The sequence below is a fragment of the Agrobacterium rubi TR3 = NBRC 13261 genome (assembly GCF_000739935.1).
Lineage (GTDB): Bacteria > Pseudomonadota > Alphaproteobacteria > Rhizobiales > Rhizobiaceae > Agrobacterium > Agrobacterium rubi.
On sequence record NZ_BBJU01000001.1, the window covers coordinates 57,672 to 109,779 of the forward strand.

The window sequence follows — 52,108 nt, forward strand, 5'->3', positions numbered from 1 at the left end:
AATCTATGCTGGTCTGCTGGTGGCGTCGAGATCGTCAAAAATGTCAGCCTCGAGATCAAGCCGGGAGAGTTTTTGGGCGTCGTCGGTCCCAACGGTTCCGGCAAGACCAGCCTCATGTCGCTTCTCTGCGGCATTAGGAAAGCTAAATCCGGTCAAGTGACGCTCGATGGAAAGGCCATGCAGAGCCTCAACTGCCGGGATGTCGCGCGCTCTATCGCGCTGGTCGAACAGCAGGCCGAAACGCAGGAGCGGATCAATGCCCGCCAGGCCGTTGAACTCGGGCGCACGCCGCACAAAGGCGCTCTATCTCCGTGGTCTGCGCAAGATGATGCCATCGTCGATCAGGCATTGCGGGATGTGGACGCCGACCATCTCGCCAAACGTATGTGGCATACGCTGTCGGGCGGGGAACGGCAACGGCTGCACATCGCCCGCGCCTTGGCGCAAAAGCCGGATATTCTGCTTTTGGACGAGCCGACCAACCATCTCGATATCGGCCATCAGATCGCGCTTCTGCATCTGGTGCGCAAGCAGCGGCTGACCGTTGCTGCTGCCCTTCACGATCTGAACCACGCCGCGATGTTCTGCGACCGTGTTGCGGTTATGAAACGTGGTGAACTGGTTGCGCTTGGCAAGCCATCCACCGTCTTCACGGCTGATCTGATTGGCGATGTCTTTGGCGTGGCTGTGGATGTCGAGCGCGGGGATGACGACATCTGCCACATTCGCTACCGACCACCCCGCGATGAGACGCTATCAACCTCATAATCAGCGTCGCTGCCACGTCTTCTGCTGCGAGGTGGCCTCGTTTATTAGCGCAATCGAAATCGACTGCGCCTCTCTTGAATTGAAAAAGTTGCCTCCCACATCTGGACCAACCCGCTGGTCCGGGCCCCTCTGGTGAAAGTCTCGGCGCTTTCACGATGTCGGACCTTTCCCGACATCTTCGCCGAGTACAGAGGTTTTTATGCTTTCCGATATTGCCGCATGGTTCATCACGCTTTTCGTCCTCAACCCCATTCAGGCCGATGTGCAGGAGCGTATGCAAGGCGCAAATGCATCGGCCCAATCCATCCAGCAATCGTAGCAATGTATCGCAGCGCAGGGACCGAAGTTGCTTCAGCGCGCTGGCGAAGACCCGTCATGGGCGATCGCTACGGCGGCTGGTTATACGCTGGGCTGGACGTCACCGGTACAGTTGCTGGATGCGACCGATCCGAATTGCGCCGAACTCACCCGCCTGTTTCAGGCCGGTGAGGGCGAAGAGGCCAACAGCTAAAGACACTCGGAAATCCGGCGGCCTGAGAGATCAGGCCTTGCCGGATTGCCAGTTGCGATACCAGTCCACGAAAGCGGCAACGCCTGTTTCGATAGTGATGTCAGGCGCATAACCAGTCAGTGCGCGCAGCAGATCGGGCGAGGCGAAGGTGCGCGGCACATCGCCTTGCTGCATCGGCAGCATGTTGCGGATGGCCTTCTGGCCGAGAACATCTTCGACCGTTTCAACGAAACGCATCAGTTCCACCGGCTGGCCGCCGCCGATATTGACGACGCGGAACGGCGCATGTTTCGACAGCGTGTCGGTCACGCCGTCTTCGGTCACGCGGTTGTCTTCCGATGGCGCGATGTGGCTGAGCCTTACGATGCCTTCGACCAGGTCGTCGATATATGTGAAGTCGCGGCTCATCTTGCCTTCACCGTAGATGTCGATGGGCTGGCCCTTCAAAATCGCATCCACGAATTTGAACAGCGCCATATCAGGGCGACCCCACGGGCCATAGACCGTGAAAAAGCGGAAGGCCGTTGTCGGCACCTTGTGCAGATGCGCGTAGCTATGCGCCATCAGCTCCATGGATTTCTTGGTGGCGGCATAGATCGTCATCGGCTCGTCGGCCTTGTCGCTTTCAGCGAAAGGCACTTTTTCGTTCGAGCCATAGATCGAGGATGTTGAAGCCAGCAGCAGATGCTGAGGCTGCAACGTCTTTGCCAGCTCCAGAATGTTCCAGGAGCCGATCAGGTTGGAGTTGACGTAGTCCTTCGGGCAATCGATGCTGTAGCGCACACCGGCCTGTGCCGCGAGATGGATGATCACTTCCGGCTCGGCGAGATCAGCGGCGCGGTTCAGCGCATCGGCATCTTCCAGCATGCCGATCTGGGCCTTGAAGCCATTGGAGCGGGCTAGAATTGTGTGGCGTTTTTCTTTGAGCGCAATATCGTAATATTGCGTCATGCCATCGAAGCCGACGACGAAATGGCCATCATCCAGCAAACGCTTTGCCAGGTGAAAGCCGATGAAACCTGCCGTGCCGGTAATCAGATATCGCATGTTTTCGCCTTCCTATGATGACCGGCCGATACCGGCATAGGTGAAGCCATGGGCGGTGACTTCATCCGGACGATAGATATTGCGCAAGTCCACCAGAACCGGTGACGCCATGATGGATTTCAGGCGGTCAAGGTCGAGCGCGCGGAACTGGTTCCATTCGGTCACGATCACCACCGCATCGGCTCCCTGTGCCGCCTCGTAAGGTCCATCAGCATATTCGATGCCCTCCATCAAAGGCCGCGCATTGACCATGCCTTCGGGATCGTAACCCGTCACTTTGGCGCCCGCATCCTGCAAGGTCTGAACGACGGCAATGGCCGGGCTGTCGCGCATATCGTCGGTGTTCGGCTTGAAGGTGAGGCCGAGAACCGCAACCTTCTTCCCTCTGATATCGCCACCCACGGCGGCAATGACCTTGCGGCCCATGGCGCGTTTGCGGGTATCATTGACGGCAATCGTCGTCTCGATCAGGCGAACCGGGCTGTCATAATCCTGTGCGGTCTTGGCCAGCGCCAGCGTGTCCTTTGGAAAGCACGAACCGCCATAGCCGGGGCCTGCATGCAGGAATTTTCCGCCGATGCGGCCATCAAGACCGATGCCGCGGGACACATCCTGAACGTCCGCACCGACCTTTTCGCACAGGTCTGCCATCTCGTTGATGAAGGTGATCTTCATGGCGAGGAAAGCGTTAGCGGCATATTTGATCAGTTCTGACGTGCGGCGCGTGGTGAACAGCAGCGGCGACTGGTTGAGGTAAAGCGGGCGGTAGACCTCGGTCATGACAGGACGTGCGCGCTCATCTGACAGGCCGACGACGATGCGGTCCGGGCGCTTGAAGTCGTCGATGGCAGCACCTTCACGCAGAAATTCCGGGTTGGAGACGACGGCGATATCGGCGCTCGGGTTTTCCTCTCGCATGATGCGCTCCACCTCGTCGCCGGTGCCGACCGGCACGGTGGACTTGGTGACGATGACCGTAAAGCCTGTGACGGCGGCTGCGATTTCGCGGGCAGCGGCATAGACGTAAGCCAGATCGGCGTGGCCATCTCCCCGACGCGACGGTGTGCCGACCGCGATGAAGACGGCATCTGCATCCGCGACGGCACTTTTCAGGTCCGTCGTGAAGCACAAGCGGCCTGCCTTGGCATTGCTGGCGACGATGGCATCGAGGCCCGGCTCGAAAATCGGGATTTGCCCGTTTTTCAGCGCCTCGATCTTTTCGGGCATCTTGTCGACGCAGATGACATCATGACCGAAATCGGCAAAACAGGCACCTGAAACAAGCCCCACATAACCAGAGCCAATCATTACAATACGCATCGAAAAACCTTTCGGGATCAAGGCGGACGATCACTCGCCAACGCTCTTGCGCGTCAAAACAGCAATTTGAGTAGCTGTTTATCCGCCTTCGCTGCCGGGGCCAAGCGCACAGCCGGTTTTCAACGGACGATTTCAAGAAATTGTTGTAAACCCTGTGAAAGCAGGGCAACGCTTGGTCGGTATCCGGCGTTCTTTCATTGCCGTCCTGACTGCTCTTCCCGGGGAATATCCGCATCCATGATCCAGCCATCCAGCCTTTCGGATATCGCGCTCTGGCTTTCGCAGCAGGGCTACGAAGGCCAGGCCGAAGAAGTTCTGCTGTCTGGCTTTTGCGAGAGATGCAATGCCGCTGGCATCAGCATCTCCTCGGCACTAATCCTGATGGACACATTGCACCCGGATTTTGAAGGCCATGCCTTTCGGTGGGACAGCCACGACATTTTCGAATCCTCCAGCGTTTACGATTTCACCGATGATGGCACGGCGCGTGAGGCGTGGGAAAATTCGGTATTTTTCCAGCTTATCCAAGACAACGCGAACGAAGCGCGACACCGGTTCTTTCTGGGCGAAGAGACGGCCTTTCGAAAACTTGGAGAGCTGAAGAGCCTGGGCCATACCGATTATCTGGCGACGATCCATCGCTTCACGGATCGTGGCAGCATCGGCGAGATGAATGCGTTTTATTCGCAATGGCTGACCCGCCACCCCGAAGGCTTTCACGACGATGAGCTTGCGGCCCTGCGCATGCTGTCGCCAACGCTTGCGCTGGCCTTCAAGGCCGCGTCCTGCATGCGCATCATCGGTACGATCAGCGATGTGTATCTGGGCCGCGATGCAGGCCGCAAGGTCATGAGCGGGACGATTACCCGCGGTGAGGTCGAGAGGATCGACGCCGTCCTGTGGTTTTCCGATCTGCGTGATTTCACCGGTATTTCAGATCGCGCAGAGCCGGACCAGATCATCCCGTTTCTCAACGACTATGCCGGTCTGGTCATCGATGCCATCCATGCCCATGGCGGCAGTGTGCTGAAGTTGATCGGTGACGGGGTGCTCGCGATCTTTCGCGATGCCGATCAGCAGTCCGGTTGTGCCGCAGCACTGGCGTCGGAAATCACGATGCGCACCAACCTTACCGTATTAAACAACCGGCGTCGCCTAGAGGGTCTGCCGACCACGGATGTCTATCTCGGACTGCATGTGGGGGAGGTGTTCTACGGCAACATAGGCAGCCGCAACCGGCTCGATTTTACCGTGGTTGGACCGGCGGTTAACATGGTCAGCCGCATCAGCAGCCTGTGCGGCTCGGTCGACCGCGACACCGTCATGTCGCGCGAGTTCGTGGCAACGTGCCCGGAAAACATGCGCGGCTTCATGGTCTCCATGGGGCGATATGCCCTGCGTGGCTTTGCACGGGCGCATGAGCTTTACACCATCGACCCGGAAATCTGCTGACGCCGACAAGACAGGCGAAGCGAACGGTTTTCCTGTTTTTGCGCCTTGTGCCGGGGTGATGGAAGGCGTAGCCAGAGATGGGGGCTATCGTCACATCACCGTCATCAGCGCATCGTTTCGATGTCAGGCGGTTGCCTGTTCTCCTGTCGGGATCGGTTGCCATGCAAAAAGGTTTTCTACTGGGGTTGCTCGCCTATGCCAGCTTTTCCTGTGGAGACGCCACCATCAAGTCGTTGGGCTCGCAGGTCAGCGTCTTCGAGATCGGCTTTTTCAGCATTCTGTCGTCCGCATCCCTCATTTTCTTTCTGAAACCGAAGGAAGAACGCTGGCGTCATTTCTGGCGCATGAGCAGACCCTGGGCCGTACATGGGCGGGCAATCTCCGGCCTCTTCGCGGGTATTTTGGGCATCTACGCCTTTACCAGCGTGCCGCTGGCCGAAGCCTATGCGCTGATTTTCCTCTCTCCGCTCTTCGTCACGATTCTCTCGGCACTGGTGCTGAAGGAAGATATCGGGCTGTGGCGCTGGTCGGCGGTCATGGCCGGTATCGTCGGCGTGTTTCTGGTGGTGCGCCCTGGTTTCAAGACGCTGGAACTCGGACATTTCGCAGCGCTCTGCGTCGCCTTTCTGGCGGGCCTGACCATCGTTCTCCTGCGGTCGCTCGCCGGGCGGGAAAAGCGCACATCGATCATGGGTGTGCTCATCCTCTATGGACTGACATTCAATGGCATCCTGATGATCCCGGATTTTCAGGTGCCGACACTGAACCAGATCGGCGCTTTCATCGTCATCGGCATGTGCACGGCTGTGGGTCAGATAACCTTGCTGACGGCGACGAAGATTGCGCCCGCCAGCCAGATCGCACCATCGCACTACTCTCAGATATTGTGGGCTGTCGCTATCGGTGCGTCGTTCTTCGGGGAGTATCCTGACGCGCTGGCGATTTGCGGTCTGGTGGTCATCGCATCGGCCGGATTGCTGACAATGATGCGTGAGAAAATCCGTCTTGGCGTCGTGCGCTGGAACCCGTTTTTCCGCAATCGCCTGTAATCAGGCGTTGCTCGCGCCGCTACCCACCTCGTCCAACAGCCAGTTTTGAAAGGCGCGCGCCAGCACATTGTCCTGCCGCCCTTCCGGCAAGGCGATGTAGTAGCTGTTTTCGGTTTGCAGCGGCACGTCGAACACCACGTTCAACAGGCCGGATTTCAATTCCGCTTCAATCAGATATTTCGGCAGGAGCGCAAAGCCTAAGCCACTGACGGCGGCTTCAATCAGCATGGAGAACTGGTCGAAACGGCTGCCGCGATAGGCGCGGTCTGAGGCAAGGCCGTTCATCTCGAACCACTCCGTCCACAGTTTCGGCCGCGTGGAGACGTGCAGAAGCGGGCCCTCCAGCATGTCGTCGTGTGTGTTTACAGGGCGCGAGGCGAGAAGTGCAGGGCTTGCGACGGGCACGATCACTTCGTTGCAAAGAAAGGTGCAGGTGCCATGCGCCCAGATCGGTTGGCCATAGTGGATGGCGATGTCGAACCCTTCTTCGTCAAAGTCGAAAGGTTGGGAGCGGGAGCCGACCGTCAGCACCGTGTCTGCGTGCTGCGCCATGAATTTATGCAGGCGAGGGGTAAGCCAGCGGCTGCCGAATGTCGGTAGTGTGGCGATGGAGAGCGAGGCGCTGGACGCCCCAGCGGTCACCGCGCGCACCATCAACTGTTCCGACTGTTGCAACAGTCTCTGCACGTCCGGCAAAAACTTGCGGCCCGCATCGGAGAGCACGACGCGGCGGCGGATGCGCTCGAACAAAAGCATGCCGGTTTGTGCTTCCAGATCGCTGATCTGGCGGCTGACGGCGCTTTGCGTGAGGTTGAGTTCTTCGGCCGCGCGCGTAAAATTGCCGTGCCGTGCAGCGCATTCGAAGGCCTGCAAGGTGACGATATCGGGAACCAGCCGTCTGCGTGTGTCCATTCCAGTCTCGCATCAACAGAACCGCTTTCCTCATTTGAAAACGGCACTTGAACCCGTATATGATCAGGAACGAGAATGAAACGGGTATTGCCCCGCGTCAATATCCAGCTTTCAAGAACCAAGGAGCCATTGTCATGAGCCAATCCGCAAACAAGGTCGATGTCGTCAAGGAAGCCGCAGCGCTTCTGACCAAGATGGGCGTTTCCCCTGAACTCTATCAGGGCGGTGACATGGCCTCTTTCAGCCCTGTCAGCGGCGAAGAGATTGCGCGGCTCAAGACGGTGTCTACCGGTGATGTGGCTGCCATCGTCGAAAAGGCGGACGCCGCCTTCAAGACATGGCGTCTGGTACCAGCGCCCAAGCGTGGCGAGTTGGTGCGTCTGCTGGGCGAAGAACTGCGCGCCTCGAAAGATGATCTCGGTCGTCTCGTGTCGCTTGAAGCCGGAAAGATCCCGTCCGAAGGTCTCGGCGAAGTGCAGGAAATGATCGATATTTGCGATTTCGCGGTCGGTCTTTCCCGTCAGCTTTACGGTCTGACCATTGCCACCGAGCGCCCCGGCCACCGGATGATGGAAACCTGGCATCCTCTGGGTGTCGTCGGCGTGATCTCCGCCTTCAACTTCCCCGTTGCCGTCTGGTCGTGGAATGCGGCGCTCGCGCTCGTTTGCGGCAACTCGGTTGTGTGGAAACCATCTGAAAAGACACCACTGACGGCGCTTGCCGTGCAGGGGATTTTCGAACGCGCCGTTGCACGCTTCGGCGATGCGCCGGAGGGTCTTAGCCAGCTCATTATTGGTGATCGCACCGTTGGTGAAGCGCTGGTCGATCATCCCAAAGTGCCGCTCGTTTCTGCCACCGGCTCCACCCGCATGGGTCGCGATGTCGGCCCGCGTCTTGCCAAGCGTTTTGCCCGCGCCATTCTGGAACTGGGCGGTAACAATGCCGGTATCGTCTGCCCCTCTGCAGATCTCGACATGGCCCTGCGCGCCATCGCCTTCGGCGCCATGGGCACGGCTGGTCAGCGCTGTACCACGCTTCGCCGCCTCTTCGTGCATGACAGCGTTTACGACCAGCTCGTTCCGCGCCTCAAGAAGGCCTATGCCTCCGTCTCCATCGGCAACCCGCTGGAAACCTCTGCACTCGTCGGCCCGTTGGTCGATAAGGCCGCTTTCGATGGCATGCAGAAGGCGCTGGAAGCAGCCAAGGCCCATGGTGGCATAGTCGCCGGTGGCGAACGTGTTACTGAGGCTGGCAAGGACACGGCCTATTACGTGAAGCCAGCACTGGTCGAAATGCCCAAGCAGGTTGGCCCCGTTCTGGAAGAGACCTTCGCGCCGATCCTCTACGTCATGAAATACAGTGATTTCGATCAGGCAGTTGCAGACCATAACGCCGTTGCCGCTGGCCTTTCCTCTTCCATCTTCACGCGCGATCTTCAGGAAGCCGAGCGCTTCATGGCCGCTGACGGTTCCGATTGCGGCATTGCCAATGTCAATATCGGCACATCGGGTGCGGAAATCGGTGGTGCCTTCGGTGGTGAGAAGGAAACCGGTGGCGGCCGTGAATCCGGCTCGGATTCCTGGAAGGCCTATATGCGTCGCGCCACCAATACGGTGAATTATTCCAAGGCGCTGCCACTCGCGCAGGGCGTGACCTTCGATATCGAATAATCAGAAGACAGATCGGCTGGCGAGGACGTCTCGCCAGCCGATCGTTTTAGCCGATTGACATCAGGCTGGCATTGCCGCCCGCAGCCGTCGTGTTGTCGCTGACCGAGACCTCTTCCAGCAGCCAGTTCAGAGTGTAGGGCTGTTCCGTTCCCTGCAAGGCTTCGGTGGTTGCGGCCTGAACCAGAACGAGCGGGCCGGGAAGCTCGGCAATCCGGGCGTTGATTTGCCGCACCCTGTCCGCATCACCTTCTACCAGCGCACCGGCATAGGGTCCAGATTTGGCCCAATCATCTGACCATGTGATATGCGTCGATACGCTGGATGGCAGGCCGCTCAGTTCCGTTTCCAGACCTGTCTCTCTGTCGATTGCCACCGTATTGCCGGTTGCGAGCGCCGCCGCAATCTGGCGGAACAGACCCTGTACGGTGAGCGGGGCCAGAAGAACATGGCCGCGCGGGTGCAGGGCGTAAAGATTGCGCTCGCCCACCGGGCCTGCAAGCTCCGTCTCGAAACCAAGGCTGGAGAGTTTGGCCGAGATGCGAGCCATTTCTGCCGCTGCCGTCTCGCCCTTCGCCTCCAGCCAGTTGGCGAAATCGGTAACGGATGTGTCCTGCTGCTGACCTTTGCGCTCGACAAAGGATGCAGTCTTCGTCAAGCGTCCGAGATAAAGCGGACCACCCGCCTTGGGACCGGTGCCGGAAAGGCCACGCCCGCCAAACGGCTGGACGCCGACGACAGCGCCGATGATGTTGCGGTTGACATAGAGATTGCCCGCTTTGACGCGCGAGAGCACATGCGCAATCGTCGTATCGAGGCGCGTGTGCAGGCCGAAAGTCAGCCCGTAACCGGTCGCGTTGATGTCATCGATCAGCCGGTCGAGCTTCTCGCGCTTGAAGCGGATGATATGCAGCACGGGGCCAAAGACCTCACGTTTGAGATCAGATAGCGACTTCAGCTCGATGATGGTCGGCGGTACGAAGGTTCCCTTGTCCGTCTCACCCGTCAGCGTGATCTGCTCGATGCGGTTGCCAAGCGCCCGCATGGATTCGATGTGCTTCTCGATGTTGTCCTTGGCTTCCAGCGTGATAACCGGACCGACATCGACCGACAGTCTATCCGTTTTGCCGATGCGCAATTCATGCAACGCGCCTTTCAGCATCGTCAGCGTTCTCTCAGCCACATCGTCCTGAAGGCAGAGAACGCGCAGCGCCGAGCAGCGCTGACCGGCGCTGTCGAAGGCCGAAGCAATGACATCGGCCACCACCTGTTCGGCCAGCGCCGAGGAATCCACGATCATGGCATTCTGGCCACCGGTTTCGGCAATCAGCGGAATCGGCTGACCATCGCTCGATACGCGCGCGGTCAGCTGTTTCTGGATGAGGCGGGCGACTTCGGTGGAGCCGGTGAACATCACACCTGCGGTCTGCGGAGCACCCACCAGCTGCGCACCGGTCTTGCCATCGCCTGGCAGCAACTGCACGGCATCATCAGGGACACCGGCCTCATGCAGAAGGCGGATGCCTTCGGCGGCAATCAGCGGTGTTTCCTCAGCGGGCTTTGCCAGAACTGGATTACCGGCAACCAGCGCTGCGGCCACCTGGCCGATAAAAATCGCCAGCGGGAAATTCCACGGGCTGATGCAGACAACAGGGCCAAGCGCCTGTTGCTGCGGGCCGAAGGTGTTACGGGCCTCGGCGGCGTAATAGCGCAGGAAGTCAATGGCTTCGCGCACCTCGGCAATGGCGTTGGGAGCGGATTTTCCGGCTTCGCGCATGATGAGGCCCAGCAGTGTCGGCAACTTCGCCTGCATGAGGTCGGCAGCCTTTTCGAGGCAAGCGGCGCGTTCCTCTACGCTGGTCTGCGGCCACGGGGATGCGGCGGCGGCCTCCAGCGCATTGGTTACATCGTCTTCGCTCGGTTCGGTAACGAAGCCAACGATGTCATCGAGGTCACCGGGGTTGAGAACAGGGCGAGTTGGACCCGAGGCATGCGGGGGTGCGGCTTTCCATTCGGTCGCCGCACTTGCGGACAGCGCTTCGCTGAGTGAGGCGAGGGTGTCTTCATTGGCGAGATCAAGACCCGACGAATTGAGACGTGCGCCGTAGAGGTCGGCAGGGTTGGAAATCTTGTCATGCTGCGCGCCGGGTGCTGACATGGATTTCACGACGGCAACCGGGTCTTCCAGCAGGGAATCGACCGGTACATTCGGGTCGGCAATGCGGTTGACGAAGGAGGAGTTTGCGCCGTTTTCGAGCAGGCGTCGCACGAGATAGGCCAGCAGCGTTTCATGCGTTCCCACCGGCGCGTAAAAGCGGCAGGGGCGGTCCAAATTGTGTTTGCCGACGACTTCGCTGTAGAGCGGTTCGCCCATGCCATGCAGGCACTGGAACTCGTAATCGCCGATTTTGAAGTCCGGTCCGGCCAGATGATAGATCGTCGCCAGAGATTGCGCATTGTGTGTGGCAAATTGCGGAAAGATCAGGTCACGGGCGGCGAGAAGCTTTACGGCGCAGGCGATGTAGGACACATCGGTGTGAACCTTGCGGGTAAACACTGGGAAGTCTTCCAGCCCGTCCAGTTGCGCGCGCTTGATTTCTGCATCCCAATAGGCACCCTTGACGAGACGCACCATGATGCGGCGGTTCGATCTGCGGGCGAGATCGATGATGTAGTCCAGCACGAAGGGGCACCGGCGGCTATAGGCCTGCACCACAAAACCGAGGCCCTGCCAGTTGCCCAGTTCCGGGTCCAGCGCGATGGCTTCTAGAAGATCAAGAGAAAGCTCCAGCCGATCGGCTTCTTCGGCATCGATGTTGAGGCCGATATCGTAGCGCTTTGCCAGCAGCATTAGCGATTTTACGCGTGGCAAAAGCTCGTCCATCACACGCTGCGCCTGCGCGCGGGCGTATCGCGGATGTAGGGCGGACAGCTTGATGGAAATTCCGGGGCCGCCATAAACGCCGCGCCCGGCAGAGGCCTTGCCGATGGCGTGGATCGCCTGCTCGTAATCGCGGTAATAACGCTCGGCGTCCTTTGCCGTCGTCGCGGCTTCACCCAGCATGTCGTAGGAATATTGAAAACCCTTCGCTTCCAGCGGTTTGGAGCGGTGGATGGCCTCGGCAATATTTTGACCGGTCACGAATTGCTCGCCCATCATCCGCATGGCCATGTCCACGCCACGGCGGATGACCGGCTCTCCGGCGCGGGAAATGAGTTTCGTCAGCGCAGCTGACAGGCTCTTGTCGTTGACGGTTGAGGTCAGCTTGCCGGTGATGACCAGTCCCCATGTGGCGGCGTTGACGAAGAGCGAACGACCGCCGCCCAGATGCGATCGCCAGTCACCAGTGGCGATTTTGTCGCGGATCAATGCGTCGCGTGTGGCTGCATCGGGAATGCGCAGCAGCGCTTCGGCAAGGCACATCAGCGCCACGCCTTCCTGGCTGGAGAGGGAATATTCCTGCACCAGACCTTCGACGCCGGTACCTTTCGCCTTGGAGCGAAGAGCCTGCACGAGCTTGCGGGCTGTGGTGCGGATCGTGTCGGCCTGCTCAGGCGAAACGGCCGCCGCTTCCATAAGCGGCCCAACGCAATCCGGCTCGGGGCGGCGATAGGCTGCTGTGATGGCCTTGCGCAGTGGGCTTGGCGGTCGCAGCGGTGGCGCAAAATGGGCGAAAACATCGCCTGCTTCATCGGTGTGTGTTGTGGCAAGCCCAGCTAGATTTTCGGCCATCGGTCCGGTCCCTGATATCGGTCACAAGCGCCTTCGATTTTAGCGCTCTTTTTCGTCCATCAGACTATCATCGTTGCCAAAATTGCTATGGTCCTATTTTAGCGATATATCAGGACAAAATCACTTATAATTTGCGGTAGAAAAGGCAATATGGATGGCAAAACCATCAGAAACAGGTGATCTGGATCACTTCGATATGAAGATATTGGAGGCGATGAGTGAGGATGGGCGCATGTCGATCCTGCAATTGTCCAAGCAGGTCGGCTTATCCAAGACGCCGTGCCAGACACGGCTGAAGCGTTTGGTGGATGAGGGCTATATTCTCGGCTTTCGTGCCATGCTCAACCCGGCCAAGATTGGGCTCGAGCACATCGCATTCACGGAAGTGAAACTTTCGGACACGAGGGAGAAAGCACTGGAGGATTTCAACACGGCCGTTCGCAAGATCAAGGAAGTGGAAGAGTGCCACATGATCGCGGGTGCCTTCGATTATCTGTTGAAGGTGCGCACCACAAACATCCGCAAATACAGGCAGGTTCTGGGAGAAAAAATCTCCAGCCTGCCCTGTGTGGCCAACACATCGACATTCGTCGTCATGCAGTCTGTGAAAGATGTCGGAATCTGAAACGGCGCAACCTTTCGGTCGCGCCGTTTGATTTTGATTTCAGACTTTAGCGGATGGCTGCGGCTGCGGTAACGGCTGCAACCTGAGCATCGGGTCCGAATTCGTTTTCGTCCTTGATGCCAAGAAGCTCCTGAAGACGCAGGCGGGCTCGGCTCACGCGGCTTTTGATCGTGCCAACAGGGCAACCGCAAATTTCCGCAGCTTCCTCATAGGCAAAACCCGAAGCACCGATCAAAAGAATGGCTTCGCGCTGATCTTCCGGCAACTTTGCAAGCGCTGTCTTGAAGTCCTGCAAATCCACGGAACCATGCTGCTCTGGCGGCACAGATAGGCGTGACGTGTAGACGCCATCCGTATCTTGAACTTCACGGCCCGACTTTCTGATCTGGCTGTAAAATTCATTTCGCAGGATTGTAACCAACCAGGCGCGCATGTTGGTGCCGGGTTGGTAGCTTTCCTGCTTTGCCCAAGCCTTCATGATCGTGTCTTGCACGAGGTCGTCGGCGCGGTCGCGGGATCTGATGAGAGAAATGGCAAATGCGCGGAGGTTTGGCAGTGCGGCCAGCATTTCGCGCTTGAAATTATATTCGTTCTTGCTCGTTTCCGTGACCATTAGCGCCTCGAAGCTTTTGCGTTGTTCTCAGCTTCGTCAAGCTTTTCAAGGAGGTCGAGAAATTTGTCGGGTATGCCCTCATCCTGAACTGCATCATACAATTCACGTAATTTCTTGGATATAACCGCGCGACCCGAATCGGGAACGTTGGGTGACGTCCCTCTGTCAGATGGATCCTGGTCCGATTGAAACATATTCATGATTTCCGGTATTCCTTTGGTGACACAGCTAACAATGCACAACTGAAAAAATAGTTCCATATACGCGGAACTTTTTTTGAAGTACCGCGTTTATTCGTTTAGGTTTGCGATGCAAGCCGCATGAGCCAGGGGAGAATTCCATGTCAGTTTCTACACGCATCGCACCGCATCTGCCTTACCTTCGCAGATTTGCCCGTGCCGTATGCGGTTCACAATCGACTGGCGATGCCTATGTTGCCGCCAGCCTGGAAGCACTCATCGCCGATGTCAGCATTTTTCCGCAGACCAGCAATGACCGTGTTTCACTTTACCAATTGTTTGTCTCGATCTTTAGTTCCGTTACGATCAACATCAAGAGCGACGAAAACCTCACCGGTTGGGAAAAGCGCGCATCGGCGAACCTGTCGGCCGTTCCAGCTGTGCCACGTCAGGCCTTCCTGTTGACGACGGTCGAGGAATTCTCCGTTCCAGAAGTTGCCGAAATTCTGCGCGTTCCAGAATCTCAGGTCAGCAAGCTGATCGATGAAGCTGCGTCCGAAATCGCCCGCCAGGTCGCAACCGACATCATGATCATCGAGGATGAGCCTCTGATTGCCATGGATATCGAGCAGATGGTGACCGACCTTGGCCACAATGTGACGGGTATCGCGCGCACCCATAAGGAAGCGCTTGAACTCTTCCATCGCACACAGCCAAAGATGATCCTTGCCGACATTCAGCTTGCAGACGGAAGTTCCGGTCTGGAAGCCATGAAGGAAATCCTTCAGATGACGACATTGCCGGTCATCTTCATCACGGCATTCCCAGAGCGCCTGTTGACGGGCGAACGCCCTGAGCCGACATTCCTGGTCACCAAGCCGTTCAATCCGGACATGGTCAAGGCCCTGATCAGCCAGGCTCTTTTCTTCAACGAAAGTTCCCGTGTCGCCGCATAATCATTAGCACGCATTTTTGAGAAGAATTTGGAACTCGGGTTCTTACCCGGCGTTGACGTTGGTATGTTCAAACGTAGCGACAACCATCGCTGTTCCCCGTTAGGAGATCGTATTGCATCGGCTGGCGTGGCATAATGGTGAGCGGGACGAGGGGGAGCTGCACGATTCGCTCGTGCTCGCCCTCTTGGACTCCGACGAGACGGTGATGCTGCAAGACCGCGATAAGGAGTATATCTTTATCGCCAATCTTCCCGATGTCTGGAATTTCCCCTCAAATTCGTCCGGTACGCCAACCGACCTGTCAATGTTCGGCCAGGACATTGCTGGTCGTCTGTCGGAACTGAAACGAGACCTGACGGCAGCTGGCAGCCGCGGCATGCTCGAAGTCACCGCCGGTAAGGACCGGGTGTTCCAGTTCCACGTCTATTCCACCGTCAACATGTCCGGCCAAAGGGTGTTGAAAACGACGATCAGAGAAATGACCGTCGAGCGGCGGCGTGAACAATTGCTGCGCTCCCTGTTGCGTGAAGTCAGTCACCGCTCCAAAAACCTGCTCGCCATCATCCAGAGCCTGTCAGCCCAGACGGCACGCTTTAGCTTTACCAAAGACGATTTTCTGCGCAAATTCCGGGGCAGGCTTCATGCGCTGGCGCAATCTCAGGATCTCATCACCGATTCCGATTGGCGTGGTGCCGAAATCTTCGACCTCTTGAAGCAGCAGTCGGACCTTTATCTACCGGAATACCCGCAGTTGATCAAAATGGTGGGTGAGAACCTTTTGCTGAACCCCAATGGCGCGCTCTACGTCGGTCTTGCGTTCCACGAACTCGTGGTCAATACAGTCAGCCATGGCGGCAACCTGTCACAGCATTCGCCGATCACGCTCGATTGTCGCAAGGACGGCGAGTTCTTCGAGGTGCGCTGGAGCGAGCCGCTGGGCGGATCGACCGTCATGCCGTCGTCTGTCGACGGCAGCAAACGCAGCAACTTTGGAAGTGTTGTGCTGGAAAAAGTTGTGCCTGCTGCGCTGGGCGGTGAAGCGAAGTACGGCGTCTCGACCGAGACCATAGACTATTTTCTGCGCTTCCCTGCACCTCTCCCCACCTGATCTCAATTTTTCGACATGCGTTGGCGCATAGCAGGGACGTTGCGTCTCTGTGCATTCTTGGAAGATGGAGTATCGAGGGAGTGGGAGGCACGTATCATCGGTGCATAAAACGAAAAAGCACGGCTCCTTAGAGCCGTGCTGTTCATTACAGGTTTTCAGGGGCAAAACCTGCGACGCCAAGCCTCAGGCGGGGACGGGGAGTGGCTTGGCTTGCTGGAATAACGAGACAGCCGATTGTTGGTTCCAACGGGCTTCAGCTTTTTTAATCGACAGGCGACGTGTCTTTGCGGGTTAGAAAATGGCGCACCGGCGCCGTCAATGTCCAGCGGAAGCCCGCATCGGTGTATTCTATTGAAATATTGGCCGAAAATGCCGTTTCCGCATGGCGCTTTATGATCGTGCTGCCAAAGCCCGTTGAGGTCGGTTCGATTGCCGGGGGACCACCGACCTCTTTCCAGTCGATCGTCAACAGATCGTGATCGTCCTTGCGACCTTGCGGGCGAGACCACGACAATTCCACAATCGCGCCCTTGGTGGACAGTGCGCCGTATTTCATCGAGTTGGTGGCGAGTTCGTGGAGGATGAGGCCGAAGTTCTGGGCTGCTTCCGGGGATAGCATGAAGTCGGGGCCGCTGATCTTGATCTGATCGATGACGCTGCCAAAGACCTGAATATGATTTTCGACCAGTTTGCGCATTGGCACACCTTGCCATTGCACCTCGGCCAAGGCGCCGATCGACATTGCCAAGCCACGCAGACGATAGTCGACGGCCTTCTGGAATTCCTCGACCGTCGTATTCTCACGCGCCAGCTGGCGCATCATGGCCTGCACCAGCGTCAGCAGGTTTTTGGAGCGATGGACGAGTTCCTGTAAAATGAGATGGGTCTGGTCTTCGGCCTGGCTGCGATCGAAGGACGCGTTGGATAATGCGACTGCGACGTGGTTGGCTTCTTTGATCTTGGTGTCGATTGGCGCGACGATTTTACCTTCGCCAATGCGCTGGGCCATCTCCACCAGCTCACGGATCGAGCCGCGCAGTTGCACGCCGACCAGATAGGCACCGGTGATGGCAATGATAACGAGCAGAAGGCTGCCGGCCATCATCTTGCGCCATGTGCTTGCAAGCGCCGACCTTGTGTTGTCTGCCGGACCCCAGATTACCGCCTTCCATGACCATCCGGGTAGTTGCGAGTAGGCGTGAATGACGCCGTCTTCATCTTCGAAGCTGCCGCTCAAGGCGCGCATCTGGTCGAGGGCCAGTGGCTGGGAAAAAACAGTTCCCGTGGCGACCTCATCGGGACGGCTGGAATTGACGACGCGGTTATCGCTGTCCAGAACGGCAATCGTCCATCCCGGCGGCAATCCGTCATCATTGATCAGCCCGCTCAGATCCCGGGCATTCTGTGTCATGATCAACACGTCGCCGGTTGCGCTCAGCGTGGAGGGCAGAGGGCGCATGACGTTGAAGACCCATTCCTTGCTGGTCTTGCCGTAGAAAATATCCGAAACGACAATCCGGGCGCCGGTGATGACGTCCTTCAGTCTCAGGTCGGCGGGAACGTTCCCCAACTGCTGATCGAAGGGCACGCGCGTGTTCAGCCGCTGTTTGCCATCTGCTTTCGCAACGATGACATAAAGCCCCTGTCGCTGGAGGCTCTCGCTCACCCGCTTGTGAAAAGCCGAGAGGTCGCCATTTTCAAGTTCTGGGAACTGTGCCAGGAGGTTGAGGGACGTCGCCATTTCCTGCAGACGACGATCGACATTGCGGCTGATGGCGCGTGCATCCTCGACGGCTTCTCGCTGAAGGTCGTCTCTTTCGTCCGCCTCCAGTTTCAGCATCAGATAAGCGACGAATATAATCAGGGGCAACGTGATTACCGCAGTCATAACAACGAGATAAACGCTGATCGGCGCAGTTGGGAAGAAATTCGCGAGGCGTTGTCTGAACTTGGTAATGAGTGCGTTTCGCATTGTCTCGCCGGGTTCGGCTGGAGCTGACATTCAAGTGGGCAAACCGTAGAATGTCGGAAGCGATTACGCCGTGCAATCCCAACTTATATTCAACGTCATCAGGTATTTTCGATATTTGATTCGTTCTAATATGCCTAAAACTTTGGCGGAACCAATCCCTTTTTGCCCCGTTTGCAATTCAACAGGCTCGCACAGAAAACGGACCTACCGTTCGGAGCCAGTTGAAAAATCGAGGATCAAGGAAAGGTATTACAATGAAAAAGACATTTGCGACACTCATCTCTGCGGCTCTGCTGGGCTCTACCGCATTCGCACCAATTGCAATGGCTCAGACCACGGCACCGGCTGCCCCAAGCGCAACATCGCCAGCGACGCCAGCCACACCGGCTATGCCAAGCACGACCTCGGCATCCGGCGGTGCCTATCTGACGGAGCAGGCCGCTACGCAGATCAGTGCAAACGATTACATCGGCAGCGCAGTCTACACATCGACAGATGAAAGCATCGGCAGCGTGACCAACCTCATTCTCGAGGAAAATGGCGGGATCGTCGCAGCCGTTGTCGGCGTGGGTGGTTTCCTGGGCATCGGCGCAAAGGATGTTGCCGTCCCAATGAGCAAGCTGACCGTGACGCGCGACGCTGCAAACGGGACCATCCGCTTGACGACGACGGAAACAGCCGAGACTTTGAAGGCTGCTCCAGAATTCGTCACGATGAAGGAAAAGAAGGCTGAAGAAGGTTCCGCAGCACCCGCTGCTACGCCGTCTGCCACCGGTGGCGCAACCACGACTGCGCCCAAGCCATAACATAGAGTTACCTGGGAGAGGAGCTACGAGAGCGTTCTCGTAGCGAAAACACCGGCCTTGTGGCCGGTGTTTTTTTACATTGATATAAGAATGTGCGTCGTGCCGAAGTCTTACATGCTGTCGTTGCGCGATGAGTGCCACCGCCATGCTGAGCGGATGATGTCGGTTAGCGTATATTGCGGCTCCCATCCCAGCACTTCGCGGGCCTTGTCGTTGTTGGCGACGAGCGTCGTCGAGTCGCCCTCACGACGGTCGGTATATTCAACCGGGAAGGGGCGGCCTGAGACCTCGGAGATCGTATCGAGCAGTTCCTTGACTGTCGTTCCGGTTCCGGTGCCTAGGTTGAGTTCGACGGTTTCACCACCATTCAGCAGATAATCGACGGCGCGCACATGGGCATCGGCCAGATCGAGGATGTGAATGTAGTCACGCACGCAGGTTCCATCACGTGTGTCGTAGTCGGTGCCGAACACCTTGAAACCTTGGCGACGTCCCAGCGCCGCTTCGATGGCCAGCGGTATGGCATGGGTTTCTGGCTTGTGCCACTCGCCGATGCGGCCTTCGAAGTCGGCGCCCGCCGCATTGAAATAGCGCAGCATCACGGATTTCAAATCCTTGTAGGTGCTGTAATCCTTCAGCGCCTGCTCGACCACCCATTTGGTGCGACCATAGGGATTGATGGGTGCTTGGCGGTGGGTTTCGTCCAGCGGCACGCGTTCCGGCAATCCATAGGTCGCGCAGGTCGAAGAAAAGACGAAAGCCTTCACGTCCGCGTCCATGGTGGCAGACAGCAAGGTCAGCGCGCCGGTGACGTTATTGTCGTAGAAGGCGACGGGATTTTTGACGGATTCACCAACCTCGATCAGGGCTGCGAAATGCAGGACGGCCTCGGGCTGGTGTTTTGCGAAGACCTCGTCGAGGCGAGCCTTGTCTCTGATATCGCCCTGCTCGAATGGTCCCCAGCGTACGAATTCTTCGTGGCCGTTGGAAAGATTGTCGAAGACGACAGGCTCATATCCGCGTTCAGCAAGCAGCAGGCAGGTGTGAGAACCGATATATCCGGCACCGCCGACAACAAGGACTTTTTTCCGCATCCAACATTCTCTCCGTTAAAAGACGTGTTGGCAAACTGCGTAACATTTTGTCGGCAGAAGGGCAGCGGAATTTATTGCAGGTGAAAAGGAAAAGCCGCCTTCTGGTTGAAGGCGGCTCTTGAAGTGCGTTATTTCTTCTTTAAAATCGTCGTTCGGGTCGCGACATAACCAATGGCGATGGCTGTAAGCAGTGTCACGAATGGTCTGGCCGCAAGAGCCCCACCAGCCAGCGATTGTGCCGCAAGCGGCGCTGCTGCCAGCGGTAGGAGTGGCCTTGTCGCATAGACGCGGGGCCTGCGCTTGATTGACAAGCTGACCAGCATGATGACACCGAGCAGAAATGCGACGCCCGCAATCACCAGTGCCGCCGGTCCGGCGCCGATTTCCTTGGCAAGGTAAATCGAACCACCGACGATCGCTGCGATGAAAGCGATCAGGAAGAATACGCCTGCCAGTGTCCACAAGATGATGGTGGACTTGATACGGCGTGTCACCAATTGGCCTTCCCGCTGGGTATCACCGAGATAAAGCAGCAGCGTTTGAAGCATGTGCCTGCCTTACTTGCGGGTGACGAGCGCGATAAGGAAGCCTGCAGCAACAGCGATGCCGAGAGACTGAAGCGGGTTCTTCTGAACCTGATAGGTCAGATTGTCGTTGAGCGACTGGATTTCGTTGCGCACTGTCGCAACGGTTTCTTCACCGGCGGCCATCGCGTCGTCTGCTGCGCGCGAAGCACGGGCCTTGACTTCGTGCGATACACCAGCGCCGAGCGCCTTGACGCTACCGGCCAGATTGGCCAAGTCTTCGCGCAACTGTGCCAGCTGTGCGGATACTTCGGCAGCATCACCGCCTTCAAGAGTTTCGCGGACCTTGTCTTCTACGTTGCGAACCGTCGCCATGATGTTTCCTTTGCTTGACATGATTGAGAACGCCGTACCCACGGCTCACACTTGGACCGAAAACGTGTCCGCCGTGGTTTTGTTCCTTCAATGAGCGCGATGAGATATAAAAAACAGAGTGATTGCAGAATCTCGTCCGCGGGTTTGTTTTCCTGTCACAAGCATCATATAAGGCCCCTCTCAAGACGTGACCTTACCTAACCTCGATAAGATGTGACTGACAGATGCTGCAAACGCCATACTACCTGATCGATAAAACCAAGCTTCTTCGCAACATGGAGAAGATTGCCTATGTGCGCGAGAAATCCGGCGCCAAGGCATTGTTGGCGCTCAAGTGTTTCGCGACGTGGTCCGTTTTCGATTTCATGTCGCAATATATGGATGGCACGACATCGTCCTCGCTCTATGAAGTGCGTCTGGGTCGCGAGAAATTCGGCGGCGAAACGCACGCCTATAGCGTGGCCTATGCCGATTACGAGATCGATGAGGTCATCGCCAACGCCGACAAGATCATCTTCAACTCCATCGGTCAGCTGGAACGCTTTGCCGATAAGGCATCCGGCATCACGCGGGGTCTGCGTCTCAACCCGCAGGTCTCCTCCTCCACCTTCGATATCGCCGATCCGGCACGGCCCTTCAGCCGTCTGGGCGAATGGGATGTGTCCAAGGTCGAAAAGGTCATGGACCGTATCTCCGGCTTCATGATCCACAACAACTGCGAAAATGGCGATTTCGATCTGTTCGACCGCATGTTGTCGCAGATCGAGGAGAAATTCGGCACGCTTCTGGCGCGGGTGGAATGGGTAAGCCTTGGCGGCGGCATCCACTTTACCGGTGACAATTACCCTGTTGACCGCTTCTGCGATCGTCTCAAGCAATTCTCTGAAAAATACGGCGTTCAGGTCTATCTGGAGCCCGGCGAGGCTTCGATCACCAAGAGCACGACCTTGGAAACAACGGTTCTTGATACGCTGTTCAACGGCAAGAACCTCGCCATCGTGGACAGCTCGATCGAAGCGCACTTGCTGGATTTGCTGATCTACCGCGAAACGGCCAAGGTCTCCCCCAACGAGGGTGACCACGCTTACATGGTCTGTGGCAAGTCTTGCCTTGCAGGCGATGTGTTCGGCGAATTTCGTTTTGAAAACGAATTGAAGGTGGGCGACCGCGTGTCGTTTCAGGACACGGCCGGTTACACCATGGTCAAGAAAAACTGGTTCAATGGCGTCAAAATGCCGACCATTGCCATCAAGGAACTGGACGGGTCTATCCGCGCCGTCCGTGAATTCGACTTCGCTGATTTCCAGCAAAGCCTGTCTTAACATCAAACCAAGCTCATCCCTGCGGGGATAAAGGGGGCATCACCTGAAATGAAGAAGAACGTTCTCATCATCGGCGCCGGTGGCGTAGCACAGGTCGTGGCGCATAAGTGCGCCCAGAACAGCGATGTATTGGGAGACATTCATATTGCGTCGCGAACTTTGGAAAAGTGCCGCAAGATTGTCGAGTCCGTACGCGAAAAGAAGAGCCTCAAGACAAACGTAAAGCTTGAAGCCCATGCGCTTGACGCGATGGATATCGAGGCGACGAAGGCCTTGATCATGAAAACCGGCGTGCAGATCGTCATCAATGTCGGTTCTGCCTTCGTCAACATGTCCGTTCTTCGTGCCTGCATGGACACGGGCGTTGCCTATATGGATACAGCGATCCATGAGGACCCAACCAAGATCTGCGAAAATCCGCCTTGGTATGGAAACTACGAGTGGCAGCGCGCCGCCGAATGCAAGGAAAAGGGCGTCACCGCCATTCTCGGCGTCGGCTTCGATCCGGGCGTGGTCAACGCCTATGCGCGTCTGGCCAAGGATGAGTATTTCGACAAGGTCACCTCGGTTGATATCGTCGATATCAATGCCGGTAGCCACGGTCGCTGGTTCTCGACCAATTTCGATCCAGAGATCAACTTCCGCGAATTCACCGGCGTCGTGTACTCCTGGCAGAACAACCAGTGGCAGACCAACCAGATGTTCGAAGTCGGTCAGGAATTCGATCTGCCCGTCGTCGGCAAGCAGAAGGCCTATATGACCGGCCACGACGAAGTGCATTCTCTGTCCAAGAACATGGACGGTGCCGATGTGCGTTTCTGGATGGGCTTTGGCGATCACTACATCAACGTCTTCACCGTGTTGAAAAACCTCGGACTTCTCTCCGAAAAGCCGGTCAAGACGGCTGAAGGTCTGGAAGTCGTGCCGCTCAAGGTCGTGAAGGCCGTGCTGCCCGATCCATCGTCGTTGGCCCCCGATTACGTCGGCAAGACCTGCATCGGCGATGTCGTCAAGGGCATCAAGGACGGCAAGGAAACCGAAGTCTTCATTTACAACGTGGCGGACCACAAGGACGCCTACAATGAAGTCGGCTCACAGGGCATTTCCTACACCGCTGGCGTTCCACCGGTTGCCGCCGCCATGCTGATTGCGACGGGCGAATGGGATGTGAAGCAGATGGCCAATGTGGAAGAACTTCCACCGCAGCCGTTCCTGAACATCCTTAACCGCATCGGCTTGCCAAGCCGCATCAAGGACGAGAACGGCGACCGCGCCTTGACGTTCTGATCGCGTGGAAACAGACAATAAAAAGCCCCGCTTGCGGGGCTTTTTTGTTGGCTTGTGTCACTTAGAAGGAAGTTTACTTCGTGGCAGACTTGCGAGGTTTTGCCTTCGGCTTGGCAGCTTCAGCAGCAAGAGCAAGTTTCACATCGGCCTTTTTGCGATGTGCGGGCTTTGTGGCCTTGGAGTTTTGCAGCAGAGCATATTCCTGCTTGGCCTGCTCCCAATGTTCGGCATCACGGCCATGCTGGCGCCCATCTTTTTCCCACAAAGTGTAGGCGCGTTTGCTAATCCAATCATTTTCTGAAACCGGCATCTCTATCTCCCGTTAGAATATCATCAGCCATGGGATGGCTGTCCGTATGCGCCGGCTGCAACGCTGGACAGGAATAGCGCGCCGGTATTTCACCACATTATTACATGCCATGATTCGCAGGGGCGTCAAGTTAATTTGCTGCGCTGCAAGAACCTTGGTATTCCCGTTTATCGAGCAATTTCAACGCTCAATTGCTCCTGTCGTTGCATGGCAAACGATAAATGTTGCGTGAAGTTCCCCAGACCGTCACACTGCTGTTGCAGCGCATTGTTTGTGGAGGAGGCATGATGCAGCAGGGCTCGCCAACAGATGAGATCATCGTCGAAAAACGGGGCAATGCCGGTCTGATCCGTCTCAACAGGCCCAAGGCCATCAACAGTCTAAATCAGGCGATGGTATCCGGCATGAAGGCGGGGCTGGATGCTTTTGCGCGCGACCCCGACATCACCTGCGTCATTCTTTCCGGTGAAGGCGAACGTGGACTGTGCGCTGGCGGAGACGTGCGCGAAATCCATGCGGCAAAGGCGGCGAGCGAGACTGATCGCACCCGGTTCTGGCGCGAAGAGTTTCCGCTGAACTACACGATTTCCCATTATCCGAAGCCCTATATCGCTCTGATGGACGGCATCGTCATGGGCGGTGGCGTCGGCGTTTCGGCTCATGGTCGCTATCGCATCGTGACTGAGCGCACCCGGCTTGCCATGCCGGAAACGGCCATCGGCTATTTCCCGGATGTCGGCGCTTCCTGGCTACTGTCCAAGGCACCAGGTGAGGTGGGGACATGGCTGGGCCTGACGGGTCGTGAAATCGGCGCAGCCGACGCGATCTATGCCGGCCTTGCCGATGATCACGTCGCCGCCGACCGCCTTGGCGATTTGGTGCATGTGTTGGCGGACGTATCGTTTGCGGCGGATGTCGGTGCCGTGATCGAAGGTTTTTCCAGTAAGCCTGCGGTGGATGGTTTTCTCGCCAGCCATCAAAAGGAAATCGATGCTGCCTTTGGCTTCGATACGATGGAAGACATTATTGAAGCGCTCGCATCGACCGAGAGCGATTTTGCAAGGGAAACGCTGGCGACATTGCAATTGCGCTCGCCAACCAGCCTCAAGCTGACCTTGCAGCTGTTGCGTTTGGGACGGATGAGCTCGGGTCTTGTGGAATGCCTGGAGCGCGAGTTTGCCGCGGGCTGCGAAGTGCTGCGCAACCCCGATTTTTACGAAGGCGTGCGCGCAGCGCTCATCGACAAGGATCGCAACCCGAAATGGCGTCCCGACACGTTGGCGCAGGTGAGCGATGAGGATATTGATCGGTATTTTGTTTCCGCAAATCCACCACTCTTTGCCGATCATCGCCTGTGAGTTTTGCCGAGCGCAACTTATGTTCGATCGGGACTGGATGCGCAGCAAAACATTCTAAGATCGACTTGCGATGAGGAGGACAATTCCTCGCGCCGTCAGGACCGCTTCCCTATCTTGCCGGTACAATTTTGTGCTGTGGGGAATTCCATGAAACGGATCATGCTTATCGGTGCTGCTGTCGCAGCGCTTCTGTCGACCTCTGCCTTTGCACAGGAGCCGAAAACGCTTCTCAACGCATCTTATGATGTGGCGCGCGAAGTGTTTGCTGCCGAAAACGAAGCCTTCATCAAGGCTCATCCCGGCGTCACCATCGACCAGTCGCATGCGGGCACCTCCAAGCAGGCGCGCGCCATCGTGGAAGGTCTGGAAGCCGATGTCGTGACCTTCAATCAGGTCACCGATATCGATTTTCTCGTGAAGCAGGGCTTCGTTTCAGCCGATTGGAAGAAGAGTTTCGCCAACGATGCGTCGCCCTTCTATTCCTTCCCGTCCTTCCTCGTTCGGGCCGGTAACCCCAAGAATATTAAGGACTGGGACGATCTTGTCAGGGATGATGTGAAGCTGGTTTTCCCGAACCCGAAGACATCTGGCAACGCCCGTTACACCTATCTGGCCGCGACCGCCTTCGCCAAGGAAAAGTTCAACAACGACGACGCCAAGGTTCAGGAGTTCATCAAGAAGGTGTTCGCCAACACGCCCGTCTTCGATACCGGAGGCCGCGCAGCAACGACCACCTTTGTCGAGCGCGAAGTCGGCGACGTGCTGATCACCTTCGAGGCTGAAACACGCGGCATCGCCAAGCAATATGGTACCGACAAGTTTGAGAGCGTCGTTCCCTCCGTCAGCCTGCTTTCCGAATTTCCGGTCGCCGTCGTCGACAAGGTCGTGGACAAACGCGGCTCCCGCGATCTGGCGAAGTCCTATCTCGATTTCCTTTATACCGAGGAAGGCCAGCGCATCGCCGCACAGTTCGGTCACCGCGTCCACGATCAAAAGGTCACGGCCGAGTTCAAGGATCAGTTCCCGGATATCCGCCTGGTCAACGTCAACGATGTCTTCGGTGGCTGGGATAAAATCCAGAAAGAACACTTCGCGTCAGGGGCCGTGCTTGATACGCTTTACGGCAACCGTTAATCGCTGACTGGTTGAGAGAACATCGACCCGGCTGGGCCTCCCGCCGGGTCGCTTTGGCATGATAGGGGACGGGTTTGAGACGCAATGTTTTGCCGGGGCTGCGATTGTCGCTCGGCGTCACTCTGCTGTATGTCGGCATCATCGTCGTCCTGCCGCTGGCCGCACTCGTCTTCAAGGCGGCGAGTCTCGGCCCTGCCGAATACTGGGCCATCGTGTCGTCGCCACGTGCCGTTGCCAGCTACCGCGTGACTGTGCTCTGTGCGCTGGTGGCCACCGTTTTCAATGTCATGTTCGGCCTTTCGCTGGCCTGGGTGCTGACCCGCTATCGCTTCCCCGGGTGGCGTCTGGTCGATGCCATCGTGGACCTTCCCTTCGCGCTGCCCACGGCGGTCGCCGGTATTGCGCTGACGGCGCTGTTCGCGGGCAATGGCTGGTTCGGCTCCGTCCTTGCGTATGCCGGTATCAAGGTCGCCTATACGCCGCTCGGCATCATCGTCGCCATGGCGTTTACGAGCCTGCCCTTCATCGTGCGCACGGTGCAGCCGGTGCTGGAAGACCTCGATCCGGCGCTGGAAGAGGCTGCGCAGTCTCTCGGTGGCTCCGATTTCGAAATCTTCCGCAAGGTCATCCTGCCGCTGCTGACACCTGCCATTCTTGCCGGTATTTCTTTGTCTTTCGCCCGCAGTCTGGGAGAGTTCGGCGCGATCATCTTCATCGCGGGCAACCAGCCGTTTTCCACTGAAATCACCTCGCTTCTCGTCTTCATCCGGCTGGAGGAATATGATTATCAGGCCGCAGCCGCCATCGCCTCGGTGCTGTTGATCACCGCTTTCGTCATGCTGGCCGTCACCAATTTTCTGCAAACTCGCGCCTTGCGCTATACGGTGAGGAGTTGAGGAGATGAGTGCTCATTCCGCCCGCCGCAAGCCGCCCCGCGTGGGTGACGCGCCCTTCGTGCGCCGTTCGCTCATCGCGTTCGTTCTGATCATTGGTGCGCTTCTCGTCGTCGCGCCCTTGCTCATCATCGGCGTCGAGGCCTTCTCGCAGGGCGTCAAGGTTTTCACCGCCACCATCGGCCATCCCGATACCCGCCACGCCATCTTGCTGACGGTGATCACGGCCTTGATCTCCGTGCCCGTCAACACCGCGTTCGGTATCGCGGCGGCATGGTCCATCACCAAGTTCGATTTTTGGGGCAGACGGTTTCTGCTGGTCATCATCGAGATTCCCTTCTCCATCTCGCCCATCGTTGCCGGTGTTGCCTATCTCTTCGTTTACGGCTTGCAAGGGCTCCTTGGCCCGTTCTTCGCGGCCTATGACATCAAGGTGCTCTTCGCGCTTCCCGGCATCGTGCTGGCCTCCATGTTCGTCACCGCACCCTTCGTGGCGCGCGAATTGATCCCGCTGATGCAGGCACAGGGGCGTGATCTGGAAGAGGCCGCGACCTCGCTAGGAGCATCCGGCTGGCGCACCTTCTTCTCTGTCACGCTGCCCAATATCAAATGGGCGCTGCTCTATGGCGTCGTGCTGTGCAATGCGCGCGTGATGGGTGAATTCGGTGCGGTGTCGGTGGTCTCGGGCAATATTCGGGGCCAGACCAACACGCTGCCTTTGCATATCGAACTGCTCTACCATGATTATCAGGCCGCAGGCGCGTTTGCCTCGGCGTCCATTCTTGCGGCTCTCGCCGTCGTCACCATCATTGCCAAGGTCGCGCTGGAAAAGCGCGGGGCAGGGCGTGGCGCTAAGAAAACCGCTGCCGCACCGGAGACAAGCGCATGAAAATCCGCCTCGAAAACGTGGTGAAAACCTTCGACACCTTTCGTGCCGTGCGCGATGTCTCGCTGGATATCGAAAGCGGGGAACTGCTGGCACTGCTCGGTCCCTCAGGCTCCGGCAAGACGACGATCCTGCGCATGGTTGCCGGGCTCGAATATACCGATGGCGGCCACATCTATTTCGGGGATGAAGACGCCACGAATATTCCGGTCCGCGACCGTGGCGTCGGCTTCGTCTTCCAGCACTACGCGCTCTTCCCGCATATGACGCTGCATGAAAACATCGCTTTCGGCATGAAAGTCTCCAAGGTCAAGCGCGACAAGGCGGCCATCGATGCGCGGGTGGAAGAGCTGCTGCGGCTGGTGAAGCTCGATGGGCTGGGCGAACGTTTCCCCGCACAAATCTCCGGTGGTCAGCGGCAGCGCGTGGCGCTTGCCCGTGCGTTGTCCGTCGATCCCAAGGTGCTGCTGCTGGACGAACCCTTCGGTGCGCTCGACGCCAATGTCCGACGCGACTTGCGCCGCTGGCTGCGCGAAATCCATACCGAACTCGGCATCACCACCATTTTCGTGACGCATGATCAGGAAGAAGCACTCGATCTCGCCGACCGCGTCGTCATTCTCAATCAGGGCGAAATTATCCAGCAGGGCACACCTAAAGACGTCTGCCGCCAGCCGAATTCTTCTTTCGTCATGCGTTTCCTCGGGGATGCGAACCGCATTTCCGGCACAGCCCGCTCCGGCAAGATTTTCGTCGGAAAAGCCGAAGTCCCCTTTGCCTATGGTCAAGCCGATGGCCCCGTCGATATCTACGCCCGCCCCAATGATCTGGAATGGGAAGACCTTCATGATGGCATTCCGGCGCAGGTCACCCGCGTGCTGGACCGCGCAGGCGACCGCCGCGTCATTGCCTCCACCACGGAAGGCGACCTGCTGGAATTCGACGTGCCACCCGAAACGGCGGTAGAAGCCGGAGACCACGGTCACATCGTCATCCGCCGCGCGAAGATTTTCCCGGCGGAGAGGGCTTGACCGGAAATATTCTAGCTTAATCCACCGGGGCTATCCCCGATATCAAAAAGCCCGGCGTCTCCGCCGGGCTTTACTGTATTCTTGATCAGCTCATCTGGCTGATGAAGCGGGTTTCGAGATAGGCTTCGACCGCTTCCGAACCACCTTCCGTGCCGTAGCCGGAGTCCTTGATGCCGCCGAACGGGACTTCAGGGATGGCGAGGCCGTTGTGGTTGACGGTCAGCATGCCTGCTTCGACGCGCTGGCTGAGGGCATGGGCAGTTTTGACCGAGCCTGTGAAGGCATAGGATGCAAGGCCGAAGGGCAGGCGGTTTGCTTCTTCCAAAGCTTCATCCAGCGTGGAGAAGCGGTTGACGATGGCGACGGGGCCGAAGGGCTCTTCGTTCATCATCTTGGCAGATGTCGGAACGTCGGTCAGCACGGTGGGCTCGAAGAAGTTGCCCTTGTTGCCGATGCGCTTGCCGCCGGTTTTCAAAACGGCACCCTTCGATACGGCGTCCTGGATCATCTCTTCCATGGCCGGGATGCGGCGTTCGTTGGCCAGCGGGCCCATGGTCGTATCTGCATCCAGACCGTTGCCGACCTTGACGCTCTCGGCATATTTCACGATGCCATCGATGAACTTGTCGGCAATGCTGTCCTGAATGAGGAAGCGGGTCGGGGCGACGCAAACCTGACCGGCGTTGCGGAACTTGGCAGTGGCGGAAACCTCGATGGCCTTGGCCAGATCGGCATCGTCGAAAACCAGAACAGGAGCATGACCGCCCAGTTCCATGGTCGCGCGCTTCATGTGCTTGCCAGCCAGCGCGGCCAGATGCTTGCCGACAGGCGTGGAGCCCGTGAACGAAATCTTGCGGATGACCGGATGCGGAATGAGGTATTCGGAGATTTCCGAGGGTACGCCGTAAACGAGGTTGACGACACCAGCCGGAACGCCTGCATCCACGAAGGCGCGGATGAGTTCGGCAGGCGAAGCCGGTGTTTCCTCAGGTGCCTTGACGATGATGGAGCAACCGGTTGCCACAGCGGCAGACAGCTTGCGCACGACCTGGTTGATCGGGAAGTTCCATGGCGTGAAGGCGGCCACGGGGCCGACCGGGAACTTGATGGCAAGGTTGGAAACGCCACCGAAGCGGGCAGGGATGACCTGACCATAAGTGCGGCGGGCTTCTTCGGCAAACCAGTCGATCGTGTCGGCAGCGTTGATGATTTCCATCTTGGACTGCGCCAGCGGCTTGCCCTGTTCACGCGTCATCAGCCATGCGATGTAGTCGATGCGCTGGCGCACGAGATCGGCAGCCTTGCGCATAATCTTGGAACGCTCGAATGCGGAGGTCTCACGCCAGACCTTGAAGCCCTTGTCGGCAGCGTCGAGCGCCAGATCCAGATCGGCTTTTTCGGCGTGGGCAATTGTGCCCAGCGTTTCGTCGGTCGCCGGGTCGAGAACCTCGATGGTCTTGCCGGACAGGGCATCGCGCCATTCGCCGTTGATGAGAAGCTTGATGTCGGGATAGCTGTGCATGTGAAATACCTTCGTGACTTGACCGACCGGCACGGTGCCGATGCTGTGGCGTTGACTTGCGGTCTCGGAATTTACCGGCGCTGCATGACATGTCTTCCGTTGCGGGACAATCGAAGGCAGCGAGACCGGATATGGCAAATGGACCTGCCAGAGACGATGATGACATCTCTATATTAATTCGTGCGGCGGCGGTTTCAACCGGTCAGGGCGTTAAAAAGTATTATTTATTTCGCATCGCAGCAAAACCGGCGACGAATGGCCGCCGATTTTGCTATTTCGATTATCTCAGAAAAACGCCTGAATCCCGGTCTGGGCGCGACCGAGGATCAGCGCATGGACGTCGTGCGTGCCCTCATAGGTGTTGACCGTTTCCAGGTTCTGGGCGTGGCGCATGACGTGATATTCGATCTGGATGCCATTGCCGCCATGCATGTCGCGGGCCTGACGGGCGATATCCAGCGCCTTGCCGCAATTGTTGCGCTTGACGATGGAAATCATCTCCGGTGCCATTTTGTGGTCATCGAACAGACGACCGACGCGCAAGGACGCCTGAAGGCCGAGCGTGATTTCCGTCTGCATATCGGCCAGCTTCTTCTGGTAAAGCTGCATGCCAGCCAGCGGTTTGCCGAACTGCTTGCGGTCCATGCCATATTGGTGGGCGCGGAACCAGCAGTCTTCGGCGGCACCCAGCACGCCCCAGGAAATGCCGTAGCGGGCGCGGTTGAGGCAGCCGAACGGACCCTTGAGGCCCGAAACATTGGGCAACAGCGCATCTTCGCTCACTTCGACGCCATCCATGACGATTTCGCCGGTGATGGAGGCGCGCAGCGACAGCTTGCCACCGATCTTGGGGGCGGACAGGCCCTTCATGCCCTTTTCCAGCACGAAGCCACGGATCTGGTTGTCATGGGCTTCGGATTTTGCCCAAACGACGAAGACATCGGCAATCGGCGAGTTGGAAATCCACATCTTGGAGCCGCGCAGGCGATATCCGCCGGAAATCTTTTCGGCGCGAGTCTTCATGCCGTTGGGGTCGGAACCGGCATCCGGCTCCGTCAGGCCGAAACAGCCGATCAACTCGCCCGACACGAGGCCGGGCAGATACTTGTCCTTCTGCTCTTCCGAGCCATAGGCAAAGATCGGGTAGATGACGAGCGAGGATTGCACGCTCATCATCGAGCGATAGCCGCTGTCGATGCGCTCGACTTCGCGGGCGACGAGGCCGTAAGCGACGTAGCTGGCTTCAGCAGCACCGTATTTTTCAGGAAGCGTCACGCCCAGAAGGCCGGTCTGGCCCATCAGGCGGAACAGCTCAGGCTCTGATGTTTCCGAGAGATAGGCTTCGTTGATGCGTGGCAGAAGCTCCGATTGGGCAAAGGCCGCTGCCGTATCGCGGATCATCCGCTCGTCTTCTGTCAGTTGGTCCTCGAGAAGAAACGGGTCCTGCCAATTGAATGCTGTGCGTTCGCTCACGGTAAATCTCCAAAATTGCTGCCGTGATTATTGGCCTTTGGCACCATCGCGGCAAGCCATGTTTACTCATTTTGCTATTACAGATAGGAATGCGCCATGACCTCGCTCAGCCGCAAACTTCTGCCCTCCACCAGCGCTCTCGCCGCCTTTGATTCCGTGGCGCGGCTGGGCAGTTTTTCGCTGGCCGCAGACGAGCTTTCGCTGACGCAAGGGGCCATCAGCAGGCAGGTTCTGTCGCTGGAAGAGCAACTTGGCGTGCGGCTGTTCGAGCGTGGCGCGCGTGGTGTTTCGCTGACTGCCGAAGGCCAGACCTATGCCAAGGCCATCGGCACGGCGCTGGGCGATATCCGCTCCGCGTCCCTGCAGATTATGACCAAAACGCATGGCAACACGCTGAACCTCGCCATGCTGCCCACCTTCGGTACGCGCTGGCTGTTGCCGCGCATTCCCAAATTCGTGGCGGCCCACCCGGAAATTACGCTCAATTTCGCCACCCGCATCGGCCAGTTCGATTTCGAAAAGGAAGGCCTCGACATGGCCATCCATATCGGCCAGCCGGATTGGCCCGCGGCGGAAAGCACGTTTCTGATGGACGAGATGGTGGCGCCGGTGTGCAGCCCGTCTTTTCTGGCCGCGCACCCCATTGCCAAGGCGCAAGATATCTCGACCCTGCCGCTGCTGCATATGGCCTCCAGACCCGGTGCGTGGGATCACTGGTTCCAGAGCCTGGGGCTTGGCGTGCAGAATGCGCCCGCCATGCGGTTCGAACAATTCTCTAGCGTGGCGCAGGGCTGCATTGCCGGTTTGGGCGTGGCGTTGATGCCGCTGTTTCTGATCGACATCGAACTCAAAGCCGGGCAACTGGTTGCCGCTTTCGATCATCAGGTCAAAAGCCCCAGTTCCTACTATGCGGTCGCTCCGCTTTCACGCATCAACCATGCTCCTGTGGTGCTGTTCAAGCAGTGGCTTCTGGCCGAGGTCGAAGCGTTTCGCGCGGAGACCGGGCGATAATTTCGCCCTTGTTTTCGTCACTTAGCCTTCGCGCACAAAAATCAACCTTACGGCGACTCGACAAAAACGAAGTTTCGCTTTAGCCTGATTAAACGTTTAATCACGAATGGACAGGCCATGACCTCGGGTCGTGCAGGCGCAAATCTGACGGCAATCGCTTTGGCACTGCGTGTGTCGACGGCAACCGTGTCCAATGCGCTCTCCGGTAAGGGCCGCGTCTCCGCCGAGCTTTCCGAAAAAATCCGCCTCAAGGCCGATGAGCTTGGCTATGTGCCCAGTATTGCCGGTCGTGCGTTGCGCACCGGCAAAAGCGGCGTTCTGGGCCTTGTCCTGCCGGATATCGCCAATCCGCTGTTCCCACAGATCGCCCAGGCCATCGAAAAGGCAGCTGATAACGCCGGTTATGGTGTGTTGATCGCCGACAGCCACGGCGATGTCGCCAAGCAGACGGAAGCGATCAACCGCCTCATCGAGCGCGGCGTCGAGGGCATGGTCATCGTACCCCGACGTGGCACGCGCATCGGCAATGTCGATTGCCCGGTTGCCGTTATCGACTCCCCGTCGACGCCCGGCAACACGGTCGCTGCCGATCACTGGGATGGTGGTTTCCAGATCGGTCGCCACCTGGCGCAACTTGGCCACCGGAAGGTGGTCATCATCGGCAACAACTCTGACTCCAACGTGCAGAACGACCGCGTCGGCGGCATCCGCTCCGGTCTTTCCGGCACGGCGGAAACCGAGACCTTGTGGATCGCGTCTCTGGAAAAGCAGGATGAGGCAGGGTGCCCTCTGGGCGTTGCAGCCAAGGTGGCGCAGGGCTTCACGGCTTTTGCCGCTGTCTCCGATCTCCATGCGTTGCGCGTTCTCACTGAATTGCAGCGCGATGGCATCACCGTGCCGGAACAGGCCAGCGTCACCGGTTTCGATGACCTCATCTGGGCGCCTGTGGTTACCCCGGCGCTGACGACCATTCGCATGGATATGGTGCGGATTGCCGATCTGGCCATCACCGCGCTGGTGCGCAGCATCGATACGGACAATCCCGAGAGCCGCTCCGCCAACGGCGGTGTCATCGCCGACATCTCGAAAGTGGCGATGGAACTGGTCACCCGCCATTCGTCCGGCCCAAACAATAAGAAGCAGGCAGCCAACAAAACCTCGACAGCAGGAGAACTTGCATCATGAAAAAGATCATTCTGGCATCCGGCACCGCGCTGATGCTGTCCATGGGTGCCGCGCAGGCGCAGGACAAGACGCTCACCATCTCCGTCTATGCCTTTGCGCAAGACGAATTCAAGGAGCTGGTCTACACACCCTTTGAAGCCAAATGCGGCTGCAAGCTGGTGGTCGAAACCGGCAACAGCGTCGAGCGTCTGGCCAAGATGGAAGCCAACAAGGCAAGCCCGGTCATCGATCTCGCCATCGTGTCCATGGCCGATGCGCTGTCTGCCGCTCGCAAGGATCTGATCCAGAAGATCGACACCTCCAAGGTGCCGAATGTCGACAAGCTCTACGACATTGCCAAGGACCCGAATGGCGACGGTATGAGCGTCGGCGTCAATTTCTACGCCACCTCCATCGTCTACCGCACCGACAAGATGAAGATCGAGTCATGGGCCGACCTCTTGAAGGACGGCGTGGTTGATCACGTCGCTTTCCCGAATGTCACCACCAACCAAGGCCCGCCTGCGCTGTACATGCTGGGCAAGGCCATCGGCAAAGACACGCCTGATCTCTCCGGCGCTATCGAGGCCGTCGGCGAAAAGAAGGACGAGATCGTCACCTTCTACGTCAAGTCCTCGCAGTTGGTGCAGCTTATGCAGCAGGAAGAAATTTGGGCAGCCCCGATCGGACGCTTCTCCTGGGCGCCTTTTACCAAGCTCGATCTGCCATTGGCGTGGGCAACGCCCAAGGAAGGCCAGACGGGCGGCATGAATGTTCTCGTTGTGCCCAAGAACGGCAAAAACGAAGACCTCGCGCTTCAGTTCATGGATTTTTGGCTCTCGACGGATGTGCAGAAGGCGCTGGCCGAAAAGCTGGTCGATAGCCCGACTAACAAGGAGGTGAAGGTGTCTGACGAGGTCGCCAACAACATCACCTATGGCGATGAGACGGCGAAGAGCCTCCAGCTCATTCCATCTGCTGCGACGCTGGATAACCGCGACAAGTGGTTGTCGGAGTGGAACGCGAAGGTTGGGCAGTAAGTTCGTGGGCGTGGGGGCGTGCTGGCGCACGTTACCCCCCTCTGTCCTGCCGGATATCTCCTCCTCAAGGGGGGAGATCAGCAGGATGCACCGACATCGCTCCCGTCTCGACGTATGAGATGGCCTGAAACTTTGCCGCGAGTCGATCTCCCCACCTGAGGGGGAGATGCCCGGCAGGGCAGAGGGGGGGGTGGCACCCACCGACGCTCAATAACAAATCCTTCGCCAAGCAAAGGCGGAGACATTTCAACACCGGAGAAGACTCCATGTTTCAAAACCGGGCGGAAGCCTTGGCACTGGCCTTGCCCGCCGCAATCTTCGCGGCGGCGGTGTTCCTCGTGCCGGTCTTTATTCTGCTGTCGGAAGGATTTCGCACTGCCGATGGCTGGACATTTCAGGCCTATGTGGATTTCTTTGCCGATCCACTGAACCGGGCCGTCTTCCTGCGCACTCTGAAGCTCGGCGCCGTCGTGACGGTCGTTTCCGCCATCATCGGTTACGCTGCGGCCTTCGCCATCGTCAACCTGCCGGCCAACTCCAAGGGCCACATGATCAACCTCGTCATTCTGCCGTTGATGATCTCGCCCGTGGCCCGCACCTATGCGTGGATCGTCATCCTCGGCCGCACCGGCATGGTAAATGAGCTTTTGAAACTGGTGGGCCTCACCGATGCGCCCATCCGCATCCTGTTTTCCGAAACGGCTGTCTTCATCGGCCTGCTGCAACTCTTCCTGCCGCTGATGATCATCTCCCTGATCAGTGCGCTCGAAAATATGCCGAAAGACGTCATCGCCGCCTCTCGCGTTTTGGGTGCCAACTGGTTGCAGGTGTTCTGGAAGGTCATTCTGCCCTTGACCAAGGAAGGTCTTGTTGTCGGCGGCACGCTGGTCTTTACCGGTTCGCTGACGGCCTATATCACGCCCGCCATTCTCGGCGGCTCCAAGGTTCTGATGCTGGAAACGCTGCTCTATCAGCAGGTTACGGTCTCCAACAACTTCGTCGCCGCCAGCGTCATCGCCTTCATTCTGATCGTCATGAGCTTTGCGGCCAACATCCTGCTCAAGCGCATCGCCACGGCAAGGAACAAGACATGACCCGGCACCTCTTCATTCCGCTCACGCTTGCGCTGGTCATCGGCTTTCTGATTGGCCCGTTCCTCATCATCGTCGCTGCCTCCTTTTCGGCGGGCGATACGCTGGCCTTTCCGCCGCAGGGCTTTTCGCTGAAATGGATCGCCAAGGTCTTCACGGTCGAAAGTTTCCGCGAAAGCTTTGCCATGTCGATGTTTCTGGCCATCGGCGGCACATTCGCGGCACTGATTCTCGGCGTGCCAGCATCCTATGCCATGTCGCGCTACAAGCTGCCCTTTTCCGAAACTATCCGCACCATCGTCTCAGCCCCGATCATCGTTCCCGGCATCATCGTCGGCCTCGCGCTGCTGCGCTACTTCGTCGTGCCCTTCGGCATCGGCATCACGCTGGCGCTGTTTCTGGCGCATACGGCGCTGATCCTGCCCTACGCTGTGCGCGTCGTTTCGGCCAGCCTCACCAATCTGCGCTCGGATATCGAGGAAGCAGCGGTGCTGCTTGGTTCCTCGCGGCTCGGCGCATTCTTCCGTGTTGTGTTGCCGAACATCAGGGGCGGCATTCTCTCGGCCTTCATTCTGGGCTTCGTGACCAGCTTCAATCAGGTGCCGGTGTCGCTGTTCCTCTCCGGTCCCGGCGTGCGCACCCTGCCCATAGATATGCTGGGTTATATGGAAATCGTCTTCGACCCATCCGTTGCGGCGCTCTCTTCGCTGCTCGCCTTCCTGTCCATCGGCATTGTCTTCATGGCCGAACGTTTTCTGGGGTTCTCCCGTTATGTCTGATGCAAATTATCTCTCGCTCCAGAACCTGTCGCTGGCCTATGGCAACTCCGTTGCCGTCAAGGACCTCAACCTCGATATCCGCAAGGGCGAACTGCTGGCATTGCTCGGCCCATCCGGCTGCGGCAAGACCACGACGATGCGCGCCATTGCCGGGCTGATGCCGGTTGCCGGTGGTCGGATCGATCTCGATGGTGTCGACATCACCCGCGTGTCCGCCAACAAGCGGGCGGTGGGGCTGGTATTCCAGTCTTACGCTTTGTTTCCGCATCTGACGGTTTATGAGAATGTCGCCTTCGGCCTGAAGCTGAAGGGCATGAAGGGTTCTGCCCTTGATGACAAGGTGGCGTCTGGGCTCAAATCGGTTGGCCTTTCCACCTTCGCGTCCCGCAAACCGGCGGAACTCTCCGGTGGTCAGCAGCAGCGCGTGGCGCTGGCTCGCTCCATGGTCATGGACCCCAAGGTTCTGTTGCTGGATGAGCCGCTGTCCAACCTCGATGCACGGCTGCGGCTGGAAATGCGCACCGAACTTCAGCGCGTGCAGAAGGCCACCGGCGTCACCATGATTTTCGTCACCCACGACCAGATCGAGGCATTGGCCTTGGCCGACCGCATTGTGGTGATGAAGAACGGTGCCATCGAGCAGATCGGCACGCCGGAAGAAATCTACAACGCACCAGTCTCGTCCTTCGTGGCTGACTTCGTCGGCTTCGAAAACATCTTTCGTCTAGAGGGTGGTTTGCTCAAGACTGATAACGGAAGCATCCCCCTTTCCGGTCAGGTTCCGAGTACGGCGGGACTTGCCTGGAGGCCGCGCATGGTGACCCTCGGTTCAGGACCTTTCGAGGGAACTGTGCGCGGCACGTCTTTTGCGGGTAATGCGCGGGAATATCTGCTGGATACGCCGCTGGGGCCGATCAAGGCCGAGGTCGATGCCGCGCTGCCGGTGCAGGACATCGGCACCCCGCTCGCCTTCGACCTGCCGGTCAGGAAAGCCGCCAGCCTGAAAGTGTTCAGCTGACCATGGGTATCTGGATCGATTGCGATATGGGCTTCGATGACATTGCCGCCATCATGGTGGCGACGTCCCACGGACTTAAGATCGATGGCCTCTCGCTGGTGTTCGGCAACGCACCGCTCGCGCAGGTGTGCCGCAATGCGGCTGGTGCCGCCGCCGCCTTTGGTTGGACATTTCCTATCCATATGGGTCGCGAAAATCCCGTTCTTGGAAAGCTGGAAACCGCACAAACCATTCTCGGCGACACCGGCATTCCAACGGTTGGTGCTGGCCTGCCCGAAGCTGCTGATCTGCCCCACAGCGATGCGTTTCAAGCGCTTTGCGACTGGCTGGCAGATGGCGGCGAAGACAAGCCTATTCTCGCTTTGGGTCCCCTCACCAACATCGCCGCGCTCTGCCTTGCAAAGCCCGATTTGGCTGCTCGCATCACCGAGTTGACATGGATGGGCGGTGGCGTGACGGTCGGAAATCACACGGCGTCTGCCGAATTCAACGCTTTTGCCGATCCCGAAGCCCTGGCCTTTGTCATCGCCCACGGACTGCCCTTGCGCATGGTCGATCTCGATCTCTGCCGCAAGGTCACCGCCGGGCTCTTGGACGTTGCGCCCATCCGTGCGGCGGGCGGTAAAAATGCCAGTTTGATTGCCGATATGCTGGAAGGCTTCATCAATATCGCGACCAGCCGCGGGCGCGATGCCATGGCGCTTTACGACCCCTGTGCCGCTGTCGCCTTAGTCGCACCGGATTGTATCGGTTGGAAAAAAGCGCGCATCGATGTCGAGCTTCACGGGACCCTCACGCGTGGCCGCACCGTGGTCGAAACCCGCGCCGCCCATGCTGAAAAATTCAACGCGCATTTCGCCGAAACGGTGGATGCTATCTGCGCCAAAACCATCATTCTCGATGCCCTGCGTCAGGAGGCCAGCCGATGAAACAGCAAACCATTATCGTTGATCGTGATGGAATGATTGATGATGTGCTGCGGGCACGTGCCGTGGCCGCAGCACGTGGCGACCAGCCATTCGACATCCTGATCAGCGGCGGCACGCTCGTTGATGTCGTCACCGGCGAGCTTCGTTTGGCCGATATCGGTATCGTCGGTCCGCTGATTGCCAGCGTTCACCAGACTGGAACTCGCAAGGACGCATCGCGCATACTCGATGCGACAGGTGCTTATGTCTCGCCGGGGCTGATCGACATGCACATGCATATCGAAAGCTCCATGGTAACGCCTGCGACCTATGCGCAGGCCGTGGTTGCGCGCGGGGTCACGACGGTTGTCTGGGACCCGCATGAATTCGGCAATGTCCACGGTATCGACGGCGTGCGCTGGGCGGCGGAAGCCAGCAAGGGCCTGCCGTTGCGCACCATCCTTCTGGCGCCTTCAAGCGTGCCATCAGCGCCGGGACTGGAGCAGGCAGGCGGCGATTTCGACGCTTCCGCCATGGCCGAAATGCTGTTCTGGCCGGAGGTCGGCGGCGTTGCAGAAGTCATGAATATGCGCGGCGTCATCGAGCGCGACCCGCGCATGAGCGCCATTCTTCAAGAAGGCCTATTTTCCGACAAGCTGATTTGCGGCCATGCCCGCGGTTTGGCTGGCAGTGATCTGAATGCCTTCATGGCAGCAGGCATCACCTCCGATCATGAACTGACATCCGCTGCCGACCTCATGGCAAAGCTGCGGGCCGGGCTGACGATCGAGCTGCGCGGTTCGCATGACCATCTCCTGCCAGAATTTGTGGAAGCGTTGAACTCGCTCGGCCACCTGCCGCAAACGCTGACGCTGTGCACCGACGATGTTTTCCCCGACGATCTTCTCAAAAACGGCGGTCTCGATGATGTGGTGCGGCGGTTGGTCCGCTACGGCTTGAAACCCGAATGGGCCCTGCGCGCCGCCACGCTGAATGCGGCGATGCGCTTGCACCGCGCCGATCTCGGCCTCATCGCCGCCGGTCGGCGGGCCGATATCGCCGTCTTCGAAGACCTGTCACAATTTGCTGCGCGCCATGTGCTGGCCAGCGGCACGCCGGTTGCAGAGGCTGGCAAGATGCTAGTCGATCTAACCGAGATGGACGCCGCACCGCTCCAGCATTCGGTGAAGCTCACGCCTCGCTCCCCCTCCGATTTCCTGGTCAAGTCCGAGGGCAACAGGGTCAAACTCGCCACCATTGACAAGCCGCGGTTCACCCAATGGGGCGAGGCGGACGCTGCCGTGGAAAACGGTTTCGTGGTGCCGCCGCAGGGCGCAACCATGATTTCCGTCACCCACCGTCACGGCAAGGCCGATCCCGTCACCCGCACCGGCTTCCTGACCGGCTGGGGCACATGGGACGGCGCCTTCGCCACCACAGTCGCGCATGACAGCCATAATCTCACGGTGTTCGGCGGCAATTCTGAGGATATGGCGGTTGCCGCAAACGCCGTCATCAAGGCAGGCGGCGGCATGGCCGTCGCATCGGGCGGCAAGGTCACTGCTTTGCTGGCGCTCCCGCTCTCCGGCCTCGTCTCGGACGCAGGTTTGGAAGATGTCGCATCCGGGTTCGAAGCCGTTCGCGATGCGGTAGGCCAAATCGTGGAGTGGCAGCCCCCCTATCTGGTGTTCAAGGCCTGCTTCGGCGCAACACTCGCTTGCAACACCGGCCCGCACCAGACGGATATGGGCATTGCTGATGTGCTGAAAGGCCGGGTGATGGAAACACCGGTGCTGGAGATTTTGGGTTAAGGCAGTAACACCCCACGCACCACCGTCATTCCGCACTTGATGCGGAATCCAGCCAGACCAAGTCCTTGGTCTGAAAGAACTTCTCGCCGCGCAAACTCGAGTTGGCTGGACCCCGCAACAAGTGCGGTGACGGAGTATGAGGGGATGTTCGTGGTCCTATTCCGCCGCCAACTCCTGCTCCACCAGCGTCGTCCAGAACGCGACACCAGACGCAATCGCCTCATCGTTGAAATCATAAGACGTATTGTGGTGCAGCGCGCCGTCCACCGCAGGGCCGTTGCCGAGCCAGACGTAGCAGCCGGGTGCCTCTGCTGCGAAGAACGAGAAATCGTCACCCGCCGTCGAAGGCGGAAAACCGGTTCGTACTTTTTCACCAAAAACGCTTTGTGCCGCCTTCAACGCACGGCTGGTCGCGTCGGCGTCATTTATCACGGGTGGAATGCGGCGGATGAAGTCGTACACCGCCTCGATGCCGAACATCGTAGCCGTTCCCTTGGCCAGCCGCCCGATTTCCTCTTCCAACTGGTCGCGGACATGCGCCGAATAGGCCCGCGCCGTGCCGCCAATGTCAACGACATCAGGAATGACATTGAGAGCCTTCGGGTCACCCGCCTGCACCGAACAGGCACTGACGACAGCCGGTTGCAGCGGATCGACCACGCGCCCGACGATGCTTTGCAGTGCGGCCAGAAAACTGCCCGCTGCCGTGATCGGATCGCGCCCCAGATGCGGCTTGGCGCCATGCGTTCCCACGCCCTTGAAGGTGACGCGCCAGCTATCGGAAGAGGCCAGTTGCGGTCCCTCGACCACAGCCATTTCATCAACGTCGAGACCCGGCATGTTGTGCAACCCATAGACGGCATCGCAGGGGAAAAGCTCGAACAACCCGTCCTCCACCATCTTCTTTGCCCCACCGCGCCCTTCTTCGGCTGGCTGGAAGATGAAGTGTACGGTGCCGGAAAAATTGCGATTCTCGGCCAGCTGCCGGGCGGCGCCCAGCAGCATCACCGTGTGCCCATCATGGCCGCAGGCGTGCATCTTTCCTGCTATGGTCGATTTGTAGGGGCGCTCGGCGATTTCGGGCATAGCAAGCGCATCCATATCTGCCCGCAGGCCGATGCGGCGTGTGCCGTTGCCGACCTGAAGCATGCCGACGACGCCGGTTTTGCCCAGACCGCGATGAACGCTAATCCCGGCCTCTTCCAGATGCTTGGCAACCAGCGCGCTGGTGCGCTCTTCTTCGAAGCCGAGTTCGGGATGCGCATGCAAGTCTCGCCGCAAAGCGGTCAGAAAGGGCAGGTCGTTTCCGAACCGGGCGAGCGGCGTCATGGGCGGCATTTCCTTGCGAAAGCAGAACTGTCTTCTTTTTCTAGTGCAGAAGCCCCTGAAAATTAATAGGAACCTTCTGACAAAACCGAAATAATTTCGCTGCGAAAGGAATGGGCATGAAGCCGCACGAGTTCTGGCAGGACATCCATGCGCCCGGCAGCTTTGATCTCGCTGGTCCTCACACCGTTTTCTTCCCAGTCACGCTCGATGGTGGTCGTCAAATCCGCCTGCCGATCCGCCCACTGGCCGATGGGCAACATGCGCTCGCATCGCTCATCATCAATCAGGCGTCCTTTCCCGTTGTCGAAGCACTGGCCGATGATCTGGCGCAAAAGCTTGCAAACTTCGATTTGGACGTCGTTGTCGGCCTTCCGACGTTAGGCCTGACGCTGGCGGCAGAGGTCGCGCGCCGTCTCTGTCACAGCCGCTACGTGCCGCTCGGGACGTCACGGAAATTCTGGTATCTGGACGAGCTGTCCGTGCCCATGTCGTCCATCACCACCCAACAGCAGAAGCGCCTCTATATCGACCCACGCATGTTGCCATTGCTGGAAGGCAAGCGGGTTGCCCTTGTGGATGATGTGATTTCCAGCGGCACCTCCATCATTGCCGGTCTGTCGCTTCTTGCGGCCTCCAACATCGAGCCCGTGGTCATCGGGGCCGCCATGCTGCAATCGGACAGGTGGCGCGAAAAACTGGCGGATTTCGGCGCGCACTGGCCGGGCAGGGTGCAGGGCGTTTTCACCACGCCGATGCTGAAAAAGGCAGGGGGTGGGTGGCAGACTTGATGGCTGTCAATCTCCGGTAGGTAAGGCCTGACCGTTTTTTCATCGTGCATATTTTTTGACTTGCGAAGCCGTGAAGGATGGGCCTAGGATCATCGGTGCCCTCCGAAGCCATGGACATCTTCCTGTCATCAAGTCCATGGTTTTAAATGAAAAAAACACTACCCTGCCTTTTGGAATTTCCGCATGCAACTGGTTTTCGACGGTCATAATGATGTACTTCTGCGGCTGTGGCGAAATGCCGAAATGGGAAGCGATCCAGTCTCGGAATTCATTGATGGCACCTATGAGGGCCATATCGATGCGCCGCGCGCCAAGGCAGGCGGATTGGCCGGCGGCATCTGCGCCATCTATATTCCATCGGGGGATCTGATCCTTCAGCAGCCGGATGCATCGGGGCATTACGTTACCCCGCTTGCAGCCCCGCTGGAGCGCCAGCCATCCTTCGATATCGCGCTCGAAAAAGCAGCGATTGCACTGCGTCTTGATCAGGCGGGCGGCTGGAAGCTCTGCCGCTCGACTACAGAAATCCGCAAGGCCATGGCCGATGGCGTCTTCGCCGCCGTGTTGCACATGGAAGGCTGCGAGCCGATTGCCGCCGATCTCGATGCGCTGGATGTGTTTTATGCCGCAGGTCTGCGTTCGCTTGGCCCCGTCTGGAGCCGCCACAATATTTTTGGTCACGGCGTTCCCTTTGCCTTTCCCATGTCGCCGGATACCGCGCCCGGCCTTACCGATGCCGGGTTTGAATTGGTGAAACGCTGCAACAAGCTCGGCATTCTCATCGATCTCGCGCACATCACCGAAAAAGGCTTCTGGGACGTGGCAAAGACCACCGACCAGCCCTTGATCGCCAGCCATTCCAACGCCCATGCGCTGACACCTGTGGCGCGCAACCTCACCGACGGGCAGATGGATGCCGTCAAGGACAGCAAGGGCTTGGTCGGCCTCAACTACGCCGTCACCATGCTGCGCCCTGACGCGCGCGATGACGCCAACACGCCGCTTTCACTGATGGTGCAGCACATCGATTACATGGTTGAGCGTATGGGCATCGATTGCGTGGCGCTCGGCTCGGACTTCGATGGTGCGACGATACCGGCGGAAATCCGCGATGCAGGCGGCAACAATAATCTTGTTGCGGCGCTCAAATCTGCGGGCTACGCTGATCAAGACCTTGCTAAAATTTGCCGGGAAAACTGGCTGCGCGTTTTGGCCCAGGCATGGCACGAACCGGCCTGAGACCGACTATAAACCGAGATACAAACAGGGGAAGACGATGAACAAATCGCTCAACAAAGCCGCCCGCATCCTTGCCACCAGTGTGGCCCTTTCGATGCTCTCTCTCGCTCCACAGGCCTTTGCTGCGACGCCCGCCGATACGCTAGTCGAAGGTTTCGCCATTGATGACATCATCACGCTCGATCCGGGTGAGGCGTTCGAGATCACCACGGCTGAAGTCACCGGCAACACCTACAGCAAGCTCGTCTCCATCGACATCACCGACACCTCAAGGGTGAAGGGCGATCTGGCAGAGAGCTGGACGACATCTGACGATGGCCTGACCTATACATTCAAGCTGAAGCAGGGGCTCAAATTCGCTTCCGGCAATCCCGTTACGGCAGAAGACGTTGCCTTCTCCATCGAGCGCGCCGTCAAGCTGGACAAATCCCCTGCTTTCCTGCTGACGCAGTTCGGCCTGAAGGGCGATAACGTCACGGAAAAGGCGAAGGCTGCGGATGCCAACACATTCGTACTGACGGTCGATAAGCCCTATGCGCCAAGCTTCGTTCTCAACGTTTTGACGGCAACCGTGGCCTCCGTGGTGGACAAGAAGCTGGTGATGGAAAAGGCGAAAGCCGTCACGCCAAGCGCCGATTACAAATATGACAGCGATTTCGGCAACGAATTCCTCAAGACCGGTTTTGCCGGTTCCGGCCCCTACAAGATCCTCGGCTGGAAGGCCAATGAGGCGGTCATTCTGGAAGCCAACCCTAATTATTACGCCGAAAAGCCAAAGCTGAAGCGCGTCGTTTATCGCCACATGAAGGAAAGCTCCGGCCAGCGTCTGGCGCTGGAAAATGGCGATATCGACGTGGCGCGTAACCTCGAGCCCGGTGACATGGAAGCCGTTTCCAAGAAGGACGGCTTTACCGTTATCTCGGCACCAAAGGGCACGGTTTATTACCTCGGCCTGAACCAGAAGAACGAATATCTGAAGAGGCCCGAAGTCGTTGAAGCCTTCAAATACCTCATCGATTACGAAGGCATTGGCGCGACCATCATCAAGGGCATCGGTGAGGTCCACCAGACCTTCTTGCCGAAGGGCCAACTCGGTGCTCTCGATGAAAATCCCTTCAAGCTGGATGTCGCCAAGGCCAAGGAATTGCTGGCAAAGGCAGGCCTGAAGGATGGCTTCACCGTCTCCATGGATGTGCGCAACACCCAGCCGGTGACCGGTATTGCTGAAAACATGCAGCAGACCTTGGCGCAGGCGGGTATCAAGCTCGAAATCATTCCCGGCGATGGCAAGCAGACGCTGACGAAATATCGTGCGCGCCAGCACGACATCTATATCGGTGACTGGGGTTCCGACTATTTCGACCCGAACTCCAATGCTGAAACCTTCACCATCAATTACGACAATTCCGACGAAGGCAAGAACAAGACGCTGGCTTGGCGCAATGCCTGGGACGTTCCTGAACTGACGAAGGAAACGCAGGCGGCACTTTTGGAGAAAGACAACGCCAAGCGTGCGGCCATGTATCAGAACCTTCAAAAGAAGGTTCTGGAAAGCGGTCCGTTCGTTGTGATCGAACAGAAGACGGAAATTGCCGGTTTCTCCAACAAGGTCAAAGGTTTGAAGCTTGGACCAAGCTTCGACACCAACTATGTCTACCCGGTCTCCAAGGAATAGTCCGGCAGGATTGATCCAGTGACCATCATTGAAACAGTGCCAAGGCCAAGGCGCGGCAAAAGCCGCGCCAACAAGCGCCTGACCGCCATCATCGGCTTCCTCGTCACCGTCATCACCACCTTTCTGGGGTTGCTGGCGGTCACATTCTTCATTGGCCGCGTCATTCCTATCGATCCTGCCTTGGCCATCGTGGGCGACCGTGCGCCTGCCCATGTGGTGGAGCGCGTGCGCGAGGAACTCGGCCTCAACCTGCCGCTCTGGCAGCAGTTTTTCCTCTACATCAAACAGGCGCTGTCGGGGGATTTCGGCACATCGGTGCTGACCACCAACCCTGTGATGACCGATATCATCCGCGTCTTTCCCGCCACCATAGAGCTTGCCACCATCGGCACGCTGATTGGTGCCGTCTTCGGCATTCCGCTTGGCGTTCTCGCCGCCGTCAAGCGCGGCAGCATCATCGACCAGATCGTGCGCATTATCGGTCTCGTCGGTTATTCCGTGCCGATCTTCTGGCTCGGCCTTCTCGCGCTTCTGGTGTTTTACGCAAAGCTGAACTGGGTCGCCTATCCCGGCCGCATGGATATCGTCTACGAATTCACGTTTACGCCGGTCACAGGCTTTTACCTGCTGGATGCCTTCTGGCAGGGACAATGGGATGTGCTGTGGGACCTTTTCCGCCACATCATTCTGCCCGCCGGTCTACTCGGCTATTTTTCGCTGGCCTATATCAGCCGCATGACGCGTTCCTTCATGCTCAATGAACTCAGCCAGGAATACATCGTTGCCGCCCGCGCCAAGGGCCTGTCGGAAACCCGCATCATCTGGTTTCACGCGCTGCGCAATGCCGCCGTGCCGCTGTTGACGGTCATCGTGCTGTCCTATGCCGGTCTGCTGGAAGGCTCCGTATTGACGGAAACCATCTTCTCCTGGCCGGGGCTCGGCCTTTACATCACCAATTCCCTGCAGAATGCGGATATGAACGCCGTTCTGGGCGGCACCATCGTGATTGGCGCTGTGTTCATCAGCATCAATCTCCTGTCCGATCTGCTCTACCGGACGCTCGATCCAAGGACGCGCAGCCGATGACGCCAGCTTCAACGCACTTGAAACCCTATAGCCGCGAGTGGCTGCTGTCCGACCGGCCTGCATCGCGCGGGCAAGCCCGGCTTGGCCGCGCCTACGTCATCTGGCGGCGGTTTTCAGAAAACCGGCTGGCGCTGGCCGGGCTCGGTATCATCATGGCACTGGTTCTGGTTGCGATATTTGCCAACGTGCTGGCCCCGCATTCGGCTGTGCAGGGGGATTTGCGCAATGCCCGCCTGCTGCCTCCCGGCAGCGAAGGTTACCTCCTCGGCACGGACGATCAGGGCCGCGATATTCTCTCGCGCCTCATCCACGGCTCGCGGCTGACGCTGTTCGTGGTTCTGCTGGTTGCCATCATCGCCGCACCCGTCGGCCTCATCGTCGGCACGGTTGCCGGTTACGCCGGTGGCTGGGTGGATGCGGTGTTGATGCGCATCACCGATATCTTTCTGGCCTTCCCGAAACTGGTTCTGGCGCTGGCGTTGGTCGCGGCACTCGGGCCGGGCATCGAGAATGCGGTGCTTGCCATCGCCATTACCTCATGGCCGCCCTATGCCCGCATTGCTCGCGCCGAAACCATGACCTTCCGCCATTCGGATTTTATAGCAGCGGTGCAACTGATGGGCGCGTCGCCGTGGCGCATCGTGCTCAAACACGTCATGCCGCTCTGCATGTCCTCGCTCATCGTGCGTGTGACGCTGGATATGGCGGGCATCATTTTGACGGCCGCCGGTCTCGGCTTCCTCGGCCTCGGCGCGCAGCCGCCGCTGCCGGAATGGGGCGCGATGATCGCTTCCGGTCGCCGTTTCATTCTCGATCAATGGTGGGTCGCGGCCATGCCGGGCATTGCCATTCTCATCGTCAGTCTCGGCTTCAACCTGTTGGGCGATGGTCTGCGCGATGCGCTGGACCCGAAGGAGGCAGGCCAATGAGTGCGCCGCTTCTGACCGTCGAAAACCTGCGGGTCAGCTTTCCCACCCGCACCGGGTTGGTGGAAGCGGTGCGCGGCGTGTCGTTTACGCTCGGCAAGGAACGTCTCGGCATCGTCGGCGAATCCGGTTCCGGCAAATCCCAAACCGGGCGCGCCATTATGGGGCTGACGCCGCCGTCTGCGAAAATCGAGGCGGATGCCCTGCGTTTCGGCGATATCGATCTTCTGAAGGCCTCGGCCAAACAGCGCCGCAGCATTCGCGGCAAACGCATCGGCATGATCCTGCAGGACCCGAAATATTCGCTCAACCCCGTCATGACCATCGGTCGCCAGATCGTGGAAACCCTGCAAACGCATGAACGCATCGGCACATCGGCGGCCAAACAGCGGGCGCTGGACATGCTGGAGGCGGTGCAGATCCGCGAGCCGGAGCGCGTCTACGGGCTTTACCCGCACGAAGTTTCCGGCGGCATGGGCCAGCGCGTCATGATCGCCATGATGCTGGTCTGTGGCCCGGAACTGCTGATCGCCGACGAACCGACATCGGCGCTGGATGTGACGGTGCAGCTGGAAGTGCTCGGCATTCTCGACAAGCTGGTGCGCGATCGGGGCATGGGCCTCATCTTCATCTCGCATGATCTGCGGCTTGTTTCGTCCTTCTGCGACCGCGTCCTCGTCATGTATGCGGGCCGCGTGGTGGAAGAGCTTCAGGCTGCCAATCTCGACAACGCCCAGCACCCCTATACGCGCGGGCTGCTTAACTGCCTGCCGAAGATCGGCGAGAACAGGCATCCGCTGCCGGTTCTGGACCGTCAGGTGGAGTGGCGCGGATGACCTCAGTTCTCTCCGTTTCCGATCTGTTGGTGGATTTCGACGGCCATATCGCGCTGGATGGCGTCAGCATCGATGTTACCAAGGGGCAATCCTTCGGTCTGGTCGGTGAATCCGGCTCGGGCAAATCCACGCTTTTGCGCGCCATTGCCGGTCTTAACCACTTCGATGAGGGCAGCCTCATGGTGGAGGGGCGCACCTACAAGAGCAAGTTTCGCGAGAAGAGCTTTTACCGCGATGTGCAGATGGTGTTTCAGGACCCGTATGGATCGCTCCATCCGCGCCAAACTGTGGATGCGCTGCTGCTGGAGCCGCTGACCATCCACGGGTTGGATGACAAGGAAGGCCGCATCACCCGTGCGCTGGATGAGGTGGGATTGGGAACCGGCTTCCGCTTCCGCTATTCGCACCAGCTTTCCGGCGGTCAGCGCCAGCGCATCGCCATTGCCCGCGCGTTGATCCTCGAGCCGAAAATCCTGCTGCTGGACGAGCCGACCTCGGCGCTCGACGCCTCCATTCAGGCCGAAATCCTCAACCTTCTGGAACAGGCTCGACATGACCGCAACCTCACCTTCCTCATGGTCAGCCACGACCTCGGCGTCATCAGCCACATGTGCGACAGGCTTGCGGTGATGAAAAGCGGCAAGGTGGTGGAAATGCTGGATGTGGAGGCGCTGGAAAGCCGGAAGTTTCAGGCGGATTATACGCGGCAGTTGCTGGTGGCGAGTGAGGGTTTCGTGCGCGATTGAGGCGTGGCGGTGATGCTGCTACAAGCTCCCTCATTCCTGTGCTTGTCACAGGAATCCAGTCGACGCGCGTCTGCGCGGCGAAAGAGTTCTTCCAGCCCAAAGACTTGGGCTGACTAGATTCCTGTGACGGGCACAGGAATGAGGGGGCACCGTCACCATGAATCTACGCGCATTGATGTATTTCGATGAGCTTGTCCGCACCAGCTCCATGCGCGCGGCGGCGGAAAATCTCAATGTTGCGCCCACCGCCGTCAGCCGTCAGATCGAAAATCTGGAAGAGTATTTCGGCACGCCGCTGGTGGAACGCTCCAGCCGCGGCGTGACGTTGACGGCAGCAGGGGAGCTTCTGGCGGAGCGGGCAGGCAAGACGCTGCGCGAGCTCGGTCACGTCCATCAGTTGATCGATGATCTCAAGGGGCTGGAGCGCGGGCGGGCCACCATCTACGCCAATGGTGCCACCGTCGCCAGCCTTCTGGCACCGGCGCTATCGCAGTTCAGCCAGACCTACCCCAAGCTGCGGTTCGAGGTGCATATCACCTCGGCACGACAGGCCATCGATGCACTGGTCTCCGCACATGCCGATATCGCCATCACCCTGTTTGCGCCGAAGACATCCGAGGTCAAAATCCTTGCAAAGCGCGAGATCGGCTATGATGTCATCCTTCCCGCAGGCCATCCCTTGGCCGATAAACCTTTGATTTCGTTGAAAGACCTCGCTGCCATACCGCTGGCGCTGCCGGAAAAGACCTTCGCGGCACGGCAGGCTTTCGATGCGCTGTTTGCGCAAGCGGGCATTGTCCTCGATCCGACCTTTACCGCCAGTTCGTTGGAATTGCTGAAAGATCTGGTGCTGGATGGTGCAGCCGTCACCCTTCTTCCGCCGCTTTCGGTCGCGCGGGAAATCGATGCCGGGCAGATGGTCGCGGTGCCGCTGGCAGGGTCCAAAGGTGTCCGCACGACCATGGAGCTCTGCGTTGCGCCGGATCGTGAACTGTCCTTTGCCGCCGCAACGCTTGCCAGCTTTATTGAGACCTTTATGGGCAGTCTGCCGAAATAGGCGGTTGATTTTTACCCTTGATGTCGTGTAGCGATTTTCGCAACGCGCTGAACACAAAATGTTTGCGCCACTCGACCGGAGACGATGATTGATGCGCAGCATGTTTTTGCAATCGGTAAACCTCACACGCCGCCTGGCCTTGGGCCTTGCCTTTGCCACCACGCTTTCAGCCATGCTGCCCGCCACGGTGGTTTTTGCAGCGGCAAAAAATTCCATCACCATCGGCATGGGCACAGAGCCTGCGGGGCTCGACCCGACAGCCGGCGCTAACGTCTTCATCGGTCAGGTCACCTGGCAGAACATCTTCCAAGGCCTCGTCACCATCGACAAGGACGGCAAGATCCAGCCGCAACTGGCGGATAGCTGGGAGATTTCCGAGGACGGCAAGACCTATACGTTCAAGCTGCATGACGGCGTGAAATTCCACGATGGCGAGACCTTCGATTCCACCGTCGCCAAGGCATCGCTGGACCGTGCGCGGGGCGACGCCTCCATCAATCCCCAGAAGCGTTTCTTCGCGGCCATCGACAGCATCGAAACGCCCAATGCGACGACGCTAATTCTGAAACTGAAGCAGCCCTCCGGCAGCCTGCTCTATTGGCTCGGCTGGCCCGCCTCGGTCATGGTCGGCACCAAATCTGCCGAGGCCAACAAGACGACGCCCATCGGCACGGGTCCGTTCACATTCGTCAACTGGGCCAAGGGCGACAAGGTCGAACTGGCGCGCAACATGGACTATTGGGACAAATCCGCGACCGTTACCCTCGAAAAGGCCACCTTCCGCTTCATTCCAGACCCGCAGGCGCAGGCCGCAGCGTTGAAATCCGGCGATGTCGATGCTTTCCCCGAATTCGGTGCGCCCGAGTTGATGGGCTCCTTCGAGGGCGACGCGCGCCTTGGCACCTTCATCGGTAACACCGAATTGAAGGTCGTCGCAGGCATGAACAATGCCGTCAAACCGTTCAACGACAAGCGCGTGCGGCAGGCGCTGATGATGGCGGTGGACCGCGCAACCGTCATCGAAGGCGCATGGTCAGGCTTCGGCACAGCCATCGGCAGCCATTACACGCCCAATGACCGTGGCTACGTCGATACGACCGGCACGCTGCCCTACGATGCGGAAAAGGCGAAGGCGTTGCTGGCCGAGGCCGGTTATCCCAACGGCTTGAGCTTCACCATCAGGGCACCGCAGATGCCCTATGCGCAGCGCACCTCGCAGGTTCTGCAAGCCATGTTTGCCGAAATCGGCGTGACGATGACCATCGAAACCACGGAGTTTCCGGCCAAATGGGTGTCGGATGTGCTGAAGGGTGCCAATTACGAAATGACCATCGTGGCGCATGCGGAGCCGATGGACATCGATATCTTTTCGCGCGATCCCTATTACTTCAACTACAAGAACCCGACCTTCAACGAGATCATCAAGAATGTCGAACTGACCGCCGATCCGGTGGAGCAGGAAGATTTGTATCAGGACGCGCAGAAGATATTGGCGGAAGATGTGCCGGCGTTGTTTCTCTTTGTGATGCCGAAGCTTGGGGTTTGGGACAAGAAGATTCAGGGGCTGTGGGAGAATGAACCGATCCCGTCGAATGTTTTGGCGGATGTGCATTGGGAAGAGTGAGGATGATGGGCTTGCTTAGTGGTGAGCGACAGTGGGCTTGGCTTACCCCCCTC

47 protein-coding genes (1 of these 47 running past the window's edge) are annotated in these 52,108 nt (G+C 58.5%); 33 read left to right on the forward strand and 14 right to left on the reverse strand.

Annotated elements, in window-relative coordinates:
• Together RRU01S_RS00260 and RRU01S_RS26395 are read left to right on the forward strand one after the other, a co-directional pair.
• Nucleotides 1-768 carry the 3' portion of an ABC transporter ATP-binding protein gene (locus RRU01S_RS00260; RefSeq protein ID WP_045228234.1) on the forward strand. It extends 18 nt beyond the left edge of the window, so the window shows 768 of its 786 coding nt (coding positions 19-786); its start codon lies off the left edge, out of view; it ends in the stop codon at nucleotides 766-768.
• Nucleotides 769-1,114: 346 nt separating this feature from the next.
• A complete protein-coding gene (locus RRU01S_RS26395; RefSeq protein ID WP_234936012.1) occupies nucleotides 1,115-1,279 on the forward strand; it encodes a hypothetical protein in 165 nt (54 codons plus the stop codon).
• Between the two features lie 30 nt (nucleotides 1,280-1,309).
• Here RRU01S_RS26395 and RRU01S_RS00270 read toward each other — a convergent pair whose 3' ends face one another.
• Both RRU01S_RS00270 and RRU01S_RS00275 read right to left on the reverse strand, forming a co-directional pair.
• Entirely contained in the window at nucleotides 1,310-2,326 is a 1,017-nt protein-coding gene (locus tag RRU01S_RS00270) for an NAD-dependent epimerase (RefSeq protein ID WP_045228235.1), read from the reverse strand.
• Nucleotides 2,327-2,338: 12 nt separating this feature from the next.
• Nucleotides 2,339-3,646, reverse strand: a complete 1,308-nt coding sequence (locus tag RRU01S_RS00275) for a UDP-glucose dehydrogenase family protein (protein ID WP_045228236.1) — start codon at nucleotides 3,644-3,646, stop codon at nucleotides 2,339-2,341.
• Between the two features lie 237 nt (nucleotides 3,647-3,883).
• On the opposite strand from RRU01S_RS00275, the gene RRU01S_RS00280 reads away from it, so the two are divergent.
• Both RRU01S_RS00280 and RRU01S_RS00285 read left to right on the forward strand, forming a co-directional pair.
• Nucleotides 3,884-5,098, forward strand: coding sequence for an adenylate/guanylate cyclase domain-containing protein (locus RRU01S_RS00280; RefSeq protein WP_045228237.1), 1,215 nt, complete (start codon nucleotides 3,884-3,886; stop codon nucleotides 5,096-5,098).
• Between the two features lie 161 nt (nucleotides 5,099-5,259).
• Nucleotides 5,260-6,147 carry a DMT family transporter gene (locus RRU01S_RS00285; protein ID WP_045228286.1) on the forward strand — a complete coding sequence of 296 codons (888 nt, stop codon included), beginning with the start codon at nucleotides 5,260-5,262 and terminating at the stop codon, nucleotides 6,145-6,147.
• Here the strand turns inward: RRU01S_RS00285 and RRU01S_RS00290 are convergent, their stop codons facing one another.
• A complete protein-coding gene (locus RRU01S_RS00290; RefSeq protein ID WP_045228238.1) occupies nucleotides 6,148-7,059 on the reverse strand; it encodes a LysR family transcriptional regulator in 912 nt (303 codons plus the stop codon).
• A gap of 134 nt (nucleotides 7,060-7,193) precedes the next feature.
• Here RRU01S_RS00290 and amaB point away from each other — a divergent pair, with 134 nt between their 5' ends.
• Nucleotides 7,194-8,729 carry an L-piperidine-6-carboxylate dehydrogenase gene (gene amaB / locus RRU01S_RS00295; protein WP_045228287.1) on the forward strand — a complete coding sequence of 512 codons (1,536 nt, stop codon included), beginning with the start codon at nucleotides 7,194-7,196 and terminating at the stop codon, nucleotides 8,727-8,729.
• Between the two features lie 46 nt (nucleotides 8,730-8,775).
• Here the strand turns inward: amaB and putA are convergent, their stop codons facing one another.
• Nucleotides 8,776-12,459 (reverse strand): trifunctional transcriptional regulator/proline dehydrogenase/L-glutamate gamma-semialdehyde dehydrogenase, encoded by a 3,684-nt coding sequence (gene putA / locus RRU01S_RS00300; RefSeq protein ID WP_045228239.1) that lies wholly within the window; start codon nucleotides 12,457-12,459, stop codon nucleotides 8,776-8,778.
• Between the two features lie 154 nt (nucleotides 12,460-12,613).
• Here putA and RRU01S_RS00305 point away from each other — a divergent pair, with 154 nt between their 5' ends.
• The gene (locus RRU01S_RS00305) at nucleotides 12,614-13,084 is read left to right on the forward strand and encodes an Lrp/AsnC family transcriptional regulator (RefSeq protein ID WP_045228240.1); all 471 of its coding nucleotides are present in this window, start codon (nucleotides 12,614-12,616) and stop codon (nucleotides 13,082-13,084) included.
• Nucleotides 13,085-13,130: 46 nt separating this feature from the next.
• Here RRU01S_RS00305 and RRU01S_RS00310 read toward each other — a convergent pair whose 3' ends face one another.
• Both RRU01S_RS00310 and RRU01S_RS00315 read right to left on the reverse strand, forming a co-directional pair.
• Nucleotides 13,131-13,697, reverse strand: a complete 567-nt coding sequence (locus RRU01S_RS00310; RefSeq protein ID WP_045228241.1) for a sigma-70 family RNA polymerase sigma factor — start codon at nucleotides 13,695-13,697, stop codon at nucleotides 13,131-13,133.
• The gene (locus RRU01S_RS00315) at nucleotides 13,697-13,897 is read right to left on the reverse strand and encodes a NepR family anti-sigma factor (RefSeq protein WP_045228288.1); all 201 of its coding nucleotides are present in this window, start codon (nucleotides 13,895-13,897) and stop codon (nucleotides 13,697-13,699) included. The genes RRU01S_RS00310 and RRU01S_RS00315 overlap by 1 nt, the downstream gene beginning before the upstream one ends.
• 140 nt (nucleotides 13,898-14,037) lie before the next feature.
• On the opposite strand from RRU01S_RS00315, the gene RRU01S_RS00320 reads away from it, so the two are divergent.
• Together RRU01S_RS00320 and RRU01S_RS00325 are read left to right on the forward strand one after the other, a co-directional pair.
• Nucleotides 14,038-14,832: a response regulator gene (locus RRU01S_RS00320; RefSeq protein WP_045228242.1), complete on the forward strand. Its 795-nt coding sequence runs from the start codon at nucleotides 14,038-14,040 to the stop codon at nucleotides 14,830-14,832.
• Nucleotides 14,833-14,944: 112 nt separating this feature from the next.
• Nucleotides 14,945-15,940 carry a sensor histidine kinase gene (locus RRU01S_RS00325; RefSeq protein ID WP_234936011.1) on the forward strand — a complete coding sequence of 332 codons (996 nt, stop codon included), beginning with the start codon at nucleotides 14,945-14,947 and terminating at the stop codon, nucleotides 15,938-15,940.
• 262 nt (nucleotides 15,941-16,202) lie between these two features.
• Here the strand turns inward: RRU01S_RS00325 and RRU01S_RS00330 are convergent, their stop codons facing one another.
• Entirely contained in the window at nucleotides 16,203-17,942 is a 1,740-nt protein-coding gene (locus RRU01S_RS00330; RefSeq protein WP_045228244.1) for a sensor histidine kinase, read from the reverse strand.
• 224 nt (nucleotides 17,943-18,166) lie between these two features.
• Between RRU01S_RS00330 and RRU01S_RS00335 the strand changes: the two genes are divergently transcribed.
• Nucleotides 18,167-18,718, forward strand: coding sequence for a PRC-barrel domain-containing protein (locus RRU01S_RS00335; RefSeq protein ID WP_045228245.1), 552 nt, complete (start codon nucleotides 18,167-18,169; stop codon nucleotides 18,716-18,718).
• A 110-nt stretch (nucleotides 18,719-18,828) separates the two neighbouring features.
• On the opposite strand, the gene galE is transcribed toward RRU01S_RS00335, so the two are convergent.
• From galE to RRU01S_RS00350, 3 genes are all read right to left on the reverse strand, one after another.
• Nucleotides 18,829-19,812 carry a UDP-glucose 4-epimerase GalE gene (galE, locus tag RRU01S_RS00340; RefSeq protein WP_045228246.1) on the reverse strand — a complete coding sequence of 328 codons (984 nt, stop codon included), beginning with the start codon at nucleotides 19,810-19,812 and terminating at the stop codon, nucleotides 18,829-18,831.
• A 128-nt stretch (nucleotides 19,813-19,940) separates the two neighbouring features.
• On the reverse strand, nucleotides 19,941-20,360 hold the full coding sequence (locus tag RRU01S_RS00345; RefSeq protein ID WP_045228247.1) for a hypothetical protein: 420 nt from the start codon (nucleotides 20,358-20,360) through the stop codon (nucleotides 19,941-19,943).
• A gap of 9 nt (nucleotides 20,361-20,369) precedes the next feature.
• A complete protein-coding gene (locus tag RRU01S_RS00350) occupies nucleotides 20,370-20,711 on the reverse strand; it encodes a DNA-binding protein (protein WP_045228289.1) in 342 nt (113 codons plus the stop codon).
• Between the two features lie 224 nt (nucleotides 20,712-20,935).
• Between RRU01S_RS00350 and nspC the strand changes: the two genes are divergently transcribed.
• Both nspC and RRU01S_RS00360 read left to right on the forward strand, forming a co-directional pair.
• Complete coding sequence (gene nspC / locus RRU01S_RS00355) at nucleotides 20,936-22,033, forward strand: carboxynorspermidine decarboxylase (protein ID WP_045228248.1); 1,098 nt, start codon at nucleotides 20,936-20,938, stop codon at nucleotides 22,031-22,033.
• A gap of 48 nt (nucleotides 22,034-22,081) precedes the next feature.
• A complete protein-coding gene (locus tag RRU01S_RS00360; protein ID WP_045228249.1) occupies nucleotides 22,082-23,320 on the forward strand; it encodes a saccharopine dehydrogenase family protein in 1,239 nt (412 codons plus the stop codon).
• Nucleotides 23,321-23,393: 73 nt separating this feature from the next.
• Here the strand turns inward: RRU01S_RS00360 and RRU01S_RS00365 are convergent, their stop codons facing one another.
• Entirely contained in the window at nucleotides 23,394-23,630 is a 237-nt protein-coding gene (locus RRU01S_RS00365) for a DUF2934 domain-containing protein (protein WP_045228250.1), read from the reverse strand.
• 287 nt (nucleotides 23,631-23,917) lie between these two features.
• Between RRU01S_RS00365 and RRU01S_RS00370 the strand changes: the two genes are divergently transcribed.
• The 5 genes from RRU01S_RS00370 to RRU01S_RS00390 all read left to right on the forward strand — a co-directional run bounded on the left by RRU01S_RS00370 (nucleotide 23,918) and on the right by RRU01S_RS00390 (nucleotide 28,932).
• A complete protein-coding gene (locus RRU01S_RS00370; protein ID WP_045228290.1) occupies nucleotides 23,918-24,988 on the forward strand; it encodes an enoyl-CoA hydratase/isomerase family protein in 1,071 nt (356 codons plus the stop codon).
• 147 nt (nucleotides 24,989-25,135) lie between these two features.
• Nucleotides 25,136-26,122 (forward strand): thiosulfate ABC transporter substrate-binding protein CysP, encoded by a 987-nt coding sequence (cysP, locus tag RRU01S_RS00375; protein WP_045228251.1) that lies wholly within the window; start codon nucleotides 25,136-25,138, stop codon nucleotides 26,120-26,122.
• Nucleotides 26,123-26,196: 74 nt separating this feature from the next.
• Entirely contained in the window at nucleotides 26,197-27,018 is an 822-nt protein-coding gene (gene cysT, locus RRU01S_RS00380) for a sulfate ABC transporter permease subunit CysT (RefSeq protein WP_045228252.1), read from the forward strand.
• Nucleotides 27,019-27,022: 4 nt separating this feature from the next.
• Complete coding sequence (cysW, locus tag RRU01S_RS00385) at nucleotides 27,023-27,904, forward strand: sulfate ABC transporter permease subunit CysW (protein ID WP_045228253.1); 882 nt, start codon at nucleotides 27,023-27,025, stop codon at nucleotides 27,902-27,904.
• A complete protein-coding gene (locus tag RRU01S_RS00390; RefSeq protein WP_045228254.1) occupies nucleotides 27,901-28,932 on the forward strand; it encodes a sulfate/molybdate ABC transporter ATP-binding protein in 1,032 nt (343 codons plus the stop codon). Before cysW ends, RRU01S_RS00390 begins: the two co-directional genes overlap by 4 nt.
• A gap of 85 nt (nucleotides 28,933-29,017) precedes the next feature.
• Here the strand turns inward: RRU01S_RS00390 and RRU01S_RS00395 are convergent, their stop codons facing one another.
• Together RRU01S_RS00395 and RRU01S_RS00400 are read right to left on the reverse strand one after the other, a co-directional pair.
• On the reverse strand, nucleotides 29,018-30,454 hold the full coding sequence (locus RRU01S_RS00395) for an NAD-dependent succinate-semialdehyde dehydrogenase (protein WP_045228255.1): 1,437 nt from the start codon (nucleotides 30,452-30,454) through the stop codon (nucleotides 29,018-29,020).
• Nucleotides 30,455-30,739: 285 nt separating this feature from the next.
• Nucleotides 30,740-31,927, reverse strand: coding sequence for an acyl-CoA dehydrogenase (locus RRU01S_RS00400; RefSeq protein WP_045228256.1), 1,188 nt, complete (start codon nucleotides 31,925-31,927; stop codon nucleotides 30,740-30,742).
• 96 nt (nucleotides 31,928-32,023) lie between these two features.
• On the opposite strand from RRU01S_RS00400, the gene RRU01S_RS00405 reads away from it, so the two are divergent.
• The 8 genes from RRU01S_RS00405 (at nucleotide 32,024) to RRU01S_RS00440 (ending at nucleotide 40,749) form a co-directional block, all read left to right on the forward strand.
• Nucleotides 32,024-32,938 (forward strand): LysR family transcriptional regulator, encoded by a 915-nt coding sequence (locus tag RRU01S_RS00405; protein ID WP_045228257.1) that lies wholly within the window; start codon nucleotides 32,024-32,026, stop codon nucleotides 32,936-32,938.
• A 117-nt stretch (nucleotides 32,939-33,055) separates the two neighbouring features.
• A complete protein-coding gene (locus RRU01S_RS00410; protein WP_045228258.1) occupies nucleotides 33,056-34,123 on the forward strand; it encodes a LacI family DNA-binding transcriptional regulator in 1,068 nt (355 codons plus the stop codon).
• Nucleotides 34,120-35,142: an ABC transporter substrate-binding protein gene (locus RRU01S_RS00415; RefSeq protein ID WP_045228259.1), complete on the forward strand. Its 1,023-nt coding sequence runs from the start codon at nucleotides 34,120-34,122 to the stop codon at nucleotides 35,140-35,142. Before RRU01S_RS00410 ends, RRU01S_RS00415 begins: the two co-directional genes overlap by 4 nt.
• Before the next feature lie 266 nt (nucleotides 35,143-35,408).
• Nucleotides 35,409-36,236 (forward strand): ABC transporter permease, encoded by an 828-nt coding sequence (locus tag RRU01S_RS00420; protein ID WP_045228260.1) that lies wholly within the window; start codon nucleotides 35,409-35,411, stop codon nucleotides 36,234-36,236.
• A complete protein-coding gene (locus RRU01S_RS00425; RefSeq protein WP_045228261.1) occupies nucleotides 36,233-37,012 on the forward strand; it encodes an ABC transporter permease in 780 nt (259 codons plus the stop codon). The genes RRU01S_RS00420 and RRU01S_RS00425 overlap by 4 nt, the downstream gene beginning before the upstream one ends.
• The gene (locus tag RRU01S_RS00430) at nucleotides 37,005-38,030 is read left to right on the forward strand and encodes an ABC transporter ATP-binding protein (RefSeq protein WP_045228262.1); all 1,026 of its coding nucleotides are present in this window, start codon (nucleotides 37,005-37,007) and stop codon (nucleotides 38,028-38,030) included. The genes RRU01S_RS00425 and RRU01S_RS00430 overlap by 8 nt, the downstream gene beginning before the upstream one ends.
• Nucleotides 38,031-38,032: 2 nt before the next feature.
• Complete coding sequence (locus tag RRU01S_RS00435) at nucleotides 38,033-38,959, forward strand: nucleoside hydrolase (protein WP_045228263.1); 927 nt, start codon at nucleotides 38,033-38,035, stop codon at nucleotides 38,957-38,959.
• Entirely contained in the window at nucleotides 38,956-40,749 is a 1,794-nt protein-coding gene (locus tag RRU01S_RS00440; RefSeq protein ID WP_045228264.1) for an adenine deaminase, read from the forward strand. Before RRU01S_RS00435 ends, RRU01S_RS00440 begins: the two co-directional genes overlap by 4 nt.
• Before the next feature lie 156 nt (nucleotides 40,750-40,905).
• Here RRU01S_RS00440 and RRU01S_RS00445 read toward each other — a convergent pair whose 3' ends face one another.
• Complete coding sequence (locus RRU01S_RS00445) at nucleotides 40,906-42,078, reverse strand: M20 aminoacylase family protein (RefSeq protein ID WP_045228291.1); 1,173 nt, start codon at nucleotides 42,076-42,078, stop codon at nucleotides 40,906-40,908.
• A gap of 116 nt (nucleotides 42,079-42,194) precedes the next feature.
• Between RRU01S_RS00445 and RRU01S_RS00450 the strand changes: the two genes are divergently transcribed.
• The 9 genes from RRU01S_RS00450 (at nucleotide 42,195) to RRU01S_RS00490 (ending at nucleotide 52,055) form a co-directional block, all read left to right on the forward strand.
• A complete protein-coding gene (locus RRU01S_RS00450; RefSeq protein ID WP_234936010.1) occupies nucleotides 42,195-42,866 on the forward strand; it encodes a phosphoribosyltransferase in 672 nt (223 codons plus the stop codon).
• Nucleotides 42,867-43,049: 183 nt separating this feature from the next.
• Nucleotides 43,050-44,105, forward strand: a complete 1,056-nt coding sequence (locus RRU01S_RS00455; RefSeq protein ID WP_045228266.1) for a dipeptidase — start codon at nucleotides 43,050-43,052, stop codon at nucleotides 44,103-44,105.
• A 37-nt stretch (nucleotides 44,106-44,142) separates the two neighbouring features.
• Nucleotides 44,143-45,780, forward strand: coding sequence for an ABC transporter substrate-binding protein (locus RRU01S_RS00460; protein WP_045228267.1), 1,638 nt, complete (start codon nucleotides 44,143-44,145; stop codon nucleotides 45,778-45,780).
• An 18-nt stretch (nucleotides 45,781-45,798) separates the two neighbouring features.
• Complete coding sequence (locus tag RRU01S_RS00465) at nucleotides 45,799-46,866, forward strand: ABC transporter permease (RefSeq protein ID WP_045228268.1); 1,068 nt, start codon at nucleotides 45,799-45,801, stop codon at nucleotides 46,864-46,866.
• On the forward strand, nucleotides 46,863-47,795 hold the full coding sequence (locus RRU01S_RS00470; protein ID WP_045228269.1) for an ABC transporter permease: 933 nt from the start codon (nucleotides 46,863-46,865) through the stop codon (nucleotides 47,793-47,795). Before RRU01S_RS00465 ends, RRU01S_RS00470 begins: the two co-directional genes overlap by 4 nt.
• Complete coding sequence (locus RRU01S_RS00475; protein WP_045228270.1) at nucleotides 47,792-48,628, forward strand: ABC transporter ATP-binding protein; 837 nt, start codon at nucleotides 47,792-47,794, stop codon at nucleotides 48,626-48,628. Before RRU01S_RS00470 ends, RRU01S_RS00475 begins: the two co-directional genes overlap by 4 nt.
• Nucleotides 48,625-49,374, forward strand: a complete 750-nt coding sequence (locus tag RRU01S_RS00480) for an ABC transporter ATP-binding protein (RefSeq protein ID WP_045228271.1) — start codon at nucleotides 48,625-48,627, stop codon at nucleotides 49,372-49,374. The genes RRU01S_RS00475 and RRU01S_RS00480 overlap by 4 nt, the downstream gene beginning before the upstream one ends.
• 157 nt (nucleotides 49,375-49,531) lie before the next feature.
• Entirely contained in the window at nucleotides 49,532-50,431 is a 900-nt protein-coding gene (locus RRU01S_RS00485) for a LysR family transcriptional regulator (protein WP_045228272.1), read from the forward strand.
• 91 nt (nucleotides 50,432-50,522) lie between these two features.
• Entirely contained in the window at nucleotides 50,523-52,055 is a 1,533-nt protein-coding gene (locus RRU01S_RS00490) for an ABC transporter substrate-binding protein (protein WP_045228273.1), read from the forward strand.
• Nucleotides 52,056-52,108: the final 53 nt, after the last annotated feature.

Bases quoted from the DNA above. Each gene is read 5' to 3' on its own strand.
- RRU01S_RS00310 (WP_045228241.1), bottom strand. From the start codon at position 13,697: ATGGTCACGGAAACGAGCAAGAACGAATATAATTTCAAGCGCGAAATG.
- RRU01S_RS00480 (WP_045228271.1), top strand. From the start codon at position 48,625: ATGACCTCAGTTCTCTCCGTTTCCGATCTGTTGGTGGATTTCGACGGC.
- RRU01S_RS00415 (WP_045228259.1), top strand. From the start codon at position 34,120: ATGAAAAAGATCATTCTGGCATCCGGCACCGCGCTGATGCTGTCCATG.
- RRU01S_RS00405 (WP_045228257.1), top strand. From the start codon at position 32,024: ATGACCTCGCTCAGCCGCAAACTTCTGCCCTCCACCAGCGCTCTCGCC.
- RRU01S_RS00330 (WP_045228244.1), bottom strand. From the start codon at position 17,942: ATGTCAGCTCCAGCCGAACCCGGCGAGACAATGCGAAACGCACTCATT.
- RRU01S_RS00395 (WP_045228255.1), bottom strand. From the start codon at position 30,454: ATGCACAGCTATCCCGACATCAAGCTTCTCATCAACGGCGAATGGCGC.
- RRU01S_RS00455 (WP_045228266.1), top strand. From the start codon at position 43,050: ATGCAACTGGTTTTCGACGGTCATAATGATGTACTTCTGCGGCTGTGG.
- cysW (WP_045228253.1), top strand. From the start codon at position 27,023: ATGAGTGCTCATTCCGCCCGCCGCAAGCCGCCCCGCGTGGGTGACGCG.
- RRU01S_RS00275 (WP_045228236.1), bottom strand. From the start codon at position 3,646: ATGCGTATTGTAATGATTGGCTCTGGTTATGTGGGGCTTGTTTCAGGT.
- RRU01S_RS00315 (WP_045228288.1), bottom strand. From the start codon at position 13,897: ATGAATATGTTTCAATCGGACCAGGATCCATCTGACAGAGGGACGTCA.
- RRU01S_RS00410 (WP_045228258.1), top strand. From the start codon at position 33,056: ATGACCTCGGGTCGTGCAGGCGCAAATCTGACGGCAATCGCTTTGGCA.
- RRU01S_RS00475 (WP_045228270.1), top strand. From the start codon at position 47,792: ATGAGTGCGCCGCTTCTGACCGTCGAAAACCTGCGGGTCAGCTTTCCC.
- RRU01S_RS00485 (WP_045228272.1), top strand. From the start codon at position 49,532: ATGAATCTACGCGCATTGATGTATTTCGATGAGCTTGTCCGCACCAGC.
- RRU01S_RS00470 (WP_045228269.1), top strand. From the start codon at position 46,863: ATGACGCCAGCTTCAACGCACTTGAAACCCTATAGCCGCGAGTGGCTG.
- RRU01S_RS00420 (WP_045228260.1), top strand. From the start codon at position 35,409: ATGTTTCAAAACCGGGCGGAAGCCTTGGCACTGGCCTTGCCCGCCGCA.
- RRU01S_RS00435 (WP_045228263.1), top strand. From the start codon at position 38,033: ATGGGTATCTGGATCGATTGCGATATGGGCTTCGATGACATTGCCGCC.
- amaB (WP_045228287.1), top strand. From the start codon at position 7,194: ATGAGCCAATCCGCAAACAAGGTCGATGTCGTCAAGGAAGCCGCAGCG.
- galE (WP_045228246.1), bottom strand. From the start codon at position 19,812: ATGCGGAAAAAAGTCCTTGTTGTCGGCGGTGCCGGATATATCGGTTCT.
- RRU01S_RS00365 (WP_045228250.1), bottom strand. From the start codon at position 23,630: ATGCCGGTTTCAGAAAATGATTGGATTAGCAAACGCGCCTACACTTTG.
- RRU01S_RS00430 (WP_045228262.1), top strand. From the start codon at position 37,005: ATGTCTGATGCAAATTATCTCTCGCTCCAGAACCTGTCGCTGGCCTAT.
- RRU01S_RS00490 (WP_045228273.1), top strand. From the start codon at position 50,523: ATGCGCAGCATGTTTTTGCAATCGGTAAACCTCACACGCCGCCTGGCC.
- RRU01S_RS00360 (WP_045228249.1), top strand. From the start codon at position 22,082: ATGAAGAAGAACGTTCTCATCATCGGCGCCGGTGGCGTAGCACAGGTC.
- RRU01S_RS00425 (WP_045228261.1), top strand. From the start codon at position 36,233: ATGACCCGGCACCTCTTCATTCCGCTCACGCTTGCGCTGGTCATCGGC.
- RRU01S_RS00440 (WP_045228264.1), top strand. From the start codon at position 38,956: ATGAAACAGCAAACCATTATCGTTGATCGTGATGGAATGATTGATGAT.
- putA (WP_045228239.1), bottom strand. From the start codon at position 12,459: ATGGCCGAAAATCTAGCTGGGCTTGCCACAACACACACCGATGAAGCA.
- RRU01S_RS00290 (WP_045228238.1), bottom strand. From the start codon at position 7,059: ATGGACACACGCAGACGGCTGGTTCCCGATATCGTCACCTTGCAGGCC.
- cysP (WP_045228251.1), top strand. From the start codon at position 25,136: ATGAAACGGATCATGCTTATCGGTGCTGCTGTCGCAGCGCTTCTGTCG.
- RRU01S_RS00460 (WP_045228267.1), top strand. From the start codon at position 44,143: ATGAACAAATCGCTCAACAAAGCCGCCCGCATCCTTGCCACCAGTGTG.
- RRU01S_RS00345 (WP_045228247.1), bottom strand. From the start codon at position 20,360: ATGCTTCAAACGCTGCTGCTTTATCTCGGTGATACCCAGCGGGAAGGC.
- RRU01S_RS00305 (WP_045228240.1), top strand. From the start codon at position 12,614: ATGGCAAAACCATCAGAAACAGGTGATCTGGATCACTTCGATATGAAG.
- RRU01S_RS00280 (WP_045228237.1), top strand. From the start codon at position 3,884: ATGATCCAGCCATCCAGCCTTTCGGATATCGCGCTCTGGCTTTCGCAG.
- RRU01S_RS00270 (WP_045228235.1), bottom strand. From the start codon at position 2,326: ATGCGATATCTGATTACCGGCACGGCAGGTTTCATCGGCTTTCACCTG.
- nspC (WP_045228248.1), top strand. From the start codon at position 20,936: ATGCTGCAAACGCCATACTACCTGATCGATAAAACCAAGCTTCTTCGC.
- RRU01S_RS00390 (WP_045228254.1), top strand. From the start codon at position 27,901: ATGAAAATCCGCCTCGAAAACGTGGTGAAAACCTTCGACACCTTTCGT.
- RRU01S_RS00285 (WP_045228286.1), top strand. From the start codon at position 5,260: ATGCAAAAAGGTTTTCTACTGGGGTTGCTCGCCTATGCCAGCTTTTCC.
- RRU01S_RS00450 (WP_234936010.1), top strand. From the start codon at position 42,195: ATGAAGCCGCACGAGTTCTGGCAGGACATCCATGCGCCCGGCAGCTTT.
- RRU01S_RS00445 (WP_045228291.1), bottom strand. From the start codon at position 42,078: ATGACGCCGCTCGCCCGGTTCGGAAACGACCTGCCCTTTCTGACCGCT.
- RRU01S_RS00335 (WP_045228245.1), top strand. From the start codon at position 18,167: ATGAAAAAGACATTTGCGACACTCATCTCTGCGGCTCTGCTGGGCTCT.
- RRU01S_RS00350 (WP_045228289.1), bottom strand. From the start codon at position 20,711: ATGGCGACGGTTCGCAACGTAGAAGACAAGGTCCGCGAAACTCTTGAA.
- RRU01S_RS00370 (WP_045228290.1), top strand. From the start codon at position 23,918: ATGCAGCAGGGCTCGCCAACAGATGAGATCATCGTCGAAAAACGGGGC.
- RRU01S_RS00320 (WP_045228242.1), top strand. From the start codon at position 14,038: ATGTCAGTTTCTACACGCATCGCACCGCATCTGCCTTACCTTCGCAGA.